This window comes from Burkholderia sp. AU18528 (genome assembly GCF_002223215.2).
In the GTDB taxonomy this organism is placed as follows: Bacteria; Pseudomonadota; Gammaproteobacteria; order Burkholderiales; family Burkholderiaceae; genus Burkholderia; species Burkholderia semiarida.
On sequence record NZ_NKFC02000006.1, the window covers coordinates 1,598,802 to 1,654,336 of the forward strand.

The 55,535-nt window shown below is 68.3% G+C and carries 55 protein-coding genes and 1 pseudogene (1 of these 56 only partly in view); 26 read left to right on the top strand and 30 right to left on the bottom strand.

Annotation, left to right across the window (positions count from 1 at the left end; all coding sequences use genetic code 11):
* Window positions 1-444, bottom strand: the 5' portion of a protein-coding gene (locus CFB52_RS24155) for a LuxR C-terminal-related transcriptional regulator (protein WP_099317642.1). Its footprint begins 297 nt before the window's first position; 444 of the gene's 741 nt are visible here — the first part of the coding sequence; the start codon lies at window positions 442-444; the stop codon falls past the left edge of the window.
* A gap of 177 nt (window positions 445-621) precedes the next feature.
* Complete coding sequence (locus tag CFB52_RS24160) at window positions 622-1,503, bottom strand: neutral zinc metallopeptidase (RefSeq protein ID WP_059639988.1); 882 nt, start codon at window positions 1,501-1,503, stop codon at window positions 622-624.
* A 443-nt stretch (window positions 1,504-1,946) separates the two neighbouring features.
* Here CFB52_RS24160 and CFB52_RS24165 point away from each other — a divergent pair, with 443 nt between their 5' ends.
* The 5 genes from CFB52_RS24165 to CFB52_RS24185 all read left to right on the top strand — a co-directional run bounded on the left by CFB52_RS24165 (window position 1,947) and on the right by CFB52_RS24185 (window position 6,783).
* Window positions 1,947-2,738 carry an SDR family NAD(P)-dependent oxidoreductase gene (locus CFB52_RS24165; RefSeq protein ID WP_059584804.1) on the top strand — a complete coding sequence of 264 codons (792 nt, stop codon included), beginning with the start codon at window positions 1,947-1,949 and terminating at the stop codon, window positions 2,736-2,738.
* A gap of 101 nt (window positions 2,739-2,839) precedes the next feature.
* Window positions 2,840-3,865, top strand: coding sequence for a LysR family transcriptional regulator (locus CFB52_RS24170; protein ID WP_060310686.1), 1,026 nt, complete (start codon window positions 2,840-2,842; stop codon window positions 3,863-3,865).
* A gap of 99 nt (window positions 3,866-3,964) precedes the next feature.
* A complete protein-coding gene (locus CFB52_RS24175; protein ID WP_099317643.1) occupies window positions 3,965-4,654 on the top strand; it encodes a DUF4286 family protein in 690 nt (229 codons plus the stop codon).
* Window positions 4,655-4,712: 58 nt separating this feature from the next.
* Entirely contained in the window at window positions 4,713-6,032 is a 1,320-nt protein-coding gene (locus CFB52_RS24180) for an MFS transporter (protein ID WP_089465653.1), read from the top strand.
* Between the two features lie 49 nt (window positions 6,033-6,081).
* On the top strand, window positions 6,082-6,783 hold the full coding sequence (locus tag CFB52_RS24185) for a DUF2848 domain-containing protein (protein ID WP_099317644.1): 702 nt from the start codon (window positions 6,082-6,084) through the stop codon (window positions 6,781-6,783).
* A 365-nt stretch (window positions 6,784-7,148) separates the two neighbouring features.
* On the opposite strand, the gene CFB52_RS24190 is transcribed toward CFB52_RS24185, so the two are convergent.
* Window positions 7,149-8,126 carry an NAD-dependent epimerase/dehydratase family protein gene (locus CFB52_RS24190; RefSeq protein ID WP_099317645.1) on the bottom strand — a complete coding sequence of 326 codons (978 nt, stop codon included), beginning with the start codon at window positions 8,124-8,126 and terminating at the stop codon, window positions 7,149-7,151.
* 99 nt (window positions 8,127-8,225) lie between these two features.
* Here CFB52_RS24190 and CFB52_RS24195 point away from each other — a divergent pair, with 99 nt between their 5' ends.
* On the top strand, window positions 8,226-9,128 hold the full coding sequence (locus tag CFB52_RS24195; protein WP_059584793.1) for a LysR family transcriptional regulator: 903 nt from the start codon (window positions 8,226-8,228) through the stop codon (window positions 9,126-9,128).
* An 86-nt stretch (window positions 9,129-9,214) separates the two neighbouring features.
* Here CFB52_RS24195 and CFB52_RS24200 read toward each other — a convergent pair whose 3' ends face one another.
* Window positions 9,215-10,087 (bottom strand): LysR family transcriptional regulator, encoded by an 873-nt coding sequence (locus CFB52_RS24200; RefSeq protein WP_059584791.1) that lies wholly within the window; start codon window positions 10,085-10,087, stop codon window positions 9,215-9,217.
* Window positions 10,088-10,231: 144 nt separating this feature from the next.
* On the opposite strand from CFB52_RS24200, the gene CFB52_RS24205 reads away from it, so the two are divergent.
* A complete protein-coding gene (locus CFB52_RS24205) occupies window positions 10,232-11,692 on the top strand; it encodes an MFS transporter (RefSeq protein WP_099317646.1) in 1,461 nt (486 codons plus the stop codon).
* Between the two features lie 90 nt (window positions 11,693-11,782).
* Here the strand turns inward: CFB52_RS24205 and CFB52_RS24210 are convergent, their stop codons facing one another.
* Window positions 11,783-11,980: an oxidoreductase-like domain-containing protein gene (locus CFB52_RS24210; protein WP_060310679.1), complete on the bottom strand. Its 198-nt coding sequence runs from the start codon at window positions 11,978-11,980 to the stop codon at window positions 11,783-11,785.
* 167 nt (window positions 11,981-12,147) lie between these two features.
* Here CFB52_RS24210 and CFB52_RS24215 point away from each other — a divergent pair, with 167 nt between their 5' ends.
* The gene (locus CFB52_RS24215; protein ID WP_059639731.1) at window positions 12,148-12,570 is read left to right on the top strand and encodes a RidA family protein; all 423 of its coding nucleotides are present in this window, start codon (window positions 12,148-12,150) and stop codon (window positions 12,568-12,570) included.
* Between the two features lie 79 nt (window positions 12,571-12,649).
* Here the strand turns inward: CFB52_RS24215 and creD are convergent, their stop codons facing one another.
* From creD to CFB52_RS24235, 4 genes are all read right to left on the bottom strand, one after another.
* Window positions 12,650-14,044 carry a cell envelope integrity protein CreD gene (gene creD, locus CFB52_RS24220; protein WP_099317647.1) on the bottom strand — a complete coding sequence of 465 codons (1,395 nt, stop codon included), beginning with the start codon at window positions 14,042-14,044 and terminating at the stop codon, window positions 12,650-12,652.
* Between the two features lie 105 nt (window positions 14,045-14,149).
* The gene (creC, locus tag CFB52_RS24225; RefSeq protein ID WP_099317648.1) at window positions 14,150-15,619 is read right to left on the bottom strand and encodes a two-component system sensor histidine kinase CreC; all 1,470 of its coding nucleotides are present in this window, start codon (window positions 15,617-15,619) and stop codon (window positions 14,150-14,152) included.
* Window positions 15,620-15,634: 15 nt separating this feature from the next.
* Window positions 15,635-16,348: a two-component system response regulator CreB gene (creB, locus tag CFB52_RS24230; RefSeq protein ID WP_099317649.1), complete on the bottom strand. Its 714-nt coding sequence runs from the start codon at window positions 16,346-16,348 to the stop codon at window positions 15,635-15,637.
* 163 nt (window positions 16,349-16,511) lie between these two features.
* Window positions 16,512-17,225: an SDR family NAD(P)-dependent oxidoreductase gene (locus CFB52_RS24235; RefSeq protein ID WP_099317650.1), complete on the bottom strand. Its 714-nt coding sequence runs from the start codon at window positions 17,223-17,225 to the stop codon at window positions 16,512-16,514.
* A gap of 405 nt (window positions 17,226-17,630) precedes the next feature.
* Here CFB52_RS24235 and CFB52_RS24240 point away from each other — a divergent pair, with 405 nt between their 5' ends.
* A complete protein-coding gene (locus tag CFB52_RS24240; RefSeq protein ID WP_099317651.1) occupies window positions 17,631-18,338 on the top strand; it encodes a dihydrodipicolinate reductase in 708 nt (235 codons plus the stop codon).
* 95 nt (window positions 18,339-18,433) lie between these two features.
* Here the strand turns inward: CFB52_RS24240 and CFB52_RS24245 are convergent, their stop codons facing one another.
* Together CFB52_RS24245 and CFB52_RS24250 are read right to left on the bottom strand one after the other, a co-directional pair.
* Entirely contained in the window at window positions 18,434-19,243 is an 810-nt protein-coding gene (locus CFB52_RS24245) for an SDR family oxidoreductase (protein WP_099317652.1), read from the bottom strand.
* Window positions 19,240-20,073: a molybdenum cofactor biosynthesis F family protein gene (locus CFB52_RS24250; RefSeq protein WP_060310671.1), complete on the bottom strand. Its 834-nt coding sequence runs from the start codon at window positions 20,071-20,073 to the stop codon at window positions 19,240-19,242. The genes CFB52_RS24245 and CFB52_RS24250 overlap by 4 nt, the downstream gene beginning before the upstream one ends.
* Window positions 20,074-20,243: 170 nt before the next feature.
* Here CFB52_RS24250 and CFB52_RS24255 point away from each other — a divergent pair, with 170 nt between their 5' ends.
* From CFB52_RS24255 to CFB52_RS24265, 3 genes are all read left to right on the top strand, one after another.
* The gene (locus tag CFB52_RS24255; RefSeq protein ID WP_099317653.1) at window positions 20,244-21,038 is read left to right on the top strand and encodes an AraC family transcriptional regulator; all 795 of its coding nucleotides are present in this window, start codon (window positions 20,244-20,246) and stop codon (window positions 21,036-21,038) included.
* 185 nt (window positions 21,039-21,223) lie between these two features.
* On the top strand, window positions 21,224-22,156 hold the full coding sequence (locus tag CFB52_RS24260) for a DMT family transporter (protein ID WP_099317925.1): 933 nt from the start codon (window positions 21,224-21,226) through the stop codon (window positions 22,154-22,156).
* Window positions 22,157-22,357: 201 nt separating this feature from the next.
* Window positions 22,358-22,906 (top strand): hypothetical protein, encoded by a 549-nt coding sequence (locus CFB52_RS24265; protein WP_059584770.1) that lies wholly within the window; start codon window positions 22,358-22,360, stop codon window positions 22,904-22,906.
* A gap of 93 nt (window positions 22,907-22,999) precedes the next feature.
* Here CFB52_RS24265 and CFB52_RS24270 read toward each other — a convergent pair whose 3' ends face one another.
* Window positions 23,000-23,134 carry an entericidin A/B family lipoprotein gene (locus CFB52_RS24270; protein ID WP_006485835.1) on the bottom strand — a complete coding sequence of 45 codons (135 nt, stop codon included), beginning with the start codon at window positions 23,132-23,134 and terminating at the stop codon, window positions 23,000-23,002.
* A gap of 230 nt (window positions 23,135-23,364) precedes the next feature.
* On the opposite strand from CFB52_RS24270, the gene CFB52_RS24275 reads away from it, so the two are divergent.
* Window positions 23,365-24,660 (top strand): aspartate carbamoyltransferase, encoded by a 1,296-nt coding sequence (locus tag CFB52_RS24275; RefSeq protein WP_059584768.1) that lies wholly within the window; start codon window positions 23,365-23,367, stop codon window positions 24,658-24,660.
* Window positions 24,661-24,731: 71 nt separating this feature from the next.
* On the opposite strand, the pseudogene CFB52_RS35190 reads toward CFB52_RS24275, so the two are convergent.
* Window positions 24,732-24,956: pseudogene (locus CFB52_RS35190) on the bottom strand (hypothetical protein); the annotation flags it as partial.
* Between the two features lie 176 nt (window positions 24,957-25,132).
* On the opposite strand from CFB52_RS35190, the gene CFB52_RS24285 reads away from it, so the two are divergent.
* The 8 genes from CFB52_RS24285 (at window position 25,133) to CFB52_RS34755 (ending at window position 30,899) form a co-directional block, all read left to right on the top strand.
* Complete coding sequence (locus CFB52_RS24285; protein WP_099317654.1) at window positions 25,133-27,376, top strand: TonB-dependent siderophore receptor; 2,244 nt, start codon at window positions 25,133-25,135, stop codon at window positions 27,374-27,376.
* A gap of 3 nt (window positions 27,377-27,379) precedes the next feature.
* Window positions 27,380-28,135 carry a tetratricopeptide repeat protein gene (locus CFB52_RS24290; RefSeq protein ID WP_099317655.1) on the top strand — a complete coding sequence of 252 codons (756 nt, stop codon included), beginning with the start codon at window positions 27,380-27,382 and terminating at the stop codon, window positions 28,133-28,135.
* On the top strand, window positions 28,132-28,815 hold the full coding sequence (locus tag CFB52_RS24295; RefSeq protein WP_099317656.1) for a Fe2+-dependent dioxygenase: 684 nt from the start codon (window positions 28,132-28,134) through the stop codon (window positions 28,813-28,815). Before CFB52_RS24290 ends, CFB52_RS24295 begins: the two co-directional genes overlap by 4 nt.
* Before the next feature lie 85 nt (window positions 28,816-28,900).
* Window positions 28,901-29,140 (top strand): type II toxin-antitoxin system Phd/YefM family antitoxin, encoded by a 240-nt coding sequence (locus CFB52_RS24300; protein ID WP_021158157.1) that lies wholly within the window; start codon window positions 28,901-28,903, stop codon window positions 29,138-29,140.
* The gene (locus CFB52_RS24305) at window positions 29,137-29,532 is read left to right on the top strand and encodes a type II toxin-antitoxin system VapC family toxin (RefSeq protein ID WP_059585115.1); all 396 of its coding nucleotides are present in this window, start codon (window positions 29,137-29,139) and stop codon (window positions 29,530-29,532) included. Before CFB52_RS24300 ends, CFB52_RS24305 begins: the two co-directional genes overlap by 4 nt.
* A 224-nt stretch (window positions 29,533-29,756) precedes the next feature.
* Window positions 29,757-29,900, top strand: a complete 144-nt coding sequence (locus CFB52_RS35195; RefSeq protein WP_257220653.1) for a M15 family metallopeptidase — start codon at window positions 29,757-29,759, stop codon at window positions 29,898-29,900.
* Window positions 29,901-30,002: 102 nt separating this feature from the next.
* Window positions 30,003-30,587, top strand: a complete 585-nt coding sequence (locus CFB52_RS24315) for an NTP transferase domain-containing protein (protein WP_059584758.1) — start codon at window positions 30,003-30,005, stop codon at window positions 30,585-30,587.
* 171 nt (window positions 30,588-30,758) lie between these two features.
* Window positions 30,759-30,899, top strand: a complete 141-nt coding sequence (locus CFB52_RS34755) for a hypothetical protein (protein ID WP_012339712.1) — start codon at window positions 30,759-30,761, stop codon at window positions 30,897-30,899.
* A gap of 49 nt (window positions 30,900-30,948) precedes the next feature.
* On the opposite strand, the gene CFB52_RS24320 is transcribed toward CFB52_RS34755, so the two are convergent.
* The 8 genes from CFB52_RS24320 to panE form a co-directional block, all read right to left on the bottom strand.
* Complete coding sequence (locus tag CFB52_RS24320; RefSeq protein WP_099317657.1) at window positions 30,949-31,707, bottom strand: SDR family oxidoreductase; 759 nt, start codon at window positions 31,705-31,707, stop codon at window positions 30,949-30,951.
* Window positions 31,704-33,251: an FGGY-family carbohydrate kinase gene (locus tag CFB52_RS24325; protein WP_099317926.1), complete on the bottom strand. Its 1,548-nt coding sequence runs from the start codon at window positions 33,249-33,251 to the stop codon at window positions 31,704-31,706. The genes CFB52_RS24320 and CFB52_RS24325 overlap by 4 nt, the downstream gene beginning before the upstream one ends.
* Before the next feature lie 29 nt (window positions 33,252-33,280).
* Entirely contained in the window at window positions 33,281-34,369 is a 1,089-nt protein-coding gene (locus CFB52_RS24330; protein ID WP_059639746.1) for an alcohol dehydrogenase catalytic domain-containing protein, read from the bottom strand.
* A 46-nt stretch (window positions 34,370-34,415) separates the two neighbouring features.
* Entirely contained in the window at window positions 34,416-35,429 is a 1,014-nt protein-coding gene (locus tag CFB52_RS24335) for an ABC transporter permease (protein WP_059584751.1), read from the bottom strand.
* A complete protein-coding gene (locus CFB52_RS24340) occupies window positions 35,416-36,993 on the bottom strand; it encodes a sugar ABC transporter ATP-binding protein (protein WP_373680977.1) in 1,578 nt (525 codons plus the stop codon). Before CFB52_RS24340 ends, CFB52_RS24335 begins: the two co-directional genes overlap by 14 nt.
* Before the next feature lie 5 nt (window positions 36,994-36,998).
* Window positions 36,999-37,943, bottom strand: coding sequence for a substrate-binding domain-containing protein (locus CFB52_RS24345; protein ID WP_059584750.1), 945 nt, complete (start codon window positions 37,941-37,943; stop codon window positions 36,999-37,001).
* Between the two features lie 120 nt (window positions 37,944-38,063).
* Complete coding sequence (locus CFB52_RS24350) at window positions 38,064-39,023, bottom strand: AraC family transcriptional regulator (protein ID WP_099317658.1); 960 nt, start codon at window positions 39,021-39,023, stop codon at window positions 38,064-38,066.
* 251 nt (window positions 39,024-39,274) lie between these two features.
* Window positions 39,275-40,222: a 2-dehydropantoate 2-reductase gene (gene panE, locus CFB52_RS24355; RefSeq protein WP_099317659.1), complete on the bottom strand. Its 948-nt coding sequence runs from the start codon at window positions 40,220-40,222 to the stop codon at window positions 39,275-39,277.
* Window positions 40,223-40,468: 246 nt separating this feature from the next.
* Between panE and CFB52_RS24360 the strand changes: the two genes are divergently transcribed.
* Window positions 40,469-42,022 carry a methyl-accepting chemotaxis protein gene (locus tag CFB52_RS24360; RefSeq protein WP_099317660.1) on the top strand — a complete coding sequence of 518 codons (1,554 nt, stop codon included), beginning with the start codon at window positions 40,469-40,471 and terminating at the stop codon, window positions 42,020-42,022.
* A gap of 18 nt (window positions 42,023-42,040) precedes the next feature.
* Here CFB52_RS24360 and CFB52_RS24365 read toward each other — a convergent pair whose 3' ends face one another.
* The gene (locus tag CFB52_RS24365; protein ID WP_099317927.1) at window positions 42,041-42,718 is read right to left on the bottom strand and encodes a LuxR C-terminal-related transcriptional regulator; all 678 of its coding nucleotides are present in this window, start codon (window positions 42,716-42,718) and stop codon (window positions 42,041-42,043) included.
* 375 nt (window positions 42,719-43,093) lie between these two features.
* Here CFB52_RS24365 and CFB52_RS24375 point away from each other — a divergent pair, with 375 nt between their 5' ends.
* Entirely contained in the window at window positions 43,094-43,585 is a 492-nt protein-coding gene (locus tag CFB52_RS24375) for a hypothetical protein (protein WP_059584743.1), read from the top strand.
* Between the two features lie 27 nt (window positions 43,586-43,612).
* On the opposite strand, the gene CFB52_RS24380 is transcribed toward CFB52_RS24375, so the two are convergent.
* The 4 genes from CFB52_RS24380 to CFB52_RS24395 form a co-directional block, all read right to left on the bottom strand.
* Window positions 43,613-44,119 carry a hypothetical protein gene (locus tag CFB52_RS24380; RefSeq protein ID WP_099317661.1) on the bottom strand — a complete coding sequence of 169 codons (507 nt, stop codon included), beginning with the start codon at window positions 44,117-44,119 and terminating at the stop codon, window positions 43,613-43,615.
* Between the two features lie 126 nt (window positions 44,120-44,245).
* Entirely contained in the window at window positions 44,246-45,613 is a 1,368-nt protein-coding gene (locus tag CFB52_RS24385; RefSeq protein WP_373453017.1) for a sigma 54-interacting transcriptional regulator, read from the bottom strand.
* Between the two features lie 164 nt (window positions 45,614-45,777).
* A complete protein-coding gene (locus CFB52_RS24390) occupies window positions 45,778-46,362 on the bottom strand; it encodes a hypothetical protein (protein ID WP_059584737.1) in 585 nt (194 codons plus the stop codon).
* Window positions 46,363-46,517: 155 nt separating this feature from the next.
* Window positions 46,518-47,915 (bottom strand): chemotaxis protein CheA, encoded by a 1,398-nt coding sequence (locus CFB52_RS24395; protein WP_257220627.1) that lies wholly within the window; start codon window positions 47,913-47,915, stop codon window positions 46,518-46,520.
* Between CFB52_RS24395 and CFB52_RS35200 the strand changes: the two genes are divergently transcribed.
* Window positions 47,905-48,216: a hypothetical protein gene (locus tag CFB52_RS35200; protein ID WP_226093905.1), complete on the top strand. Its 312-nt coding sequence runs from the start codon at window positions 47,905-47,907 to the stop codon at window positions 48,214-48,216. The genes CFB52_RS24395 and CFB52_RS35200 overlap by 11 nt on opposite strands.
* Here the strand turns inward: CFB52_RS35200 and CFB52_RS24400 are convergent.
* From CFB52_RS24400 to CFB52_RS24420, 4 genes are all read right to left on the bottom strand, one after another.
* Entirely contained in the window at window positions 48,200-48,481 is a 282-nt protein-coding gene (locus tag CFB52_RS24400; RefSeq protein WP_059584734.1) for a hypothetical protein, read from the bottom strand. The genes CFB52_RS35200 and CFB52_RS24400 overlap by 17 nt on opposite strands.
* A 72-nt stretch (window positions 48,482-48,553) precedes the next feature.
* A complete protein-coding gene (locus CFB52_RS24405) occupies window positions 48,554-49,144 on the bottom strand; it encodes a hypothetical protein (protein ID WP_089465676.1) in 591 nt (196 codons plus the stop codon).
* Window positions 49,145-49,255: 111 nt separating this feature from the next.
* A complete protein-coding gene (locus CFB52_RS24410; RefSeq protein WP_059585110.1) occupies window positions 49,256-49,579 on the bottom strand; it encodes a hypothetical protein in 324 nt (107 codons plus the stop codon).
* 1,879 nt (window positions 49,580-51,458) lie between these two features.
* Window positions 51,459-52,382: an AraC family transcriptional regulator gene (locus CFB52_RS24420; protein ID WP_059584731.1), complete on the bottom strand. Its 924-nt coding sequence runs from the start codon at window positions 52,380-52,382 to the stop codon at window positions 51,459-51,461.
* A gap of 180 nt (window positions 52,383-52,562) precedes the next feature.
* Between CFB52_RS24420 and CFB52_RS24425 the strand changes: the two genes are divergently transcribed.
* Window positions 52,563-53,024, top strand: a complete 462-nt coding sequence (locus tag CFB52_RS24425) for a (2Fe-2S)-binding protein (RefSeq protein WP_006480868.1) — start codon at window positions 52,563-52,565, stop codon at window positions 53,022-53,024.
* Window positions 53,025-53,026: 2 nt separating this feature from the next.
* Window positions 53,027-55,237: a xanthine dehydrogenase family protein molybdopterin-binding subunit gene (locus CFB52_RS24430; protein WP_099317663.1), complete on the top strand. Its 2,211-nt coding sequence runs from the start codon at window positions 53,027-53,029 to the stop codon at window positions 55,235-55,237.
* Window positions 55,238-55,535 lie beyond the last annotated feature (298 nt).

The window sequence follows — 55,535 nt, forward strand, 5'->3', positions numbered from 1 at the left end:
CGTGCCGTTGCCGTTGCCGTTGCCGTTCGCTTCGCCCATGCCGAAGCGCAGCAGCGAGAACGCGCCGACCGTGCGGCCCGCGTCGCGCAGCCAGATCTCGACGACGTCGGCCACGTCGTGCCGCCGCAGAAACCGGGTCCAGTACGCGGACGCGGCGCGTCTTTCGTCAGGCAGTTGGGATGCGAGCGTGACGACCGCGCATTCGCCCGACGCGCAGCGCGACGGATGCAGTGGATCGAGCATCCGGTAGCGGGCGACATAGGTGCGATGCATCGATTCCGGCATCCCGAACAGCTCGAAATCGGCCGGCTCGCCGCTGTGGTCGAGCCGATAGAACACGATCGCCGACGGGCTCGCGAATGCGTCGAACGCGTCCACGCACGCGCGCAGCGTGCGTCGCCAGTCGGCGGCGGCGTGGTCGGCGGAAACGAATGAGGTCGGCATCGGAAATCGGCTGGCGGATGGACGACAACGAATGTCGACGTCCGGGCCAGCCTACCGGCGCCGAAAAAGCGCCGGTGAGCACAAATCGGCAAATCGTCCCGGGCCGGCCAGCGGCCAGCGGCCAGTGGCCGGTTCAGCCGAGACGATATCGGCGCGCGACGGTGCGCGCGCCTCGTTTCAGCGGGCGTTCGCGGCGAACGTGTCGCAGGCGCTCACCTCGCCCGACTCCATCCCCCGCCGCAGCCAGTACACGCGCTGTTCGCTGGTGCCGTGCGTGAAGCTTTCGGGTACGACGTAGCCCTGCCCTTGCTGCTGCAGACGGTCGTCGCCGATCGCGGCAGCGGCCTTCAGCCCCTGCTCGAAATCGCCGGGCTCCATCAGCCGCTGGTTCGCGCGCTGCGCGTTGTTCGCCCACACGCCGGCGAAGCAGTCGGCCTGCAGCTCCATCCGCACCGACAGCGCATTCGCGCGCGTCTGGCTCGATCGCCGGCGCGCGGCATCGACCTTGTCGGCGATGCCGAGCAGGTTCTGCACGTGATGGCCGACTTCGTGCGCGATCACGTAGGCCTGCGCGAAATCGCCGCCCGCGCCGAAGCGCTTGCGCAGCTCGTCGTAGAAGCCGAGATCGATGTACACGTTGCGGTCGCCCGGGCAGTAGAACGGCCCCATCGCGGTCTGGCCGGTGCCGCACGCGGTCGGCGTCGAGTTCGTGAACATCACGAGCTTCGGCGGTTCGTATTGCGCGTGCAATTGCGTGTTGAACACGCCCGTCCACGTGCGTTCGATATTGCCGAGCACCTTGCGCGTGAACACCGCGCCCGGATCGTTCGCCGGCGCGCCCTGGCGCTGGGTCGGCGCGGGCTGCGCCTGCTGCTGGCGGCCCTGCAGCGCCGACGCGCCTTCGAGCACGACGCGCGGGTCGATGCCGAAGAAATACGATGCGGCCAGCGCGACCACGATCGTGCCGATGCCGATCGTCGCGCCGCGCCCGCCGCCGAAACCGCCGGCGCCACGGCGATCCTCGACGTTCATGCTTTCTCTTTCGTCGTCCAGCCTCATTGCCGGCCCCTCCCTGTTCTTGTCGATGGTCCGCCCGCGCCAACGCGCGACCGGGCGATACGCCGTGGCGACACGATCCGTCGGCGGACGCGATGCTTGCGCATCGGATGTCCGCTCGCGCCGATCCCGCCTGCCGCGCATTTGCCGGCCGCGCCTTCGCCGGCCGCGCCCTTGCGGGTCGCACCATTCGTACGACGGAATCGGACGGCCGACGCGCCGCGCGCCGCTGCGCGCCCGCCCACGCTATTTTGCCGGGCTTTCGTGGCTTATCGCAAAAATGTGGAGGATAGAGCGATTCGGCGCCGGACATCGTCAGCCTTTGCAAAATGGGCCCCGGCCGCCGCGCTTGGCCATCCGGACGGCCCGCGTTCATCCTTTCGGCGGATACCGGCGCGCGCCGGCGCCGCCTAAAGTGGCCGGAACACCCCTTTCCGAAGAACGACATGACGCACCCGCCACCCCGCACGATCGCGATCACCGGCGCAGGCACGGGCATCGGCGCTGCGTGCGCGCGCCGCTTCGCCCGTCGCGGCGACCGCGTCGTGCTGATCGGGCGCCGCCCGGCGCCGCTCGCTGCACTCGCGGCCGAAACGGGCGGCCTCGCGCTTGCCGGCGACGCCGCCAGCGCAGCCGACTGGGCCGCTTTCCTGCCGCGCATCGCCGAACGCTTCGGCCGCGTCGACGCACTCGTCGCGTGCGCGGGCGGCCACGGCGTCGGCCGCGCGGACGAAACCGGCGACGCGCAATGGCGCGACGCGATGCACGCGAACCTCGATACCGCGTTCGTCAGTGCGCGCGCATGCCTGCCCGACCTGATCGCGCAGCGCGGCAATATCGTGCTGGTCGCGTCGATCGCGGCGCTCGCGGCGGGGCCCGGCGTATGCGGCTACACGGTCGGCAAGCACGCGCTGCTCGGGCTGGCGCGATCGCTCGCACGCGACTACGGCCCACACGGCGTGCGGGCAAACGCCGTCTGCCCGGGCTGGGTCCGCACGCCGATGGCCGATGCGGAAATGGCACCGCTGATGGCCGCGCACGGCGATTCGCTCGACGCCGCGTACACCCGCGTGAGCGCCGACGTGCCGCTGCGGCGCGCGGCCGATCCGGACGAGATCGCGGCCGTCTGCGCGTTCCTGGCGTCGCCGGACGCCTCGTTCGTGACCGGCGCGACGCTCGTCGCGGACGGCGGCGCCATGGTCGTCGACGTGCCGACGCTCGCGTTCGACCGGCTTTGACGCCACCGGAAGGCGTCGCGCGTGCCGGCGCGCTTCCGAATCCGTTAACATCGTCCCGATCCGCCGCCCGGGCGCGGCACCGCCTCACCGTTCGGAACGCGATGAACATCCGGTTTCTTGAAACCTTCGTCTGGCTCGCGAAGCTGGAAAACTTCCGGCTCACGGCCGAGAAACTGCACACCACGCAGGCCGCCGTGTCGAGCCGCATCGCATCGCTCGAGGAAGCGTTCGACGTGCGCCTGTTCGACCGCAACACGCGCTCGGCCACGCTCACGCCCGCGGGCCGGCGCATGCTGGCCTACGCGGAGCGGATCGTGCGGCTCGACGGAGAAATGCGGCGCGACATCGACGCGGCGAGCGATGCGGGCCTGATCCGGATCGGCGTGATCGAATCGATCGTGCACAGCTGGTTTCCCGCGCTGATGGCGCAACTGCGCGAACGCTACCCGCGCCTCGACGTCGAGATCACCAGCGACACGACGCTGCATCTGACGCGCCTGCTCAGCACCGACGGCGTCGACCTGATCCTGCAGACCGATCCGGTGCCGGGCCCGGACTTCACGAACCTGCCGCTGTGCGAGTTCCCGGTGCGCTGGGCCGCGAGCCCGCGCCTCGGGCTCGGCGGCCAGCCGCTGGACGTCGCGCGCCTGGCCGGGTTTCCGATCATCAGCTTCTCGCGCCATTCGGGGCCGCACGCGACGATCGAGCGGCTGTTCGCGGCCGTCGAACGGCCGGCCAGCATCAACTGCATCACGTCGGTCGCCGCGATGATCCGCCTCGTCGCCGACGGCTTCGGCGTGGCCGCGCTGCCGCCTGCGATCATCGGGCGCGAGCTGCACGAAGGCACGCTCGAACTGCTCGACGTCGAGCCCGAATTCCCGGCGCTGCCGCTCGTCGCGACGTACCGCAGCCAGGGGCTGCCGGTGGCCGCGCGCATCGCGGAACTCGCGAGCGAAGTGGCGCGTGCGACGGGGGCCGCCGATCGCGTCGACGCAACGGCCGCCGACTCAATGCCCACCCGCAACGCGACCGCGACAACGACGCGCCCCCCGGCGAAAGCGAAGCGCACGACGAAAGCCGCGTCGCCTGCCGCGCCCACCGCCAAACGCCGCCCGCGCCGCTCATAAGAAAACCTGTTCACCGCGAATTTGTTTTCTTGTTGGACTGGCGCGGCTGGTCTTCGGGACACTGAGGTTCCTGACATCCCCGTCACGAGGAACCCCGCGATGACCCGCTTTTCCCTTCCGCACGGCCAGCTTTGCGTCTGGACGGATATCGACCCCGCGCACGAGGCCGATTTCAACGCGTGGTACGACCGCGAGCACATGCAGGAGCGTGTCGCGATTCCCGGCTTCACGCATGCGCGGCGGTTTCGCGCGACCGACGGCGGCCCGCGCCGATACCTCGCGCTGTACGTGACGGATTCGCTCGACGTGTTCCGCGGCGACGCGTACCGGCGGGCGTTCACGCAGCAGACCGCATGGTCGCTCGCGAACTTCGCGCGCATGACGGGTACGCAGCGGCGTGTCGGCGAGCTGACGATCGAGGCCGGCGACGGCGAAGGCGCGCATCTCGCGCTGTTCGTGCTGCCGCCCGACCGCATCGATGTGCCCCGCCTGCGCGAGCGCTTCGACACGGCCCTGCAAGAACCGGGCATCCACGCCGCGCGACTCTTCCGCACGTCGCCGGACCTGTCCGCGCCGATCGGCGCCGCCGCGGCCGCCTGCCCGGCCGCCGATGCACTGGTGCTGATCGAAGGCAGCGACGCAGCGGCCACGCGCCGCGTGGCCGCCTCGCTCGCCGGACACGACGACGTGCGCACCTTCGGCCTGCTGTGGCGCGCCGCTTCGCCGCTGCCTGCCCGGCGACGCGACGCCGAAACCGAACCGGCCGCCGCTGCCGCCCTGTCTGCCTGAAACGCCCGACGCCAACGCCAACACCGGCCCCACGCGTCACCCCGTCACCCGTCACGATCTGCCCGACACCATGAACACGCTCGCCCAGCCCGCCGCCCACGCGCCCCGCCATGTCCGCAACAGCCGACTCGCGACCGCGAGCATGATCGGCACGTCGCTCGAGTGGTACGACTTCACGATCTACAACACGCTCGCCGCGCTCGTTTTCAACCATCTGTTCTTCCCGTCGGTCGATCCGCTGGCCGGCACGATCCTCGCGTTCTCGACCTATGCGGTCGGCTATGTGTCACGCCCGCTCGGCGGCTTCGTGTTCGGCAACCTCGGCGACCGCATCGGCCGCCGCGCGGTGCTGATGCTTACGCTCGTGCTGATGGGCGTGACGACCGCGTTGATGGGCGCGCTGCCGACCTATGCGCAGGCCGGCATCCTGAGCCCGATCCTGCTCGTCGCGCTGCGTTTCGTGCAAGGCGTCGCGCTCGGCGGCGAATGGGCCGGCGCGGTACTGCTGTCGGTCGAGCATGGCGACCAGAAGCGGCGCGGGCTGTCCGCGTCGTGGACGCAGATCGGCCCGTCGTTCGGCACGCTGCTCGGCACCGGCTGCATCGCGCTCGTCACGCTGTCGACCACCTCGGACAACTTCCTGTCGTGGGGCTGGCGCGTGCCGTTCGCGGCCAGCGCGCTGCTCGTCGCGTTCGGCTTCTGGGTACGGCGCGGCGTCGACGAAACGCCGCAGTTCGAGCAACTCGCCGAATCGCACGCGACCGCCGAAGTGCCGGTCGCCGACGTGCTGAAGTACCACTGGAAGCGCCTGCTGATCGCGGGCGGCTCGCGAATCGGCTCGGACGTGCTGTACGCGCTGATCGTCGTATTCACGCTGACCTACGTGACGACCGTGCTGCACCTGTCGCGCCCCGTCGCGCTGACGGCCGTGATGATCGGCACGGCCTGCAACGCGCTCGCGGTGCCGTTCTTCGGCGCGCTGTCGGACCGTTTCGGCCGTCGGCCCGTGTATCTCGCCGGCGCAATGGCCGGCATCGTATGGGCGTTCGTGTTCTTCGCGCTGCTCGATTCGGCGCGCCCCGCGGCGATCGTCGCGGCCGTCGCGATCGGCCTTGTGATCCATGCGGTGATGTATGGCCCGCAGGGCGCGTTCGTGACCGAGCAATTCCCGACGCGCGTGCGCTATGCGGGCTCGTCGCTTGCGTACACGCTCGCCGGCATCGTCGGCGGCGGCTTCGCGCCGCTCGTGATCGCCGCGTTGTTCCGGCAGACGGGCACGACGACGGCCGTGTCGCTGTACGTCACCGCCGCGCTCGTCGTCACGTCGATCGCGCTCGTCGCCGCGCGCGAGACCGCGCACCGGCCGCTCGAGGGCTAAGCATCGCCGCCGGCCGAATCATTCCTTCGCACTTCAAACGGATAGCCGCATGCCAACCCTGTCGTTCAACGTGATTTCCCTGCAACACGCGCCGGCCGCCGTCGGCGTCGACATCGAGCGCGTCGTGATCGCCGGCTGGGCCGGCCGCGACCCGGACGCGATCCGCGTGCACATCGACGAACTCGCGGCGCTCGGCGTCGCGCCGCCGTCGACCACGCCGTGCTTCTATCGCGTGTCGGCCGCGCTGCTTACGCAGGCACCGTCGATCGGCGTGCTCGGCGCGCGCTCAGGCGGCGAGATCGAATGTGTGCTGGTCGACAGTCCGGCCGGCACGCTTGTCACGGTCGGCTCCGATCACACGGATCGCGAAGTGGAGGCGTACGGCGTGGCCGTGTCGAAGCAGGTGTGCGCGAAGCCGCTCGGCCGCGACGCGTGGCGTCATGCGGATGTCGCCGATCACTGGGATGCGCTCGAGATGCGTTCGTGGCTGATCGCGCGCGACGGCGAGCGGACGGCGTACCAGCACGGCGCGGTCAGCGGCCTGCTCGCGCCCGACGTGCTGTGGCAGCGGTTCGACGGTTGCCGCACGATGCCCGCGCGCTGCGCGATGTATGGCGGGACGGTCGCCGTACATGGCGCGATCGCGGCAATGGGCGACGGCGATGCGTTCGAAATGGAACTGCACGATCCGGTGCTCGGGCGCAGTCTCACGCATCGCTATGCAGTCGAGGTGTTGCCGGTCGTCGCGTAACGGCAAGCCGTGACGGCAAGCGGAAAACCGCACGGGGCACGGGCACGACGGCATTCAGGCGTCGCGCCTGTTCCTACCTGTACGACTCAAAGCAGTGGTAGTCCGGAAAGTTGAACTGCGAGTTGCCGCAATACAGCACGCCGGCCAGGTTCGTACATCCACTCAATGTGAACATGATTGCTCCCGCAACCGACATTTTCCACCCGAAGTACCCCATCGCGCCCCCGTTTTCGCGTTATCGGCATTGCCCGACATGATGCGCATCGGACGCACGCGGGTATGTGGAGAATTGTGGTCCCGCTGCTTCTTCGGTTCGGCACGACGCGTTTCCGTGCGGGGGCGCAGCCTGTACTGCCTGCCGTTGCTCACCCGAGACAACCGAGCCCCGCCAGCGTCGCCTCCACCGCCGTATCGAGCGGCGTCACCGGCTCGCGGCCGAGCACCGCGGTCACGCGCGCGTTGTCCATCCTGATCGGTTCGCGCCACAGGTAGCGCATCTCGAGCAATTCGCGCAGCGTCGTCACGAACGGCGCGGCAACCCACACGAGCCACCACGGAAAATCGCGCAGCGCCGGCCGCATGCCGTGCCGCTGCGCGACGCGTTGCACGGCCCGCGCCATCTGCATGCCGTCCTCATCCCAATGCCCGTCCAGATGGAAACGCGCGAACGGCTCCAGCGTCTCGCGCCGCTCGATCAGCTCGACCATCGTGCGGGCCACGTCCGGCACATACGCCCATTGATGGCCAACGCCGCGGCTCGGCACGCTGATGGCCGCGACGGGCCGCCCCGGCTTGACCAGCCCCTGCGAGAACCAGCTGTTGCCGAGTTGCGGCCCGAAGAAATCGCCGGCGCGCACGACGATCGTCCGCACGCCGTGCGCGCTGGCGTCCTGCAGCCGCCGCTCTAGTTCGACGCGGATCGCGCCCTTGCGGGTCGCCGGATGCTGCGGCGCATCTTCCCGCAGCACCGGAAATGCATCGGCGCCGAAGTTGTAGACCGTGCCCGGCAGCACGACGGTCGCCTGCGCGGCCCGCGCCGCCGCGATCGTGTTGTCGATCATCGGCAGCACCTGCGTGGCCCAGTTCCGGTATCCGGGCGGGTTCACCGCATGCACGATCACGCCGCAGCCGCGGGCGGCGCGCACCACCGCATCGCGATCCAGCGCGTCTCCGCGCACCCAGGCGATGCCGTCGCGCTCCACGCCCTCGGCATCGAGCCCGCGCTTGAGCGCACGCACCTGCCAGCCCGCATCGCGCAACTGCCGCGCGACTTCCCCGCCGATCCCGCCGCTCGCGCCGAGCACGAGCGCCTGCCGTTGCATCCCGCCTGCGTTTGCCGTCATTGCCGCTCTCCTTGAATGAAACCATCACGACACGCATTCTGAGGCGCCGCCTGCTATCAAGGAATTGCCGAACCCAGTCGATCAGCTATACATTTATGCATGACCACCGATCTGAACTGGGAACGCTACCGCACCTTCCTCGCGGTGCTGACGGAAGGCTCGCTGTCCGGCGCGGCCCGCGCGCTCGGCATCACGCAGCCGACGGCCGGCCGCCATGTCGCGGCGCTCGAAGCCGCGTTCGGCCAGACGCTGTTCACGCGGTCACCGTCGGGCCTGCTGCCGACCGAGGCGGCGCTCGCGCTGCGCGGCCATGCGGAGGCGCTGCGCAGCGCGGCGGCCGCGTTCGAGCGCGCGGCGGCCAGCCACGGCGCCGGCGTGCGCGGCATCGTGCGGATCTCGGCCAGCGACGTGATCGCCGTCGAGGTGCTGCCGCCAATGCTCGCGCAGTTGCGGCGCGACCATCCGGGGCTCGTGATCGAACTGGTGCCGACCGACCGCATCCAGGACGTGCTCAAGCGCGAGGCCGACATCGCGGTCCGGATGGCGCGGCCCGCGCAGGACGCGCTCGTCGCGCGGCGTGTCGGCGAAATCGAGGTCGGACTGTATGCGCGCGACGATTACCTGGCGCACCATGGCGCGCCCGCGACGATCGACGCGCTCGCCCATCACGCGCTGATCGGCTTCGATACGGTCACGCCGTTCATCCGCTCGGCGGGGCGAGGCATGCCGCAGTGGCAGCGCGACGCGTTCGCGCTGCGCACCGACAGCAACCTCGCGCAGCTTGCGCTGATCCGCGCCGGCTACGGGATCGGCTTCTGCCAGACGGCGCTCGCGAAACGCGACGCGCGGCTCGTGCGCGTGCTGCCCGACGGGCCCGCGATGCGGCTGGAAACCTGGGTCGTGATGCACGAGGATCTGCGGACGAGCCCGCGCTGCCGGGCCGTGTTCGATGCACTGGCCAACGGGCTGCGTACGTATGCGGACGGTGAACTCGCCGAGTAGAAAGCGGCGTGCGTGAATCGCGGGGGCCGCGCCATTCGTGGATTTTTCCCGGCGAACAGGATGTCCGCGATGCACGCGGCACGGTTTTACATCAGCAATTGACGCGACAGCACCTCGCGCGCCTGGGTGACGGTCTCGCGCTCGCCCGGCAGCGGCGGTGTCAGCGAAAACACCGCGTCGGGCAGCGGCGGCAGCCGGTATTTCGTGCCGAGCCGCATCAGGCCGTCGCCGATCGCCGACGCGCACAGGCAGCCGACCCCGAGCCCCGCCGCGAGCATCGACTGCAACCCCGCGACGCCCGACGCGCTGTGCACGAGCACGTACGGCGTGTGCCGCTCGTCGAGCGAGCGCACCGCGACCTGATGCATCATGCAGTCGTCCGGCAGCAACACGAGCGGCAGCGGTTCGGGCAACTGCTCGGCGAGCGCGGGCGACGCGACCCACGACAGCGGTTCGCGCCGCAGCACCCAGCGCGTATCGGCCGACACCGGCCGGAACGGCCCGCTCGACATGTTCATCACGACGCCCAGATCGATCTGCCCGCGCGCATGCGCCGCTTCGATATCCGCGCTCTTCATCGCGCTCACGTGCAGGCTCAGCTGCGGATAGCACTCGCGCAGCCGCGCCAGCATGCCCGCCACTTCGTTCGTGCGGTAGTAGTCGGTGATCGCGACGCGCAACTCGCCCTTGATCGCCTGCCCGCGCAACTCGTCGAACGCGGCCTCGTTCAGCGCGACGATGCGCCGCGCGTGCTGCAACAGCCGCGAGCCGGCCGGCGTCGGCTCGACACCGCGCTTGCTGCGCACAAACAACGGCACGCCGGCGCGCGATTCGAGCTTGCGCACCTGCTCGCTGACCGTCGATTGCGACAGGTGCAGCAGCGGCGCGGCGGCCGTCAGGCTGCCGGCGTCCGCGACCGCCGCGAACGTGCGCAACTGGTCCAGATCGAAACCGCGCATCGCCTTCCTCCATCCATCGAATAACCCGATGGATGCTACCACTCTTTCCCGCTTTTCCGAACCATGAGCGATGACCAGAATATGGGGTCAACGGCCTGCTCGCGTCCATCGCTTATCGGGCCCTCTTTTTTCGGATCTGCTTTCATGACGAACAACACCCTTGCCCCCTGCGCGTCGGCCGGCGCGGCTGCCGCGGCGACGCCCCGCAGCCATCACGGCTGGGCGCTCGTGGTCCTGCTGGTCGGCGCCATTCTGCCGCCGCTCGACTACTTCATCGTGAATCTCGCGCTGCCGGCCATTCGCGACGGCATCGGCGCGCGCCAGGCCGAGTTGCAGCTCGTCGTGTCGGCCTATGCATGCGCGAACGCGGTCGCCCAGATCACCGGCGGGCGGCTCGGCGACCTGTACGGACGCAAACGCATGTTCATGGTCGGCATGGCCGGCTTCGTGCTCGCGTCGACGCTGTGCGGGCTCGCCGACAACGGCACCGTGCTCGTCGGCGGGCGCGTGCTGCAAGGCCTGTTCGCCGCGATCCTCGCGCCGCAGGTGCTCGCGACGATCCGCAGCGTGTTCAGCCCGCACGAACAGGTGCGCGTGATGGGCTTCTACGGGTTCGCGTTCGGCCTGGCGGCCGTGATCGGCCAGCTCGGCGGCGGCGCGCTGATCAGCCTGCATCCGTTCGGGCTCGGCTGGCGCGCGATCTTCCTCGTCAATCTGCCGATCGGCATCCTGGCGCTGATCGGCAGCTGGCGCTTCATCCCGGAAAACCGCCCGCCGCGCGGCCAGCGCATCGACGTGTCGGGCACGGTGCTGCTGTCGCTGTTCCTGCTGATGCTCGTGTATCCGCTCACGCACGGCCGCGAAGCCGGCTGGCCGCTATGGATGATCGCGTGCGGCGTCGGCGCGCTGCCGATGCTCGGCGCGCTGCTGACGGTCGAATCGCGCCGGCTCGCGCGCGGCCGCGATCCGCTGCTCGACGTGCGCCTGTTCCGCAACCCGGTCGTCGCGCTCGGGCTCCTGCTCGCGTTCCTGTTCTACATGCTGAGCGCGTTCTTCCTGAGCTACGGGATTTATCTGCAGGGCTGCCTGAACTGGTCGCCGCTCGCGTCCGGGTTCGCGATCCTGCCGCTCGGGCTCGGTTTTCTCGCGAGCCCGCTGCTGATGCCGCGCCTCGTCGCCCGGTTCGGCGCGTATCGCGTGCTCACGCTCGGCTTCGCGATGCTCGCGGCCGGCGTCGCGACCGCCGCCACGCTCGCCCGCGACGGCGCGCCCGGGCCCGGCTTCTATGCGGGCATCGCGGCGATCGGCATCGGGCAAGGGCTCGTGCTGCCGTCGGTCGTGCGGATCGTGCTGGCGGAAGTCGACGCGGCCCGCGCGGGCGTGGCGTCGGGAATGGTCAGCGCGATGCTGCAGATCGGCGCGGCGGTCGGCGCCGCGACGATCGGCGGCGTGTTCTTCGCGCGGCTCGGCGTGCATCCGGCCACGCTCGATTACGTGCAGGGGTTCAGGGTGTCGATGTTCACGCTGACGGCCGTGTTGCTCGGCTGTATCGCGCTGTCGATGGCGCTCGGGCCGCTGCATCGGCGGCTGCATGCGGATGCGTGACGCCTGATGCGCGACGGAAATGGCCTCGTCAGTCCAACGCCGGCAACCGATGCGGTGCATGCAATGCATGGCCGCTCGCAGGCATCCGGCTTATTTGCGATGCTCGCGCTGCGCTTGCCGCGCCTCCCATTCGGCCAGTTCGACGCGATAGCGCGCGAGCGCTTCGTCGTACAGGTCGAAGACGCACGGCGAGCAGCCGCTGTTGCAGCAGTCTTCCAGTTCGGGTTGGATAGGCGGGATCGGACGGGGATCGTCGATGGACGGATCTCCGGAAGCTTGGTTAGGCACGGCGTGGTCCGGTAATGTGGAGAGGCGAGTATAGGGCGATCCGGGCCGCCGCCGCTTTCGGCAGGGCTGGCCGTCGACGATGAACGCGTCCACGTTCATCATGGCGCGATCGCCGAACGCGGCACGCCGCTGCGTTACCCCATTTCCGCCCCCACAGGAGCTGCGCGATGGCCGAAGCCGTGAATCCGCCGGAAGTCTGGGCGCCGTTCGGCGCATTCTCGATGGCCGTGATCCAGGGCGACGGCCGGATCGTGCATCTGAAGGGTCAGGTCGCGCTCGACCGCGCCGGGCAGGTCGTCGGCGCCGGCGACATGCGCGCCCAGGTCCGGCAAACGCTCGACAACATCCGTGACGTGCTGGCCGCACTGGGCGGGCAAATGCGCGACGTGATCTCGCTCGTCCATTACGCCATCGACATCGACGCATTCATGCACGCCGGCGACATCCGCAACGCTTATTTCGCCGAACCCTACCCGGTGACGACGACCGTCCAGGTCGGGCGTCTCTACCGTCCCGACCTGCTGATCGAGATCGCGGCCATCGCCGAGATTCCACTGGCACGGTTTCGTCGTCCCGGGACGGCCGCATGAAGGGTATCCTGCCCGCCTGAAACCGCGCGCCGGTCGCGGCATTCCCGACCGGCGCGCGCTTGCTCGCCTCCCCGCTCACCTACTTCGCGGGCGGGCCCGCCTTCACCGCGTCCGGTTTGTCGGCCAGCGGCTGCCACGCGGCGCCGAGCGAATACCAGTCGACGCGGCGCGTGAGCGTCATGATGCCGGCGAGGATCGCGAACAGCAGCAGCGAGCCGAGCATCAGCGCATTGTCTTCCGACAGCAGCAGCCCGTAGAGCGCCGCGTACAGCATCGCGAGCAGCGCCGTAAACGTCGCGCCGCGCTTCACGCTGTGCAGCACGAACGACAGGTAGAAGCCGAGCAGCCCGATGCATGCGCCGCTCGCCACGAGATACGCATAGCCGAACGCAATGTGTTCGGACAGGCTCAGCAGCAGCAGGAAGAACAGCGCGAGCGACAGGCCGACCAGCGTGTACTGGATCGGGTGAATGCGCAACCGCTTCACGAGTTCGTACATGAAGAAGCTCGCGAACGTGAGCATCACGAACAGCGCACCGTATTTCGTCGCGCGTTCGGCCTGCAGATAGACGTTCACGGGTTCGATCACCGACACCGATGCCCTCTCGATCCCACCGTCGCCGTTGCCGTTTCCGGACGCCACTTGCTCGCGCGCCTTCGTGTTGAACGACGTCACGCGCCAGTTGCTGACGAAGCCGCGCGCATCGACCGTGCGCTCGGCCGGCAGGAATTCGCCGCCGAAGCTCGGGTGCGGCCACGTCGATTTCAGCGAGAAGTCGTTCTGGTCGCCCACCGGCGCGAACGCGACCGACTCCGCACCGGCCAGCGGCAGCGCGATGCTGAACGGCACGACCGCCGCCCCCGCGTTTGCGTCCGCCAGCGCCGCGAGATCGACGTTCGCATGCACGCCCTGGCGCAGGCTGTCGAGTCGCGTGCCCTGCTCCACGTCGATCCGCTTGCCGCCGATGCGCAGGTCGGGCTGCGCCTTCAGCCCGCGAAGATCGCCGATGCCGAGCACGACGTACGCGCCGTCGACCTTGAAGCTCACGTGGCCGTCGGCCTGCGGCAGCTTCTTCAGGTCCGGCAGCGGCAGCGTGCCGGTCATCCGGCTGTCGAGCGCGTACACGAGCGCCTTGTGAATGCCGCGATAGCGCGTGCTGACCGACAGCGTGCCGTCGACGTTCAACGTCTTCGGGAATACGAGCAGCCGTTTCGCCTCGCTTTTCAGGCTGGTTTTCGCCTTGCCGCCGGCCCGCACGTCGTCGCTCACACGCGTGACTTCCGTGTAACGGACGACGAGCACCGGCCCCGTCACCGTCTGCGGCCCCGCGTAGCTCGCCCAGATGCTTTCCAGCGCACTTTGCCGATAGTCGGCGCGTTCCCGCACGATGCTCTGGACCATCTGCAGCGGGATGAGGATCGCCAGCGCGAGAAACGCGGTAATCATGGACTTGAACAACAGGACTCGATTCATTGCTGGCAGGTACCGGAGTGGAAGGTACGGTCAGCATGAGCGGCCCCGGTGAAGGGCGATTGAAGCCGATGTGAAGCGAATGTGTGGTGGGTGTGAAGCGCGCGATCAGCCGGCCGACGGCAGCGTGAGCGTCGCGCATGCGCCGCCTTCCGCGCGGTTCGCGAGCGCGACCTGGCCGCGGTGCAGCATCGCGACCTCGCGGACGAAACACAGCCCGAGGCCCGTGCTGCGATCCTGCCCGTCGGGCCTCGGCAGCGAATAGAAGCGTTCGAACACGCGCGACAATGCGTAGTCGGGCACGCCGGGGCCGTCGTCCGCGACGCGCACGACCGCGACGTGCGCCCTGCCCGCCGGCTGCCGCTCGAGCGCGATCCGGATGGTGCTGCCCGACGGCGCGAAATCCAGCGCGTTGTCGAGCAGGTTGCCGAGCGCCTGCCGCAGCAGGAACGGATCGCCGTCGACGACCACCGCATCGGCTCCATCGGCCGCATCCGCCGCACCATTCGCATCGATCCGCAAGCTCACGCCGCGCTGCCGCGCGCGCGGCTCGATATCGTCGACGAGCTGTTCGAGCACCGGCCGCAGCGCGACCGGTTCGTGCACCGACAGGCGCTGCTTCTGCTCGACCTCGGCCAGCGCGAGCAGCTTGCGGATCATCTGTTCGAGGCGGCCGGCCTGGCGGCGGATGTTCTCGGTGAAGCGCCGGCGGTTCGCGACCGGCATGTCCTCCTGCAACAGCTCGGCCGCGCCGCTGATCGCGGCCAGCGGGCTCTTCATCTCGTGCGTGAGCGTGTGGATATAGGTTTCGACGTATTGCCGGTCTTCCAGCCGCCGATGCATGCTTTCCACCGCGCGCCCGAGCTCGGCCAGCTCGTTCGCGCCCTGCAGCGGCATCGACGCGCGCTCGCCGGCCGCGATCGCGCGCGCATAGCGCTGCAGGCGCCGCAGCCCGAGCACCAGCCACCCCGTGCACGCGACGCCGATCAGCATCGCGCCGCCCATCAGCAACGCACCGTACAGCATGATCTTGCGCTGGCTGCGCGCGATGAACGGCGCGACCGTCTGGTTCGGTTTCGCGATCGTCAGCACGCCGATGATCTCGTCGCCGCGCCGGATCGGCGCCGCCACGTGCATCACGGTGCTGCCGTCGTCGTTCGGATCGCTGCGCGTGCTGCGCGCGCCGTATTCGCCGCGCAGCGTCCGGTACACGTCGTTCCAGCGCGAATAGTCCTGCCCGACCGCGCTGCCGGACGAGTCGTAGCGCACGATGCCGTGTGCGTCGGTGATGTAGAGGCGGTAGCCGATCGCGTTCTTCTGGATGCCCCACACGTTCGCGCTGACCGGGCGCTCGTGCAGTTTCCCGAGCTGCCGCGCGAACGCGCCGTCGGCGATATGCCCGTTCGCCATGTCGTCGGCGGCCAGCGTCGCCAGCACCTGCGCGGTGTCGACGAGCGTGTCCTCCATCGCTTCGCGCACGCCGGGCTTCACCTCCTGCACGAACACGCGCAGCGTGATCAGCGCGGCCAGGCCGACGATCAGGAAAAAGCCGAAGAAGATGCGCAGGCCGATATGCATGGGCGGAGCCGGTCGTTACGGTTGCAGCGAATAACCCATCCCGCGATGCGTGCGGATCGGGTCGCGCTCGGGATCGATCGCGCGCAGCTTGGCGCGCAGCGTCTTGATGTGCGTGTCGACCGTGCGGTCGGCCGAATCGAGCGCTTCGTGCCACACGAGATCCATCAGTTGCTCGCGCGAGTAGATGCGCCCCGGATGCCGGACCAGCAGCGCGAGCAGCCCGAATTCGTAGCGCGTGAGGTCCAGCGCGTGGCCGAGCCACGACACGCGCGCGCCGTCGATGTCGAGCGTGAAGCCGGAGGCAACCGGTGCGCACGCATCGGCCGGCACGGGCGCGGGCACCGGTTCCGGCGTGGCCGCCCGGCGGAAGCGGCGCAGGATCACGCGCACCCGCGCCGCCAGCTCGCGCGGCGAAAACGGCTTGACGACGTAATCGTCGGCGCCGATCTCGAGCCCGACGATCCGGTCGATCTCGTCGTGCCGCGCGGTCAGGAAAATCACCGGAATATCGGTGAACGTGCGCAGCCGCCGGCATACCTCGAAGCCGCTGAGGTCCGGCAGGCCGACGTCGAGCACCACGAGATCGACACGCGTAGCGCGCAGCTGATCGAGCGCCGCCTGTCCGAGCGTGCAGTGCATGGTCTGCATGCCGTCGGTGCCGAGGGCATAGACGATCGTGTCCGCGATCGCCTGTTCGTCTTCGACGATCAGGATGGTGGGCTGGGTCATGGCCTCGGATTCGGGTCTCGTATTCGGTCTCGTATTCGGTCTCGTATTCGGTCTCGTATTCGGGTCTCGGGTTCGGGTCTCGGGTTCGGGTCTCGGGTTCGGGTCGCGCGATCCGGTGCGACATTGTACGCACGGCCGGACCCGGCGAGCCCTCCCCGGTGCACTACGCGACGCGCCCGCTCACCGGAATCGACGCACCGGTGATCGCCTGCGCGTCGGGCGACAGCAGGAATCCGATCGTCGCCGCGAGCTGTTCCGGGCGGACCCAGCGCGAGAAGTCGGCGTCGGGCATGTCCTTGCGGTTCGGCGGCGTGTCGATGATGCTCGGCAACAGCGCGTTCACGGTCACGCCGCGATCGAGCAGCTCCGCCGCGAGCGCCTCGGTGAGCCGCGCGACACCCGCCTTCGCGGCCGCATACGCGCCCATCCCCGCGCCGGCCTTGAACGCCGCGCCCGCGCCGATGTTGACGATGCGGCCGGCCTGGCTCGCCACCAGGTATGGCAGCGCGGCCTTCGACGCATTCAGCGCCGTCTTCACGTTCAGTTCGTACATGCGGTCCCACGTGGCGGCATCGCCGTCGGCGATCGTCTGCCACACGAATGCGCCGGCGATGTTCAGCAGCGCGTCGACCCGGCCGAATTCGCGATTGACCGTTTCGAGCGCCTGCACGGCGGCCCGCGGATCGACTAGATCGATGCCGCCGATGCGTAGCGCATCGGCCGGCACGCCGGGCAGCGCCTGCGCCGCCGGAGCCGCGCCGCGGCCGATCAGCGCGACGCGGGCGCCGCGCTCGCCGAGCCACGCGGCCGTCGCGACGCCCAGATGACCGAAGCCGCCGGTGATCGCGACTGCCTTGCCTTTCAGGTGGTGTTCCATCGATGTGTTCTCCTGGATCGAGGGTGATGGGTTGAAATGCCGACAGCGTAGCGCCGTTCACGCGTTCGTGCGCACGGCGATGAGGGTGCCGTAATGCGGTTTCGGCCGTTTCGCTTTGGTTGCGCGGGAGCCCGCCCGGCGGCGTCAGGAAGCGGATCGCGGCCCACACGCCGCGGGGCATCGCAACATCGCGGGAGAGATCGGTTGCCGAGGATTGCCGAGGGTTGGACGTCGGCGAGCCTATGCGCCGCGGCACCCCATGCCCGGCCCGACAAGCGCGCCAACGGACGGCCGGGCATAATGCGCGATGCCCGCCAGGTGCGGCGCACGGCACGACAACCAAGCCCGCCTGGCCGACGGCACGTACCACCGCCGACTCGCCTCCCAATCTCAACCGTCAATCCCATGCAAGTACTCGTCATCGGAACCGGCAAGCTCGCCAACGAGTTGCTCGGCTCGCACACGCTCGACCCGGCCGCCTGCCGCGTGATGCCGTGGCCGGACAGCGCGCGAACCGACGCCCGACGTAGCGACGCCCGACGTAGCGACGCACGAACGATCGTCGTCCATGCCGGCTCGGGCCGCGAACTCCCCGACGCGATCGCATTCTGCCAGGCCACCGCGTCGCCGCTCGTCGAGTTGTCGACCGGCTCCGACCTCGAAACGGGGACGTACGGCTTTCCGGTCGTGCTGTGCCCGAACACGAACATCCTGATGCTGAAGTTCATGTGCATGCTGGAAGCCAGCGGCCACCTGTTTCGCGACTGCGAGATCGGCGTGACGGAGTCGCATCAGGCCGGCAAGACGTCCGTCCCCGGCACGGCCGTCGGTATCGCCCAATCGCTCGGCGTACGGCCGGAAGACATCCGCTCCGTGCGCGACCCGGCCGTGCAGCGCACCGAATTCGGCATCCCCGACGATCAGCTCGGCCGCCATGCGGTTCACCGGATACGCATCGACGACGGCGCATGCAGCCTGCAGTTCGAATCGCGCGTATCCGGCGCGACACCCTATGCGGATGGCGTATCGCGCATCGTCGAAGCCGTCCGGCAGCACGATCTGGAGCATCGCCGCTATTCGATCGTCGAGTTCATCCGCAACGGCTGGCTGTAGTCACGGCACGGCGTGCGGCACGTGCCCTCATGATGCGGGCCGTCCGCGGATGCCCGCACGGCCTCGCCGAAACCGATGCCCTCGCTAGCTCACCGCTACCCGTTGCCCAGCACCGCCCCGCTCTCCGGCAAGGTCGCGCCGCCGTCGACGACGATCGTCTGCCCGGTGATGTACGCCGCGTCGGCCGATGCGAGAAACAGCATCGCGTTCGCGATGTCCTCGGGCTCGCCCATCCGCGCGAGCGGAATGTCGCGCGCGATCTGCGCGGCGACGGACGCGTCGCCGAGATTGCCGGCCGCCGGCGTGCGGATCATCCCCGGTTCGACGCCGTTGACCGTCACGTCGCGGCGCGCCAACTCCAGCGCCGCCGCCCGAATGAAGCCGTTCACGCCGGCCTTCGACGCCGCGTAATGCGCGAGCCCCGGATAGACGACGCGCGGCCCCGTCACCGACGACGTGACGAGCAGCCGCCCGGCCCCCGCGCGCTCGAAGGCCGGCAACGCGGCCTGCGCAAGCCAGAACAGCGCCGACAGGTTGACCGACAGCGTGCGCTCGAGCGTCGGCTCGTCGATCCGCGCGAACGGCGTCAATGGAAAATACGCGGCATTGTGAACGACGACATCGAGCCGGCCGCCGTCGCGCTCGACCGCCGCGACGAGCGCATCTAGCTCGTCCCGGCTCGCGGCATCGACCCGATACGCGCGCGCTTCGCCGCCCGCGCTCGCCAGCGCGCCGGCCTGCACGGCCGCCGCGTCGCCGTTCAGGTCGGCCACGGCGACGAATGCGCCGGATTCCGCGAAACGGCGCGCGATCGCCGCGCCGATTCCTTGCGCGGCGCCCGTGACGAGCACGACGCGCCCGCTGAAATCCGCATGCAGGCGGCCGCTGCCCCGCACGGCAGTCATCGCTGCGCCTCGTCGCCGAGCGGATGCACGGTTTCGTTCAGTACCTGCGCGTAAGCGCCGACCGGGAAATTCGACAGCGTGCCGAAATCGCCGCCCTGATAGCCGAAGATCTTGCCGTCGGTCTTGCGTTGCGCGAGGTCGATCAGCACGACGCCGAGCGTCGGCACCACCTTTTCGCGCCACACGAACAGATACAGCGCGTCCGCAATCTTGAAGTAATGACAGCGGTCGACATCGGCCAGCCCGCCTTCGACGCCCTGCAGGCACTGCCATGCGTAGAAATTCTCGTTCAGGTAGATGTGCTCGTAGCATTCGGTCGGGCTGTAGCGGTACATCGTCCGTTTGCCGATCAGTTCGCGCGTGGGCGCGTGAAGCGGGCCCGGCTCGGCGTGGCCGCCGAGCGTGCCGTGCCGGAATTGCGCGTCGACGGCCGTCAGCGGCAGCCCGCGCGCGACGCGCGTGAACGCATCGATGCGCGTGTCGGCTTCCGTCGGCAACGTACCGACGACCGACGTCCACACGCCGTTGTCGAGATCGATCACGAGGCTGACCGATGTCGCCCGAGCGGTGGCATCGATGTAGTCGACGAAGTACAGCCCGTCGCGCAGCCGCGTCACGCGGCATGGCGCGCGGCCGCCCGTATCGGCCACCGCGTCGCGCCACTGCAGCGCGCCCGGCTCGAACGTATGGACGCGCCACGCGCCCGATGCGTCGACGAGCGTCAGCGTCCGCCCGACGAGCGCGTCGACGGATGCGAGGATGTTCGCCTCGGGCGCGAAGCCGTCCGCGAGCGCACCCACCTGAATGAATACCGGATCCTGTCGTTCCACCTGCCGCCTCCCGCGCAGCCTCAGGCCCGGCGGGCCGTGTACGCTGCTCATGCGCACATGGTGCGGGCTGCGCGCGCCGCGCGGTATCGGCCAAAAGGATGAAGGGCGCGCGGCGCCGGAACACGCTAAAGTGCACGTGATCCGCGCCGCCCCCGGCGCGAGGAGCGCACATGCATCGTGTCACCCATTACCGACGCACCGGCGAAGGCATCGAGGCAATCAGCCTCGAGTCCGACCGCGCGTTTCCGCGCCACGCGCACGACGAATTCGGGGTCGGCGTGATCGTCAGCGGTGCGCACCGGTCGTGGAGCGGCCGCGGTCAGGTCGACGCGCTCGCAGGCGACGCGATCATGGTCAACCCGGGCGAGGTGCACGACGGCTCGCCGCTCGAAGCCGGCACCGGGCGGCGCTGGCGGATGCTCTATCTCGCCCCCGCGCTGGTCGCGAGCGTCGCGGCGGAAGAAGGCATCGGCGGCGTCGAGCTTGCGCATCCGGCCGTGCGCGACACGCGGCTTGCGGCCGCCGTCGGCCGGCTGCATGCGCGCATCGTCGCAGGCGAAACCCAGCCGCTGGCCCGCGACGAAGCGCTCGTCATGCTCGTCGCCGGGTTGCTCGCCCGGCACGCAAGCCGCACGCTGCCGGCGGCCGGCGTCGCGCCGGCGGTCCACGTCGCGCGGGAGCGGCTCGACGCGGCGCCGGCCGCACCCGTGTCGCTCGCCGAGCTGGCCGACCTGAGCGGCGTCAGCCGCTTCCAGTTGCTGCGCGGCTTTGCGCGCGAGCTCGGCATCACGCCGCATGCATACCTGGTTCAGTCGCGCACGCGGCTGGCGCGCGCGCTGCTGGCCAGCGGCCTGCCGATCGCCGATGCCGCGGCCGAAGCCGGCTTCGCCGATCAGAGCCACCTGACCCGCGCATTCGCGCGCCAGTTCGGCATCACGCCGGGGCGGTTCACGCACGCGGGTTGAGTAACGCCGTCGGCCGCGCAACGCCGGGGCGCGCCGGACGCACTGCGTTCGAAGACGATTGCCCCCTCCACGGCCACCGCGACCTGTTGCGTCAGCGCAAGCCGACGGTTCACCACCTTCAGTCCCGTCCCTGGCTGCAATTTCGTTCAAGACGCACGCTGCCGCCATACACGACGATGCGGCGCATGAAGACACGACTGATCGGCTATCTCTATCTCGCCGCCGCGATGGCGGGCGTCGGCAGCACCGTCATCGCGAGCCGTCTCGCGGCCGGCGGCCTGCCGCCGTTCGCGGCCACCGCGCTGCGCTTCCTGATCGCGACCCCGTTGCTGTTCGCGATGATGCGCGCGCAGCGCATGCGCTGGCCACGCATTTGCGCACGCGATGCCGTGCTGCTCGTCATTCAGGCGGCGGCGGGCGGCGTCGGCTATACGGTGCTGCTGATCAGCGGCACGAAACTGTCGTCGCCGCTCGATGCCGGCGTGATGCTCGGCACGTTGCCGGCCATGTCGACGCTGATCGCGGCCGTCGTGCTGCGCGAGCGGCAGACGCCGCGCGACTGGCTGGCCGCCGCGCTCGCCACGGCCGGCGTGCTGTTCGTCACGTTCGCGCCGGGCCATGCGATGCCGTCGCTGCAAACGCTCGTTGGCGATGCGCTGGTGCTGGCGGCCGTCGCATGCGAAGCGGTCTTCATCCTGCTCAACCGTCGGCTTGCCGCGCCGTTGCCGCCGCTTGCGCTATCCACCGCGATGTCGGGCCTCGGCTTCGTGCTCGCACTCGTGCCGGCCGCGTTCGAATGGCATGCGGTGGCGAGCAGCTGGACCGTCGGCGCCGTGTCGGCGATCGTCTACTACGCATTGATTCCGACCGTGCTGGGTTACCTGTGCTGGTATGCGGGCTCGGCACGCACGAGCGGCACCGAGGCGGCCCTGTTCACCGCGGTCGCGCCGGTTTCGGCCGTGCTGTTCGCGGTCGCGCTGTTCGGCGAAACGCTGACCGGCACACGTGTCGCCGGCATCGCGCTCGTCGTCGCCGGCATGCTCGTCGGCGCGACGCGACGGCGCGAGCCGCCCGTCGAACCGCGCGCCGCGCTCGCCGCGCAGGCCGCCGCCGACTGACTCGCGTTCGTCGCGTCCCCGCGGAGACGGCGGCGCCTCCGCCGACGTCGCAGCGCTCGTCGATCCAGCCTTTCCGTCACACGGTCGACCGACTGTAGGAATGTGTCCGCGCACCGCAAAACCGTTGCGCACGACTGCGCAAGATGCAATATTCGCGTGGCCGGCCCCTTTGACCACCATCGAACAACACTCCGCCACGCAATGAACAGGAAGGAAGCCAAAACAAGAATCGCGGTGCTGCTGTCCGCGGGAACGAGGAAGGCCGACGCGCTGGCCGAGCTATCCGGGCAAGGGCTCAAGGATCGCGTGCTCGCGCACCTGATCGCGTCGCGCCCCGACCCTGAACGCTGCCGCAAGAACAAGATACACATCCGGATCCTGATCGCGCTCGGCATCGCGCAGTTGGTCATCAGCCTGATGCTTGCGTACTACTTCCTCGCGTCCGGCGCCGGCGGCGTCCTGGTCACCGCCTTCCTGGCGTTGACCGTGCCGCTGTCGCTGCTGTTCATCTGGGGCTTCGCGACCCATCGTGTCGGCGCATATCACGCGTTCATCCTGCTGTCGCTGCTGCAGATGCCGAAGACCGTCGCCGATCTCGGGCGGGATCCGTCCGCCGCGCTGCCGAGCCTCGCGATCACGGTCGCGCTGGTCGGTTATGTCTGGTTCGTCCGCAACCGGTTGTTCCCCGACTACGGCTGGTTCACGCCGCGCAAGGTCGAGGGCCGCTACGCGTTCGTGGAACGCGCCTGACGCCGCGGCATCGATTCGTACGCAAAAAAGGCGCCGGGCCGCCCCGCCATCGCGGGAAGGCCCGGCGCCTTCTGCATGCCGGAACCGGTCGGCTTACTTGGCCTTTTCAGCCGAATCGCTGATCGCCTGGCCGCCCTTCGAAATGTCCTGGCCCACGCCGGCGACGGTATTGCAACCGGCGAGCGCGGCGGTCACCACCAGCAGCATTGCAGCAATCGTACGCGTCATTCTCATTCTCCTTCGAATCAACAAGCCCGACCGGGCGAATCGTATGCGGCGCGGCGCCCGGCACGCTGCCGGACACGGGGCCTGACCTGATTATACGGAGACGCGCGCCGCGCGCCAGTACGGCCCCGCGAGTGTCATACGCGCCCCCCTGCGCGCGCAGATTTTTCTTGACTTCATCGCGGCAGAAACTAATATACGCACCGCGTATATTTTCCGTCCAGGAGCCGCCGATGACCGTTCCCCAGCAAGCCTTCCTCCGCGACGCGATGCGCCGCCTCAACATGACCCGCGAGGCATTCGCGAATCGCATCGGCGTCAGCCGCCGCGCGCTGGATACGTGGCTGCTTCCGGACGATTCGCAGGAATCGCGCGGGATGCCCGAGATCGTCGAGCGCTTCGTGTCGGAAATCGTCGAGCGTTCGGCGCCGGATGGCGAGAACTATACGCAAAGCGTAGACAAACAAGGGCTCGCGAAGCAATTCCTGTTCGAAGGCAAGCCGCAATTGATCTCGGTCGACCAGTTTTCGCGGGATTCGGTCGAGGCGCTGTTCCGCGTGGCCGACGTCATGCAGCCGATCGCGCGGCGTCACAAGATTTCACGCGTGCTCGAAGGCGCCGTGCTCGGCAACCTGTTCTTCGAGGCCAGCACGCGCACGCGCGTGTCGTTCGGCGCGGCCTTCTGCCGGCTTGGCGGCTCGGTGTGCGACACGACGGGCTTCACGTTCTCGTCGATGGCGAAGGGCGAATCGATCTACGACACGAGCCGCGTGATGGCCGGCTACGTCGACGCGCTCGTGATCCGCCATCCGGAAAAAGGCTCGGTGGCCGAATTCGCACGGGCGACCAACCTGCCGGTGATCAACGGCGGCGACGGCCCCGGCGAGCACCCGAGCCAGGCGCTGCTCGACCTCTACACGATCCAGCGCGAGTTTTCGCGGCTCGGCAAGATCGTCGACGGCGCGCACATCGCGCTGGTCGGCGACCTGAAGTACGGCCGCACCGTGCACTCGCTCGTCAAGCTGCTCGCGCTGTACCGCGGGCTGAAGTTCACGCTCGTGTCGCCGCCGACGCTCGAGATGCCGGCGTACATCGTCGACCAGATCTCGACGAACGGCCACGCGGTCGAGCAGACGAACGATCTCGCGGCGGGCTTGCGCGGCGCGGACGTGGTCTACGCGACGCGGATCCAGAAGGAGCGCTTCACCGACGAGTCGTTCGAAGGCTATACGCCGGATTTCCAGATCAACCAGGCGCTCGTCGACTCGGTGTGCAAGCCCGACACGCTGATCATGCACCCGCTGCCGCGCGACAGCCGGCCTGGCGCGAACGACCTGTCGGTCGACCTGAACCGCGACCCGCGTCTCGCGATCTTCCGGCAGACCGACAACGGCATTCCGGTGCGGATGGCGATCTTCGCGGTGCTGCTGGGCGTCGAGAATCTCGTCCAGCATTCGATGCGCGACGCGACGTGGCGCCCGCCGGCATACCTGGGGCCGGAGGATGCGGTGTTTCACGGAATCGACTGATCTGCGGCCGGTGGCGCGCGCCCGAACGGGAATTTGCTGCAGTTCAAGGGCCGCGCGCAGACGTAACGCATTCAACGCGCCGACTTGCACGGCGCGTTGTCATTTTCGGCGCCGGTGACGTGACGGCCGCCGACCCGGCGCCGGCGGAACCAAGAGTCGATCACACGCAGGCCTGCTGCTTCGAACGGCGCGACGTCGCGCGTGGCCACGATCGAACCGTTCGAGGCGGCGATTGCAGCGACGAAGCCATCGGCAGACGCCATTGCGTTGCCTGTCGCTCCCCGGCCACGAGCCTTCGACCCCTCCGCAACATTCGTCAACAATTCCCCGACAAATGAGAACAAGAACGCTTCTCATTCATAAAGAAATTACATAGAATGCCGCCTGAAAACAAATCGTAATAATCCCCGCCGGCATGCACATTTCCGTAGCGCACTGCCCCGGGAGCCACACCGCGAGGTCGAAGCGCACCATGAAGTCCCGTCCCGACGAGCTGAAGCTCGGCAAGTTCACCACCCTCTGCGGCGTGCTGGCCGCGAGCCCCGCGTTCGCCGACGGCACGCCGCCCGCGGCGACCGCCGGCACCGAAGGCCATCTCGCGCCGATCGAGATCCAGGGCAAGACCGAGCACAGCTACAAGGCCGACTTTTCCGCTTCCGCGAAATTCACCGCGCCGCTCGTCGACACGCCGAAATCCGTCACCGTGATCCCGCAGGAACTGATCCAGAACAGCGGCGCGACCACGCTGACCGAAGCGCTGCGTACCGTGCCCGGCATCACGTTCGGCGCCGGCGAGGGCGGCAACCCGCTCGGCGACCGTCCGTTCATCCGCGGCTACGACACGCAGGGCAGCATGTTCGTCGACGGCATGCGCGACACGGGCGCCACCACGCGCGAGATCTTCAACACCGAGCGCGTCGAGATCACCAAGGGTTCCGACGGCGCGTACGGCGGCCGCGGCGGCGCGGGCGGCAGCATCAACCTGATCACGAAGGCCCCGCACCTCGGCACGACGGCCGCCGCGAGCGCGGGCCTCGGCACCGACCGCTATCGCCGCTTCACCGCCGACGGCAACTGGCAGTTCGCCGATCACGCCGCGTTCCGCCTGAACCTGATGAGCCACAACAACGACGTGGCCGGCCGCGACGCCGTCAACAACGAGCGCTGGGGCGTCGCGCCGTCGATCGCGTTCGGTCTCGGCACGCCGACGCGCGTGACCGCGAGCTACTACCACCTGCAGACGGACGACATGCCCGACGGCGGCATCCCGTACTTCTATACGACGTCGAACAAGCCCGCGAACGTCGGCACGATCTATCCGGCGCCCGTCGATCGCCACAACTTCTACGGCCTGATCGACCGCGACTTCCGCAAGACCACGTCGGACATCAGCACGATCAGGATCGAGCACGACATCACGCCGAACCTCACGGTGCGCAACACCGCGCGCTACACGGAATCGACGCAGGACTACATCTGGACGCAGCCGGACGACAGCCAGGGCAACGTGGTGAACGGCAAGGTCTGGCGCCGCAACAACAACCGCAACAGCGCGATCAACAGCCTCGCAAACCTGACCGAGCTGTTCGGCGAATTCCGCACGGGCCCGTTCAAGCACAGCTTCAACACCGGCATCGAGCTGTCGCGCGAATGGGGCAAGCGCGACTCGTACACGGTCGCGACCGACACCGGCAAGATCTGCCAGCAAGGCATCGGCGCCGCGTCCGGCTACAACTGCACGAGCCTGTGGTCGCCGAACCCGAGCGATCCGTGGGCCGGCTCGATCTCGCGCAACAACGACTACGCGCATGCGCGCACCACCACGAAATCGATCTACGGCTTCGACACGATCGAGATCACGCCGCGCTGGCAGGTCAACGCCGGCGTGCGCGTCGACGACTACTCGACCCGCTTCACCGATACCAAGGCGAATGGCGGCAAGACCTACACGCGCGACGACACGCTGTTCAACTGGCAGGCCGGCCTCGTGTTCAAGCCCGCGCGAAACGGCAGCATCTATGCGTCGTATGCGACGTCGTCGACGCCCGCCGGCATGCTGCTCGGCGAAGGCAGCGAAACGCAGTCGCTCACGCCGGGCCGCGGCGGCGTCGGCCCGAATGCCGATCAGCTTTCTCCGGAAAAGAACCGCAGCATCGAACTCGGCACGAAATGGAACGTGCTGAACGACAAGCTGTCGCTGACGGCCGCGCTGTTCCAGATCGACACGACGAACGCGCGCGTGACGCTGCCGAACAACCAGTACGCGATGGTCGGCAACAAGCGCGTGCAAGGCCTCGAGCTCGGCGTCGCAGGCCAGATCACGAAGCAGTGGCAGGTGTTCGGCGGCTACACGTACATGAAGAGCGAACTGCGCGACAACGGCAAGGACACCGCGAACAACGGCAACCGCTTCCCGAACACGCCGAAGCACAGCCTCACGATGTGGTCGAACTACGACATCACGCCGAAGTTCACGGTCGGCGGCGGTGCGTTCTACATGTCGGAAGTGTTCGGCGATCCCGCGAACCTGCGTGCCGTGCCGTCGTACTGGCGCTTCGACGCGATGGCGCAGTACCGGATCAACAAGAAGCTCGATCTGCAACTGAACGTGAACAACCTGTTCAACCGCACCTACTTCGATCAGGCGTATCCGGCGCACTATGCGTCGATCGCGCCGGGCCGCTCGGCGTTCGTCACGCTGAACGCGCGCTACTGATCGATGGAGGCCGTGTCGCTGAAGGCGCTCGCGTCGGTCTCGCCGCGCGAGTTCGCCGACATCCTGGCCGGGCCGCCCGAGCGCGCCGCCGCGTGGGTCGCGGCGGCGGCCGAGCACGGCATCGTCGATGCGCAGGCCGTGTACGGGCAATACCTGCTCGACGGCCACGGCGTGCGGCGCGATCCCGCGGCCGCGCTCACGTGGTTCCGGCATGCCGCGCACGCGAATCATCCGATGGCGATGAACATGCTCGGACGCTGCTACGAGTTCGGCTGGGGCACGGCCGCGTGCGCGCCGGTCGCCGTGTATTGGTACCGGCTCGCCGCGCAGGCGGGCCTCGACTGGGGCATGTACAACTACGCGACCGCACTCGCCCTCGGCAACGGCGTCGACGAGAACCGCGCCGACGCGCTCGAGTGGTTTCGTCGCGCGGCCGCGCTCGGCCATGCAAAATCGATCAACCTGATCGGCGGCTTCTACGAGGACGGCTGGGTCGTACCGGTCGATATCGATGCCGCGTTCGACCACTATCGCCGTGCCGCCGTTGCCGGCGATTTTCGCGGCCAGTTCAACTACGCGCGGCTGCTCGCCGAGCGCGGGCGCGTCGACGAAGCGCTCGTGTGGCTCGCGCGGGTGCCGGCCACCGCGACACCCGCGTTCATCGCGAAGATGCGCGCGTATCTCGTGTCGTCGCCGCTCGACGCGTTTCGGTCGGCGGCGATGCAACTGGCGCCGCACGCAATGGAATCCGTATCATGATGCTTCACATCCCCGGCGTACTGACGAAAGCGCAGGTCGCGCAATGCCGCGAACTTCTCGATCGCGCCGAATGGATCGACGGCAACGCGACGTCTGGCGCGCAGTCGGCGCTCGCGAAACGCAACCGGCAATTACCGGAAGGCTCGCAGGCCGCACGCGCGGTGGGCGACGCGATCCAGGATGCGCTCGCGCGCCATCCGCTGTTCTTTTCCGCGGCGCTGCCGCTCAAGGTGTTTCCGCCGCTGTTCAATCGCTATGCAGGCGGCGAGACGTTCGGCACGCACGTCGACAACGCGATCCGGCTGCTGCGCGGCACGGATTTCCGCGTGCGCAGCGACCTGTCGGCCACGCTGTTCCTCGAAGAACCCGATGCGTACGACGGTGGCGAGCTGTGCGTCGAAGATACGTACGGCGTGCATCGCGCGAAGCTGCCGGCGGGCGACCTCGTGCTGTATCCGGCATCGAGCCTGCATCACGTCACACCGGTGACGCGCGGCGAGCGCGTGGCGTCGTTCTTCTGGATCCAGAGCATGGTGCGCGACGACGGCGACCGCACGCTGCTGTTCCAGCTCGATACGCAGATTCAGGCGCTTTCCGCGGAAAAAGGCGCGAAGGATCCGATGGTCATTTCGCTGACCGGGATTTATCACAATCTTTTGAGGAAGTGGGCGGATGCGTAGCGCGAGCCGGTCACGGCCCACGGCGCTTGCGCCGCATCGAAATGCGAGGCTAAAATGACCATAGTCTGATGACCATGACCATATCATGATGCCGCACGCTCCCGTATCGAAATCCGAATTCAAGGCTCGCGCGCTCGAATACTTCCGGCTCGTCGAGGCGTCGGGCGAAAGCCTGATCGTCACCGACCACGGCAAACCGACGCTCGAGATCCGCCCGTATCGCTCGCGCGAAGCTCAGCCGTTGGACATATTGCGCGGGTCGGTCATGCGCTACGACAATCCTCTCGATCCGATTGCGGAAGATGATTGGGAGGCGTCGCGGTGATCGTGCTGGATACGCATGCATTGGTGTGGTGGGTAGCGGGCGACCCCGCGCTCAGCAAGAAGGCGCGGAGCGCGATCGATCGCGCGCGGAGCGAAGGTGCGCTCGCCGCATCCGCGATCTCCGCGTGGGAAATCGCGATGCTGGTGCGCAACGATCGCCTCGCATTGACGATGGATGTCGACGCGTGGCTCGCCACCGTCGCGCAGATCGACGGCATGCGTTTCGTGCCGGTCGATGCCGACATCGCCGCCAAATCCACCGACCTGCCCGGCACGTTCCACAAGGATCCGGCCGATCGCATGATCGTCGCGACCGCGCGGCGTCTCGGCGCGCCGCTCGTCACGCGCGACGAAAAAATCCGCGCGTACGCGCACGTCAAGACGCTCTGGTAAGCGTCGCCCGCGCTCGCATCAAATCGCGGCGCATTCTCCACGAGACTCTGGCATATCGGCGATTCGTCTGACCAAAACGACCGCGGCCACCCTGCTCGACATCGGCCGGCGGCCTGCAACCGGCCTCGCCATCATGAACGCCATCGACCAGGAATCGTCCGGCGCGTGCTATACGCACAACCCGTTCATCAGCCGCGCGAAACCGCCAGATCCTGATCGACGCGCTGACGGACACCGGCTTCACGAATTACCCGTCCGAATGGTGGCACTGGTCGTTCGGCGATCGCTATTGGGCCGTGATCCAGAACGAATCGCACGCAATTTACGGTCCTGTCGACGAAAGCATGCTGGACGAAGCGGCGCGATGACAGTTTTCCCGATCCGGCAGGCGTGATTCGGTAACATCTTCACTTGCCGATCCCCGTGTGCTCCCGCACAATCGCAGCACCTGCCTCACTCCCCTCGCGCCGATGTCCTATGCGTCACTCGCCACCGGCGTCCTGCTCGCCGGCGGCCTTGGTCAACGCTTCGACCCGAGCGGCCTGCACAGCAAGCTGCTCGCCCGGCTCCCCGACGGCACGCCGGTTGCGGTGGCCGCCGCCCGCCGTCTCGCGGCAGCCACCGCCGACGTGATCGCCGTCGTGCGTCCCGGCGCCGAAACGCTTGCGATTCTGCTGAACGAAGCCGGCTGCCAGGTCGTCTATGCACCCGACGCGTTGCGGGGCATGGGCGCGAGCCTCGCGGCCGGCGTCCGGACGACGCCCGACGCGAGCGGCTGGCTCGTCGCGCTCGGCGACATGCCGTGGATCGCCGCTTCCACCTACGAAACGGTCGCACGCGCGCTCGAAGCCGACAACGCATCGATCGTCGCGCCCGCGCATCGCGGCGTGCGCGGGCATCCAGTCGGTTTCGCCGCGCACCACTTCGAAGCACTGGCCGCCCTCGACGGCGACACGGGCGCCCGCGCGCTGTTCGCCAGCGCGCCGGTGCAACTGCTCGACATCGACGATCCCGGCATCCTGCGCGACGTCGATACACCGGCGGACTTGCGCTGACTTCGATTGCGCGACCTCGCGAGATCCCGCACGAACACCGTCAATAGGCGGATTTCGCCGACGATCGGCAGCCTGCCGCAAGAACCCGCTGCAAACGCGCGCCCGATTGGCTATAACCAAGACGAGGCGCGTCCACCGCGCCACCGCCGTCACGCACCGCACGAGTTCTCCATGAGCGACCACACGACCCCGACGCCCGAGCCACCGGCCGACCCGAACCGCGACCCGGAAGACGACCCGTTCTCGTCGCCGCCCGGCCATCACGACAACCCGCAGCAGCCGGACGGACCGCCGAGCAAGGACCCGGTCTAGCCGCGCGCCGGCCGCGCCGCGAACTCGACCGCGACTTACGTGACGGGCTCTAGCGCGCGGTATATCCCCCGTCGATCGGCAACGACACACCGCTGATCATCGACGCCGCATCGCTCAGCAAAAACAGGATCGGCTCGACGACTTCGTCCGGCTGCGCGAACCGGCCGAGCGGAATCGCGGCGAGCATCGGTTCGCGCTTGTCCGGTTCGCTCCACGCGAACTGCGCCATCGGCGTGAGCGTGACGGTGGGATTCACGCTGTTCACACGAATGCCGTGCGGGCCGAGCTCAATGCACAGCACGCGCGTGATCGCGTCCATCGCCGCCTTCGACGCGCAATAGCTCAGATGCGCGGGCAGCCCGACGAGCGACGCCTGGCTCGACACGTTGACGATGCTGCCCCGCGCGTGCGCGTCACCGCGTCCGTCGCGCTCGATCATCCTTCGCGCCACGGCCCGCGCGACGAGCGCCGCACCGCGCGCATTGACGGCCATCACGCGATCGAAATGCGCGGCTTCGACGTCGAGCGCAGGCTCGAGCGACGCGATCCCCGCGCAATTGACGAGGCCGTCGAACGCATCGTACGCGGCGAGTGCGGCATCGATCGCGTGTTCGTCGCCGCCGACATCCATGCGCAACGTCTCGCACGCAATCTCCGCGGCGAGCGTGTCGAGCGCGGCCATGTCGCGCGCCGCCGCGACGACGCGCGCGCCTGCATGCGCCAGCGCGACCGCGCACGCACGGCCGATTCCGCTCGAGGCGCCCGTGACGAGCACCGTCGACCCACTGAAATCGAATCGTGTGTTCATGATGATGTCCCGAGCCTGTGCATGATCGGCTTGAGTGCCGGATACAGCGCCGTATAGAGCGAAAAACGCGCGTCGTACGTTTTCGCGCGGTCGGCGTCGGGCCGTGCGCGCTCGACGAGCGTGACCCAGCCGCCCTGCGCGTCGTCGCGCGACACGAGCCCTGCGCCGACGCCCGCGAGCAGCGCGGCGCCCATTGCGGCTTCGACGTCCTGCTCGATCGTCCACACCGGAAAACCCGTCACGTCGGCGATGATCTGCATCCACAGCGCCGAATGCGCGGCGCCGCCGACGACGATCAATCGATCGTCCAGCGCCGCCGCGCCACGGCGGCCGGCCTCGATGTTGTGGCGCAACGCGAACGCGACGCCTTCGAGTACCGCACGATAAAGATGCGCACGCGTATGCGCGAGACTCAGCCCGACGAACGCGCCGCTCGCCTTCGCATCCCACACCGGGCTGCGCTCGCCCATCAGGTACGGCAGAAACAGCACGCCGTCGGCGCCGGCCGGCACGCGCTCGGCCGCCTCCTCGAGCAACATGTGCGGATCGCCGTGCGGCAGCAGGCGCGCCGCGTCGATTTCCGCGTGACAGAACTGGTCGCGAAACCATGCGACCGATGCGCCGGCCGTGATCGCTCCGCCGAACACGTAGAGGTCGCGCTGCCCGTCGAACACGTGCGGCATGCTGACGAGACCGTGGCGCGCATCGACGTGCCGGTTCACGTAGCCCCAGCACATGCTCGTGCCGATCATCGCGACGTGCTGCCCGGTGCGCGTGGCACCGGCCGCGAAGGTCGCCACCGACGCATCGACGCCGCCTGCCACGACGGGCGTGCCGGCCGGCAGGCCGAGTTGGGCGGTCCATTGCGACAGCAGGCCGCCGACGACGTCCGTCGAGTCGACCAGCCGCTCGGGCATCATCGTCGCCGGAATGCCGAGCATGTCGAGCGCGTCGTCCGACCACTCGCGGCGCGCGACGTCGTACACGCCGCCGATATTGCCGGCCGAACTGTGGTCGACCGCGACTTCGCCGGTCAGCAGATAGATCACGTACGCGTTCGGCGGCAGGAAATAGCGCACGTTCGCCCACACGTCCGGCCGCTGGTCGCGCAGCCACAGCATCTTGGTGAACCCGTAGTAGCTGTCGACGCCGTTGCCGGTGATCACGCGCAGCCGCTCGACGTTCACGTGCTCGTTGACCCAGTCGACTTGCGCGGTCGCACGCCGATCCATCCAGATCAGGCACGGATGCAGCGGCCGCATGTCGATGTCGACCGGGATGCCCGAGCCGCCGTACAGGCTGCTCACGCATACCGCGCGAATCGCATCGGCCGGCACCCCCTGCGCGCGCGCGTCGCTCACGCAGCCCGCGATGCAGTCGAGCACCGCGTCGAACCACACCTTCGGCCACTGCTCGGCCCACAGCGGGCGCGGCGTATCGGGCTGGTAGCCGGCCGAGCGCCGCGCGACGATCGTGCCGTGCCGGTCGACGAGCAGCGCCTTGGTGCTCTGCGTGCCGATGTCGACGCCTATGACGTATTCCATGATGTCTCCGGTGAGGCGCGCGCCGGCCGTCAGCGGGCCGGCTTCAGCAGCACCTTGATCGATTCGGGCGATTTCGCGACGCGGATCGCGTCGTCCCATTCCTCGAGCGCGAAACCGTGCGTGACGATGCCCTTCGACGTGACGAGCCCGCGCGCGAGCAGGTCGATCGCGACCGGATAGCAGTATGGCCCGAGGTGCGCGCCGCGTACGTCGAGCTCCTTGCGGTCGCCGATGATCGACCAGTCGACGGTCGCATCCTCGCCGAACACGCTGAATTCGACGAAGCGGCCGAGCTTGCGGATCAGGTCGAGCCCCTGGTTCACGCCGACCGGCGCACCGGTCGTCTCGATGTACACGTCACAGCCATAGCCGTCGGTGAGCGCACGGACGATCTCGCGCGCGTCGTCGCGCTTCGGGTTGATCGTCACGTCGGCGCCGTACTGCCGCGCGAGTTCGAGCCGTTCGTCGATCAAGTCGATCACGACGAGTTTCTTCGGCGTCTTCAGGTGCGCGACCTGCGTCATCATCAGCCCGAGCGGGCCCGCGCCCGCGATCACGACGACGTCGTCGAGCTGGACGTCGCCGCGGTTCACCGTGTGGATCGCGCACGACAGCGGCTCGATGATCGCGGCATCCTCGAGCGATATGCCGAGCGGGATCTTGTGGACGATCGCGGTCGGCGGAATGCGCATGTATTCGGCCATCCCGCCGTCGGCGACCTCGCGCTGGAAGCCGAAAATGTTGTGCACCTCGCACATCCAGTACTGGCCCGACCTGCAATAGCGGCACTTCCCGCACGGCACGATCTGCTCGGCGATCACGCGCTCGCCCAGCGCGACGCCGAAATGCTCGGCCGCGCCGTCGCCGAGCGCTTCGACATAGCCGAAGAATTCGTGGCCGGGAATCACCGGCGCCTTCACCCATGGGCTCGGGCCGCCCCAGAACATCTTGGCGCCGGTATAGCATTTGCAGTCGCTCGCGCAGATGCCGCACGCGGCGATGCGGATCACGAGCTCGTTCGTACCGGGGCGCGGCATCGCGACCTGTTCGACGCGATAGTCCTCGGGGCCGTGGCAGACGACCGCGGTCATGCGCGGTTGGGCTTCGGGTGTCGTCATGAGTTGTCTCTTTTCTGAATGATTCGGATAACCGATATTTCCGTCGTTACCGCGATCGCTCGCGGCTGATGTAGATCGCGAGCAGGATGATTCCGCCCTTGATCACGTTCTGCACATACGGGTTCACGCCGATCATGTTGAGCCCGTTGTTGAGCACGCCGAGCAACAGTGCGCCCACCAGCGTGCCGAGAATCGCGCCGCGCCCGCCGGAGATCGACGTGCCGCCCATCACGACGGCCGCGATCGCGTCGAGCTCGAAGCCCACGCCCGCGTTCGGCTGCCCGCTCATCAGGCGCCCGGTCAGCACGATCGCGGCAAGCGCGGACGTGAGCCCGGCCAGCGTGTAGACGATCAGCTTCACGCGCGCGACGCGCACGCCGGTGAGCCGCGTCGCCTGCTCGTTGCCGCCGATCGCATACACGTAGCGGCCGAATGGCATCCGGTCGAGCAGCAGCCACGCGATCGCATAGACCACCAGCATGATCAGCACCGGCGCCTGGATGCCGAGCACCTTGCCGCTGCCGAAGAACGCGACCCAGTCGGGCAGCCCGTCGATCGGATAGCCGCCCGTGTAGATCAGCGCGAGACCGCGCGCGATGCCCATCGTCGCGAGCGTGACGATGATCGGCGGCATTCCCGCGAACGCGACGAACACCCCGTTCAGGACACCGAAGCCGAGGCCGACCGCGATGCCGATCGCCAGCGCGGCGACCGCGTTGACGCCCGCGACCATCAGCCCGGCCGCGAGCGTGCCCGACAGCGCCATCACCGAGCCGACCGACAGGTCGATCCCGCCCGTCAGGATCACGCAGGTCATGCCGACCGCGATGATCGCGTTGATCGACACCTGGCGCAGCACGTTCTCGAGGTTCGCGGCGGACAGGAAGCTCGGGCTCGCGATCATCATCGCGATGCAGACCACGACGAGGCCGACGAGCGGATAGAACAGCGTCGAGCGGCGCAGTTGCGCCCACATCGCGCGGGGCGGCGGTGCGTCGCCGTTTCCGGCCGTGGCCGCGAGCGTCGTCGAACGCGTGGAAGAAGAATCAGGCAGGTTCATGGGTCGCTCCTCGCGTGCCGGCCGTGGCATAGGTCATGACCGTGTCGGGATCGATCTCGTCGCCGGAGAGCGTCGCCTCGATGCGGCCTTGCCGGAACACGGCGACGCGATCGCACATGCCGACGATTTCCGGCAATTCGGACGAGATCATGATGATGGCGTAGCCGCGCGCGGTAAGTTCGCGCATCAGCCCGTAGATTTCGGCTTTCGCGCCGACGTCGATGCCGCGCGTCGGCTCGTCGAAGATCAGCACCGACGTGTGATGGTTCAGCCAGCGCGCGATCACGACCTTTTGCTGGTTGCCGCCGGACAGCGTCGCGACCTCGGTGTGGATCGACGGCGCCTTTACACCGACGCGCCGCATCACGTCATGCGTGGTGCGCGCCTCGCTTCGCCGGTCGATCAGCCAGCGCATCGACCGGTACTTGCCGAGGTTGTTCAGCGAGATGTTGTCGCGAATCGAGAACGACGTGACGAGCCCTTCCGTCTTGCGGCTTTCCGGCAGGATGCCGATGCCCGCGCGCAGCGCGTCGGCTGGATCAGCGAGCTTCGCCGCCGCGCCCCGCACGCGCAGCGCCTTGCGATGCGCGCGCGTCGCGCCGATCACCGCGAGCGCGGTCTCGGTACGCCCCGAGCCGACCAGCCCCGCGAAACCGAGGATCTCGCCTTCATGCAGCGCAAAGCGGTTCACCGGGCCGTCGCGCTCGATCTGCAGCGCATCGACCTCGAGCACGGCCGGCGCGTCGGCCGGCCGCGCCGGCTTCGGCGGAAAGCTGCTTTCGATCCGGCGGCCGACCATCATGCGCACCAGTTGCTCGACGTCGGTGCGCGCGACCTCGGTCGTCGCGACGTACTGGCCGTCGCGCAGCACCGTGATGCGGTCGCACACCGCGAAGATCTCGTCGAGGTGATGCGAGATGAAGATCATCGCGACGCCCTGCCGCTTCAGCTCGCGCATGATCGCGAACAGGTGCTCGGCCTCGGCCGGCGTGAGCGTGGCGGTCGGCTCGTCCAGGATCAGGATGCGCGCGTCGAGCGACAGCGCCTTGCCGATCTCGACGAACTGCTGTTGCGCGACCGACAGCGCGCGGATCGGCGCATCGAGATCGATCGCCACGCCCAGGCGAGCGAAGATGGCGGCCGCCGCGGCGCGCATCCGCTTGCGGTCGCGCGCGCCCCAGCGGTTGCGCAGCTCGCGGCCGAGGAACAGGTTGTCGACGGCATCGAGGTGCGGAATCAGGCTGAATTCCTGGAACACGATGCCGACGCCGGCCGCGACCGCGTCGTGATAGTCGGCGAAATGGCGTGCGCTGCCGTCGATCTCGATCGTGCCGGCATCCGGCTGGTGGATGCCGCACAGGATCTTCATCAGCGTCGACTTGCCCGCGCCGTTCTCGCCGAGCAGCGCATGAATCTCGCCGCGCGCGATCTCCAGATGAATGTCGGACAGCGCCTTCACGCCGGGAAAGCTTTTCGTGATGTGGCTGAGCCTGAGTATCGTGTCCATCGGCTTCTCCGTGCGAAGGGCGTCGGCCGCGCCGCCGCCCTTCGCGTCGCGTCGCACGTCGTTCACCAGCTGAAACCCTTCGCGTTGCCGCGATCGACGACCTTCACGTCGACGGGAATCGCCTTGGGCACCGTCGCGCCCCACTTGCGCGCGATCGCGATGCCGAGCGCGATGCGCACCTGGTCGGCCGGGAACTGCGCGGTCGTCTCGATGAACTTCGAGTTCGGCTTCTGGATCGCGGCGATCGCCTCGGGCGCGCCGTCGACGCTCGTCAGCTTGATGTCCTTGCCGGAACCCTCGATCGCGGCGAGCGCGCCCATCGAGCCGCCGTCGTTCACGCTGAAGATGCCCTTCAGGTTCGGATGCGCGGAGATCATGTTCTCGGTGACCGACAGCGCGGCGGCGCGCTCCTGCTTGCCGTTCTGCGTATCGACGAGCTTCACGTTCGGGAATTTTGCGAGCCCGGCCTTGCAGCCGCGCACGCGTTCGAGAATCGGTACGACCGGAATGCCGTCGAGGATCGCGACCTCGCCGCTGCCGCCGATCGCCTTCGCGAGGTATTCGCACGACATCACGCCCGCGTCGTAATTCTTCGAGCCGACGAACGAATCGACCGGCCCGTTCGCGTTCGCATCGACGGCCACGACCACCGCGCCGGCCTTCTTCGCCTGCGTGATCGCCGACTGGATGCCGGTCGAATCGGTCGGGTTCACGAGCAGGATGTCGATCTTCTTCTGCAGCATGTCCTCGACGTCGCTCACCTGCTTGCTGACGTCGTGATGCGCGTCGGTGACGACGACCTGCGCGCCGATCGACGCGGCCGCTTCGTTCAGCGCCTTCTGCATCGTCACGAAGTACGGGTTGTTCAGTTCCTGGAACGTCATGCCGATCCGCAGCGGCGCGGCGTGCGCGGCGGCGGCGGGCAACAGGGCCGCGGCGGCGAGCGCGGCAACGGCCGCCAGGCGGGCGGCGCGACGGGAAGAAGAAGCGGGCGATGCGTGCGTCATGACGGTGTCTCCAGATTGTGTGCGGCTTTTTCGTGGGTGAATGCGCCCCTCGCGGCGCAAGCGACGCGATTCGGCTGGGTAAAACGGTTGGGAAAACTCGGGCGGGCAACGGCCCGGCGATCATCCGGGCTGCGGCATGAGTTCGGGCGCACCGGGCGTCAGCACGCGCGGCGGCAGCGGATTGCCGGTCGGCGCCGCATGCAGCGCCAGCTCGCGGCTGCGTGCGTTCAGGCGCTGCAGCGCGCGGAATTCGGACGGCGCCATCCCCTTCACCGCGCGGAACTGGCGGTTGAAGTTCGACACGTTGTTGAAGCCGGCCTGAAAGCAGATGTCGGTGATGCTCGCGTCGTCGGCGAGCAGCATCTGGCACGCGGATTCGATCCGCAGACGATTTACGTACTGGACGAACGGCATGCCCGTATGGCGATGGAACGCGCGCGAGAACGCGCTGACGCTCTGCCCGGTCAGTTGCGCGAGATCGGATTCGCGCAGCTCGGACGCGAGGTTCTTGCCGATATACGACAGCGCGTGGCTGAGCCGCGTCGGCGTGACGTCGGCCTGGTCGTAGGCGGGGCTCGCGAGCAGCGTGCGTTCGGCCGCGCCGCACAGCCGTTCGAGAATCGTCATGAACAGCGCGATGCGGCGCATCCCGCGCGCGGTCAGCAGCTCGTCGAACAACGGCGCGATCGCGGCGCTCGTCGCGGCGTCGAAGCCGACCCCGCGCCGCGCATCGTCGAGCAGCGCCTGCGCGTCGCGGCATTCGGGGAATGCGTCCATGCAGCGCCGCACGAACGACGGATCGAACTGGATCACGAGATTGCGGCGCTCGACGGTTTCGCCTGCGGCCATGTCGCTGACCCAGTTGTGCGGCAGGTTCGGCCCGAGCAGCACGAGATGGCCGGGGCCGAACGAGCCGATGTGATCGCCGACGAAATACTTGCCGTGCGTCGCGACGATCAGGTGCAGCTCGAATTCGGGATGGAAATGCCAGCGGATCGTGCGATACGGATAGCCGTGCGACCAGACCTTGAACGACTCGTCGCGTCGCACGTCGACCACTTCGAGATCGGGGTGCATCATGTTGGCGTCTCCATTCCCTTGGTTCGCTGGCCGGCCTGTTCGGCTGTGCGCGCGTGCGCCGCGTGTCTCGCGCGGCGCCGCGACCGGTCGCATGGGAAGCAATGTAGGTCGATCGCGCGCGCGGCTCCACCAACTTTACGCCTGATTTTCGATACTTTTTTGCCGCCTGCGGGCGGAAATGGCGCCAGAAGGCAAATTTGTTGCAGCGCGGAATGGTGCGGCGGCCGTCCGCGCCGATCGCCCGCGCCGGCTTACGCCGCCGCGTGCTCGCGCGCCGTGCGCGCCTCGTACGCCTTCAGGTGGTTGTACGCGATCCGCAGCAGCGACAGCGTATCGGCCGCCTGCGGGTCGCGCCGCGCGAGCAGGTCGCCGATCACGTGATCGGCCTCGACGCGCGCATGGTTCTCGACGTCGCGCAGCATCGACGCGGTCAGCGGCGACGGCGTCAGCACCATCCGCTGCATCCGCTCGCCGGCCGCCGGGTCGGGCCGATGGCCGTTGTATTCGGCGATCGCGCTGCATTCGGCGAGCATCGTCTCGAGCAGGCGGCGGCCGTCCGGCGCGGCGAGAATGTCGCCGATCGACCCGCGAAACAGCGACGTGCTCGCGGCGAGCGTTGCCAGAAACACCCACTTGTCCCACATCCGCGCGGCGATATCGTCGCTGAGCGTCGCGTCGAAGCCCGCGCCGCCGAGCACGTCGGCCACCGCGCGCACGCGCGGCGATTCGCCGCCGGCCAGTTCGCCGAACGACACGCCGTGCGTGTCGTTCAGATGCACGATGCGCTGCTCGCGATCGAGCGTCGCCGCGATCACGCACAGGCCGCCGAGCACCTGCGCGGCGCCGAAGCGCTCGCGCAGCACGTCGAGGTGGCGCATCCCGTTGAGCATCGGCAGGATCAGCGTCCGCGGCCCGACGAACGGTGCGAACGACGCAATCGCGTCGTCGAGGCTGTACGCCTTGCAGCTCAGCAGCACGAGATCGAACGGCGCGACGCCGGCGCCCGCGTCGCCCGCGCGCACAGTCTGCACGTTCGCGAGCGTCAGGTCGCCGCGCGGGCTGCGGATCAGCAGCCCGTCGCGCGCGAGCGCGGCGGCGCGGCCCTCGCGCACCAGGAACGTCACGTCGCGCCCCGCCGCGGCCAGCCGGCCGCCGAAGTATCCGCCGACCGCGCCGGCCCCTACCACCAGAATCCGCATCGTTGCCTCCTTTCGTTTCGTTCGGTGTCCGCGCGCTGCCCGTGCGTGGGCAACGCAGACCGTCGCCCGACAGTATAGCGGCCGCTGTTATGCATATGCATAGATGCCCGCGCCCGCGTCGCGGACATCGGGAAATGACCGCTTCTAAGGGATTTCCCGTCTACGGCGACACGCATGGCGCGCCGTCAAGAGACTTATCCCGTCACGCCGTTCCGGCAAGCGTTCTCGACTGACCAACCTCACACCATGCGCAATCTTTCCCTGAATCAAAAACTCGCGTCGATGATCGTCATCCTGTGGCTCGGCCTGCTCGTGATCGCCGGGCTCGGCGCATGGCAGACCCGCGCGTCGATGATCGCGGACCGCCGCGACCAGCTTGCATCGCTGGTCGCGCAGGCCGCGAGCGTGACCGATCACTACTACAAGCTGTCGCAGCAGAACGCGCTGCCGGAAGCCGATGCGAAGCAGAAGGCGCTCGAGGCGATCGCCGCGATGCGCCATGGCGTCGACGGCTATATCTCGGTCAACGATTCGAAGCCGGTGATCGTGATGCATCCGATCAAGGCCGAGCTCAACGGCAAGGACGTGTCGAATTTCACCGATCCGAACGGCCAGCACCTGTTCGTCGAGATCGTGAAGGCCGGCAACGCGGAAGGCGGCAAGGGCTTCGTCGAATATCTGTGGCCGAAGCCGGGCGCGGACAAGCCGCAGGAGAAGACCAGCGCCGTGCAGCGTTTCGCGCCGTGGGACTGGTATCTGGTGACCGGCATGTACATGGACGACGTGCGCACGGCGGTGCTCGCAAGCGTCGGCCGCTGGTTCGCGATGACGGCCGTGCTCGGCGCGATCGCGACCGCCGTGATGGTGATGGTGCTGAAAAGCGTGCGCGCGAACCTGGGCGGCGAGCTCGAAGTGGCGCTCGACGCCGCGCAACGCATCGCGCAGGGCGACCTGACCGCGCGCGTGGCCGTGAAGCAGGACGATCGCGGCAGCCTGCTGCATGCGCTGCACACGATGCAGGGCGGGCTGATCGACATGGTGTCGCGCGTCCGCACCGGCACCGAGAACATCAACGTCGGCGCGAGCGAGATCGCCTCCGGCAACACGGACCTGTCGCAGCGCACCGAGGAACAGGCGGCCGCGCTCGTGCAGACCGCGTCGAGCATGGACCAGATGACCGCGAACGTGAAGCAGAACGCGGACAGCGCCGCGCAGGCCGCGTCGCTTGCCGGCCAGGCCGCGCAGGTCGCGACGCGCGGCAGCGCGGTGGTCGACGACGTCGTGCGCACGATGAACGAGATCACCGACCGTTCGCACAAGATCGGCGACATCATCGGCGTGATCGACGGGATCGCGTTCCAGACCAACATCCTCGCGCTGAACGCGGCCGTCGAAGCGGCGCGGGCGGGCGAACAGGGCCGCGGCTTCGCGGTGGTCGCGGCCGAAGTGCGCTCGCTCGCGCAACGCTCGGCGACGGCGGCCAAGGAGATCAAGTCGCTGATCGTGTCGTCGAACGAGACGGTGCAGCACGGCGCGACGCTCGTCACGCACGCGGGCGAGACGATGGCCGAGATCGTGCAATCGGTGCGGCGCGTGAACGAGATCCTCGACGAAATCAGCCACGCATCGCGCGAGCAGAGCGCCGGGATCGAGCAGGTCAACCGCGCGGTGGGCGAGATGGATCAGGTCACGCAGCAGAACGCGGCGCTCGTCGAGCAGGCCGCGGCGGCCGCGCATTCGCTGCGCGATCAGGCGGAGGCGCTGCGCGACGCGGTGACGCGGTTCGCGTTGCCAGCCTGACGGCGCCCCGCCCTGCGCTCACGCCGCGCTGCCCGCCCGCCGCGCGGCCTCGGCGCTGCCGAGCCCCAGCCCCGCCGCCCGCTGGATCAGCTCGACGTCGTTGTTCGCGCCGAGCTTCTTCATCGCGCTGATCTTCTGCGCACTGACCGTCTGCTTGCCCTTGCTCAGGCGCTGCGCGATCGTCTTGATCGGTACGCCCGCCAGATACAGGCGAATCACCTCGATCTCGCGCGCCGACAGCTTCACGGGCGCGTCGCCGCGCGTGCCGAGCGCATCGACCGCGCGCCGCACGGACGGCGACAGGTAGGCCCCGCCGCTGTAGCTCGAATGGATCGCCGTGACGATGTGGCCGACCTCGTCGAGCTTGCTGACGATGCTCACGCCGCCGTTCGCGAGGATCGACCGGAAGATCAGCGGGTTCTCGTTCGCGACCAGCGCGACGATGCCGACGTTCGGCCGCGTGCGGCGCAGCCAGTCGAACAGCGCGAGGCCGTCCATCTGCTCGTCGCCGCGAATCGCATAGTCGACCAGCACGATGTCGCAATCGACGCCGCCGAGCGACGCGACCAGTTCGGCCGCGCTCCGGTAGACCGCGACGAGCGCGATCGCGCAGCTGCTGTCTGCGATCTGCTCGATACCGGCCAGCGTCAGCGGCCAGTCGTATGCGACGACGATGCGAACGTTGAATTTCCTCATGCGCAGTTCCTGGTGGTTCACCGGCCCCGCCACGCGAAGCGCACGCGACCGGTTGGGCGTTGAAATGACGTTCAGGCTATTTTTAGCCCGAATGCCGATTCTATGAATGTCCGCCCGGGCGCGATATCGGACGGCGTACGAATTGGCCGCCGAAAACGTAATACAGGTTTGATATTTGCGGCGTTCGACGCGCGACGACCGGCAGATGGGCCCCCGCGGCATCGGCCGGATGGCCGGCCGCACGCACCGCGCGGCCGGCCAGCGGGTAAAATTGCGCGTTTGCATGCCACCCCGGCCCGCCGGCGGCGAGCGACGCGCCGTCACCGGCCGCGCGCCCGCGCCTTCGCCGGCTTGCCCGTACTGCCCGCTTTCCTCATGACCGATTCCGACCTGCAATCCGACGACACCTCCATCCACGAAGACGGCCTCTGGCGCGACAACGGCTGGACGGCCCGCATCATCAAGAACGAAGACGACGACGGCTGGGCCGTCGAAATGGTCAAGGACGGCGAGTCCGAGCCCGCGCTCGTCGGGCCGTGGACCATGGGCCGCGACAAGAAGAACCCGAAACCGATGGACGCGAACGCGTTCCGCACGCTCGTGAAGACCGCGACCGAAGTGCTGATGCGCCACGAACAGCAGCGGCGCGCGATGCTGCACAAGGAAGTGACGGTGCAGGACGAAGCCGGGCAGGATGTGTCGGTGACGCTCGACATCGTGCCGGACGAGTTCGAACCGTATGCGCAGCTCAAGGCATGCGATCCGTATGGCGAACTGCTGGCCGAAGCGAAGGTGTCGGCCGGGTTCAAGCTCAACAAGGCCAGCGCCGAACGCTGGGTCGCATCGGGTTTCGACCGGCCGGCCTGAGCGCGCACGGCGCGCCGAAACGCGCGGTCAGGCGCCGGCGCCCCGCTGCGCGCGCGCGAGCCGGCGGGCGGCCAGCTTGCGCCGCACGAGTTCCTCGAATTGCGGCGTCGCGGCCTCCGGGTCGCGCGCGGCCAGGCCGAGCACGTTGCGTGCGAGCTGGATCGGCGTCAGCACGATGCCCCACGGCAGCCCCCACCAGCCGAGCGCGGCCGACGCGAGTAGCGCGAGCGCCTGCTTCCTGCGGCCGCAGCGGCGGCAGCACACGTGGCGCCGCGTCGCCCAGCGCGTCACGAACACGAGCGACACAACGCGATGCGACGCGTGGATATCGACCGGCTGCCCTTCGCGCAGGCAGATCGGGCATGGCCCGTAGCGCCAGTCGTCCACATACTGCCGCACCCTCTCGTCGGGCACCCGTTCGGCCTCGACGACGACCGGATGCGCCTGCGCGCATGCCGGGCCGCAATAGCGGCGGCCGTCGATCGACTGCCCGCCGACCAGGAACGTCCTGCCGCACTGACTGCACTCTGCCACGATGACCTCGGATAAGCGTGATGCGCCGCGTGCCGGTTGCGCGCCCATCGATGCGCGTTCCGGACGGGCCGTTTCATGTTTTAACGGCTGCCGCCGCGCGGTCTTGAGCGCCGCCGCCGCGGCGCGTCAGCCATGCAACCCGTGCGCGGTCATCAGACGGTACAGCGTCGCCCGCGAGATCCCCAGCTCCGACGCGGCGTTCGCATGCTGCTGGCGGTGACGCAGCAGCGTTTCCTCGATCGCGTGCCGCTCGGCCTGCCGGCGCGCCTGCGCGAGCGTCGGCGGGCGCAGCGACGTGTACGCGTGCAGTTCGAGATCGGCGGCGGAGATCAGCGGGCCGTTCGTCATCACGACCGCGAAGCGGATCCGGTTGATCAGCTCGCGCACGTTGCCGGGCCACGGATAGTTGTGGATCGCCTCGATCGCGCACGGCGTGAAGCCGCGAATCCGGTACGAGCCGTCGCCGCGATAGCGCCGCAGCACGTCGTCGGCCAGCAGCATGATGTCGCGGCCGCGCATGCGTAGCGGCGGCTCGTCGATCCGCAGCACGCACAGGCGGTAGTACAGGTCGGCGCGGAACCGCCCGGCCCGCATCGCGGCTTCGAGATCGACGTGGGTCGCCGACACGATCCGCACGTCGACCGGAATCGACGCATGCCCGCCGAGCCGCTCGATCTTCCCTTCCTGCAGGAACCGCAGCAGGCTCGCCTGGCTCTCGAACGGCATGTCGCCGATTTCGTCGAGAAACAGCGTGCCGCCGTGCGCGGCCTCGATGCGGCCGATCTTGCGCTGGTGCGCGCCCGTGAACGCGCCGCGCTCGTGCCCGAACAGTTCGGCCTGCAGCAGCGACGTCGGGATGGCCGCGCAGTTCACGGCGACGAACGGTGCGTCGGCGCGCGACGACTGCCGGTGGATCGCCGCGGCCGTCAGCTCCTTGCCGGTGCCGGATTCGCCGGCGATGAACACGGTCGCGTCGGTGTTCGCGACCTTGCGGATCGTCGCGAACAGCCGGCGCATCGCGCCGCACGCGCCGATCATCTCGCCGCCGGGCGGCGGCGCCTCCGCGGCCGGGTCGCCGTCCGCGAGCTTCAGCATCCCGTATGCATGGCCGACGAGATAGCCGATCGTCGTGTACGCCGCCGGGTTGCGCACGTAGTCGAAGCAGCAGCGGCGGATCAGGCGCGCGATCGCGAGGTTGCGCAACCGCTCGCCGCCGGCGAACGCGAGCCAGCCGACACGCGGGTCGCGCAGCAGCGCCTCGAACGACGCGACGTCCGGCGACGCGAAACTGTCGAAATCGACGATGCCCGCATGCGGACGGTTCGCCCTGACGAGATTCAGCGCATCGGCCACGGTTTTGGCGCGCCGCACGTCCCAGCCGCGCGACGCGAGCATATCGACGAGCGCGGCATCGTGTCGCTGCGACAGGTAAACGAGCGGGCGCGACGGCGCGACGGGGTCGTGCCGGACCGCGATGAACGGCAGCGCGCTCATCTGCCGTTCGACCTCTCGCGGGCCTGACATGCTCGGTTGACAACAATGGTTCACGATCGCCTCGCCGCATAAGGGTGGGTATCGGAGCGGCCGTTGCCCGATCGCGCCGGCGGGGCCCGCGGCCCTGCGGCGCGGCGCCGCTCCGTCCTCGAATCGATGCCGTGTCATCGGCAGAACACGACGCGCTGCGTGTAGACCTGCGGCTCGACGACGGGCTTCGCCGATCCGTTGAGATCGTCGCGATAGGCGCGGTAGGTCTTGCCGTTTACCGTCACGTCCGACGCGCGGGCCGTTTCGATCCGGTCGAGCCCGGTGTGCCGCCATGCGTTCACCCGGTCCGCCGCCGTGACGGCCGGCTCGCCCGCGATCTTCTGCGTGAGCGCGCTGCCGTCGCTCCACGGTTGCGTCCGCATGTCCTCGGCGTGCTGCATCGCGCCGACCGTCTTGCCGGTCGGCCTCGGCCCGCTCTGTGCGTCGAACGGCGCGCCTCGGCCGTACACCGGCGATTGCCACGATGGCGCGTGGCCCGCTTCCGGCATCATGTAGATCATCTGCGGATCGCCGATCATCATCATCGGCGCGCATGCCGCGTTGTCGGGACGGCCGAGGGTCGACAGCGCCTGCTGCACGCTCGCGGCGTTCGCAAGCGTCTGCTCGCTCAGGATGACGAAGACCGCGGGATTCTGGAAAACCGACTGCGCAGCGGCTTGCACGCTGGCCAGCAGCAAAGCGACCAAAAAGATCCTCATGATTGAGGCCTCCTTGCATCCTCGTCACGCAAAAAGAGGTGTTGACCTCGGGGATCGGAACAACACCCGTCAAACAGGAAACGACCATCGGGCATCGGGTCGAACGCCTGCCGTGCGGCCGGCGCGCCGGCCGCACGGCAAACCGGTCCGCATGCTTACGACGAGGTACTCGTCGAGATGACGGTCGGCGCCGGCGCGACCGGCGCAGCAGGTGCGGCCTGCTGGTCGACCGTGGCCGGCGACAACGCTTGCGCCGGATCGGTCAACGCCGATGCGGCGGCGGGCGGCGCGGCGGCGGCTACTGCGGGTTCGACCGCGTCCGGCACTTTCGCGACGGGGGCCGGCATGTCGGCCGGTGCCGCGACGACGGCCGGCGGCGCGGCCTCCGGGGCAGGCGGTTCGGCCGATGCCTGCGGCGCCGGTTCGACAGCCTTCGCATCGGCCGCCTTCGCATCGGCTGCCGGCGCCGCGACGACGGCCGCCGCCGGCATCGGTTCGGCCACCATCTCGCCCGCAGCCCGCGCCGTGTCGGTCGCGGCCGGCATCGGCTCCGGTACGTTGTCGGCGACGGGCTGTGCTGGCTCGGGAGCCGTGTCGGCGACGGCCGGAGCAGGCCCGGGCGTCTTGTCGGCAATCGCCGGCGCGGGTTCGGAGGCTTTGTCGGCGACCGGCTGCGCGGGCTCCGGCGCCTTCGTATCGGCCACCGGTGCGGCAGGCACTGGCGTGGCCTTGTCGGCCGCGACCGGTGCGGCAATGACCGCTGCAGCCGGCACGGCGGCCATTGCGGCGGCCGGTACGACCGACGCAGCGGGCGCGGCGACGGCCGCAGGCGCGGCTGTCGCCACGGGCGCCGCGGCCGAGGGGACTGCCGCTGCAACGGCCGGCGCGGCAACGGCCGGCGCGGCTGCGGCAACGGCCGGCGTCGCGACGGCAGGCGCGGCGGCGACGGGCGCCATCGTCGGGACAGGAACCGGCACCGAAACAGGCGCGGCGCGCATCGACGCCGTCTCGATCGGGCGCGTCGCCGCGGGCGCCGGCACGGTCGAGCCGAGCGGCGGCAGGCCCATCCGGTCGCGCACGATCGGATCGCGATACTTGATGTCGTCCGCGACGGTCGCTTCGACGCTGGGCGCCACGTTCGAACGCGCGAGCGGCGCGGTCGTGCCCGGACACAGGTGCCCGGTCGCCTCCACCGCGCGCCGGTTCGCATCGCTCTGGCACAGCAACGCGAGCGCCACGTCGGTCAACCCCATCGCACGGAATTCGCGCGCATCGAGACGCCGCACGCAGGCCTGGTCGACCAGCGTCGTGCCGCCCGTCGCGCCGAACCCCGGGAACGACACGCCGACGCTCACCGAGCCCATGCAGGTATCGGACAGCGTGGTCGTGAGGCCGGGCGCCTGGATCGACGGATTCGTCTTGATCGTCTGCGTGCCCGAGTAATTGACGTTTTCCGTCGCCTGCGTGTTGTACGGGCTGGAGCCCGGCGCGCCGGTCGCGAGTGCGTTCGTGCTCTGCGGCGCCACGTTGCCGCCGGCCGTAGTGGACGGCATCGTCACGTTCACATTCACGCTCGAATTGCCGCTGCCGCGTACCCCGCTGCTGCTCGTGGCATTGCCGCCGCGCGAACTCGTGGTGTTCGTGTTCATGCTCGAACCACCGCCCTGGCTGATCGCGGTCGACGACGTCGTCGACTGCGCGCTCGACGTCGAATCGGCGGTTTGCGCCTGGGCGCCGATCGTGGTCATCGCGAACATCGCCGCGCATGCCACCTTGATCCTGTTGCTGTTCATTTCACTCTCCGGACGAGGTTGGACCTCCGACCCAGGCAACCGTACTAATTCCCCTGAATGACTTCAGATTTCGCTGCTTCCCCGAACTGCTTCCAGCCGCTGCCCAGCTGGGACCACGAGCCGGCCGACATGCCCTGCCATTGCCGGGTGTCAGGTCCGCCGATCGCGCTGCCCGACGAAAGCGTTTGTTGTTCTGACGGTTTGGTTGTCTGGTCACGGTTGTTTGACGTCTGCATAGTCGATTGCCCGCCATCGGCGGCACGGTCGGCGCCATACGCCGTCAGCGACGCGAGCATCAGCGCGGCGGCAATCAGGTTCTGCTTCATGCCAACTCCTTACGTGACAACAAGGTGGAAAAGAGACCAGCGTCGCTGGGAAACTGGCCCCCCCACACCTGACTAATGACTGCTCCCGGTCGCGCTCGAGTCGGCCTGGCTTCCGCCCGATGCGGACGGCGAACCGGCCGGACCGGTACTCCACGCGGTCGACGCGTTGGTGTGATTCGAGCCCGCGATCGCGCCCGACCCGCCCATGCCCGTCCAACCCGCGGCGCCGGCGTTGGCCATGCCGTGGTCGTTCGCGCCCGTGGCCGTGTAGCGGTTCGCGCCGAGTACGATCGTGGCGGTCACCCCTCCCGAAAGCGCATTCGCGTTCTCGTTCGTGCTGCCGTTTCCGGCGAACGAGCCTGCGGCACCGATACCGCCGCCTGCCGCGAACGCGCCCCCGTTCGTGCCCCAACCGCTGGCCGTCGAAGTCGAGTTGTGATACGCGGACGCCGTGCCGGCGGAGCCAGCGGGCGTCACGGTACTGCCTGCATTCGCGCCGGCCGTCGAAGTCGAATTGCTGGTATAGCTGCCGGAGCCGACCAGCACCGAACCGGAAACACCCGCCGCAACGGATTGCGTCTGGTTGGTCGTGGACGATCCGGCCGCCAATGCAGCGGACGAAATGACGGTGAGCGCGGTCGCTAAAATGACTTTGGCTTTCATAGCAATCCCTTGCCGTGAGGAAGTTCGACGGTGGCGGAGCCGAGCCTGCCCGCACGCGGCAAGGCCCGGCCTCCGCACCGCCAGCCAATGACGAACGCTACGCGTCGCGGCTTAGTGGTGATACGTCCAGCCGGTCGAGCCCGCGTTCGCGCCGCTGCTGCCGCCTGCTTGTGCGCCGCCGAAGCCGAAGCCGCCGACCGTCGACGTTTGCGTGTGGTTCGTGTACGAGATCGAGCCGCTGCCGCCGTAGCCCGCCGTTGCACCGGCTGCACCGAGTGCGGAGCCGGAATCGGTCGCGGTGAAGTGGCCGAACCCGGTGACCCCTGCCATCGTCTGGCCACCGCTCGTCGAAGTGGTGCTCGACACCGTGCCGCTGCCAGCAAACGCTGCACCCGAAACCACCAGAACTGCTGCTGCAATCAGAAGCTTCTTCATGGTCGACTCCATAACGGCGTGGAGAGAATGAGCATGGAAGATCGCACGCCATCGATCCTCCTGCCTCGAGCAATCCTCGAAAAATAAGGATTGCTATCAAATCGGGAAATCTTTATCGAATTGCAAACTTTCGCATTTATTTTCGGCCAGCCGAAGTCTAGTTTTATGTTTTCAATTTTTCCAAAATTTATGCGTAGGTGTTTTCTATTATTTTTATGAGCATTGATACGCGCTTGAAACACCCACGATTACATCAACCGGAACGACGCGCACATCCTTCCGGCTCGCGATTTTCAATACCCCATCCAAAAGCGACGCCCAAACCGGCACCCGCTTTCCGAATTGAAAATTCGAGAATGTATTTAATACTGCAAAATGCAGCACCCGTTCCGCATATGCCCTTTAGCCGGGCGATAACGGGCCTGCATTGCAGCCAGACGACATGTCTGCTCCCTGAGCTTACGAAGAAAGACCTTCCGGATAATCCGGCCGACGCGCGTTCGATCTAGTCCGGCCGGCGCCGGCACTGGCCCGGCGCGATCGAAACGGCTCTGCACGGTTGAAGAGGAATCGGCGCGCTGTCCGGCACGAGCAGCCTGGCCCATCCGGGAACGCTCGATGAAGTCGAGCATCGCTGTCGCCGGGTTGCGGCGCGCAACGGCAACCGCTCCAGCACGCGGCGCGCGCGGAGGGCGCGAAATCGGCAAGGCGCGACCGACGACGCTGGCACTGCGTCGCAAGCGCTACCCCGATCAATCGGACTACCCCTATGGTGCGCAAGAAACGCGCGGATCAAGCCACTGCTTATAGTGTTCATCGCCGCTTCCCCGACTGGCTTATGACGAACTGGCCGCCCCCACATCGTTGTTGCATCGTGTCGACCGCTCGCCGGTGCGTCCTGTGTCGCAAACCGCATGCCATGCGATATTCCACCGAGCATTGCGCGCCGAAAACAGCCGCCAGGCCTGATCATTTCGCCGGGAATGGCATTTTTTGTTTCACGAATGTATCGCGATAACGGGACGTTCGCGGCAGTGATCCTCGAACAATGCGACGCAATGCGCTGATTTGACGGACGAATTCGGCGCGACAAGGCACGCCGGACACCCCTGCGAACGGTTGTTTCATAGTTGAGAAGCGTTTCGCGACAGGGCCGCTGGTTCACGCGCTTGCGCCGGCAAACCGCGTGTTGCAGCATGCCGGCAAACCTTCCATGACGCCGGACAACGCGGATTCAGTCGCTCGATGCCCGACGCCGAATGGCCGCCGATACGGCCGGAACGCCGATTCACTCCGAAATGGGAAACGGATTTGATTCATCCGTGAGAATAGCCACACGATCATGCAGCGAAAATACTGCCGTCCGGTGCGTTGCGGCCGTAAAAATTTAAAAGGGAAAACATGCGATCCTGGCAAAAACGGGCGCATCATTTTTTCATTTCCATTCGATTCGCCTTTCATCCATGGCGCACCGACGAGTCATTCATTGAAGCGACATACTCGACCCACCATCCGCTTGATTCTCATCACTGAAACGTGCCGATTCAAAACGGCGCTCACGTCGCCAATCTCGCGACAGCCTGGTTTATCGCGCACCTCGTCGTTCGTATCGGACCGCATCGATCCTGCGACCGACACGGACGCGTCACTGCCCCACCATGCACGCGCGAAACGCGAACGTACATACCGAACGGTCAATGCGCGGTAGCGGCCGCACGCCAATCGGCGTGTCGGTGAAAAGGCGATGAAGATCACCACCGATCGATGCTTGCGTCGTTCAGGCATCGACGGGGTCGTCAGTGAAACCGGAGCGCCGCGCCGGCATTCCGCCAGGCAACGGTCGTCGCGAATCGACAAGCGGCAACGGGCCGGCCGCCCGTCAGCCGAGCAGCTCCTTCTTCCGCAGATGCACGACGTCGCGCATCGGCGGCGCGCCGAACAGCCGGCTATATTCGCGGCTGAACTGCGACGCGCTTTCGTAGCCGACGACGGCCGCCACCGACCCGACGTCGCCGCCCTGCCGCAGCAGCAGCCGCCGCGCCTCGTGCAGCCGCAGCTGCTTCTGGTACTGCAGCGGGCTCAGCGTCGTCACGTGCTTGAAATGATGGTGCAGCGACGACACGCTCATGTTGACCGCCTGCGCGAGCGACTCGACGCGCATCGGCTCCGCGAAGTGATCGCGGATCCATTCGATCGCACGCGCGATCCGGTGCGTCTGGCTGCCGGCGATCGCCATGTGCCGCAGCCGCGTGCCCTGCCCGCTCGTCATCAGCCGGTACAGCACTTCCTTCTCGATCAGCGGCGCGACGACCGCGATGTCGGCCGGCGTATCGAGCAGCCGCAGCAGTCTCAACGCCGCGTCGAGGAGCGGCGGCGTCAGCTCGGCGAGCGCGATCCCCTCGCCTTCCGGGCCGGCTTCGGGCTCGGGCAGCCGCATCTCGGCCGCGAGCTCGACGATGCGCTGCGGATCGAGCGTCAGCGACAGGCACAGGTACGGCGCCTCCGGCGTTGCACGCGTCACGCGCGACAGGATCGGCAAGTCGATCGACGTAATCAGGCAATTCTGGGTGTCGTATTCGTATGCCTGGCCGGCCACGATCACGCGCTTCGCGCCCTGCGCGGCGATCACCAGCGCGGCGCGCGACACGCCGCAGCCGAGGTCGACCGGCCGCGTGTGCCGATGCAGCATCAGGCCCGGCACGGCCGTCGAATGCGAGCCGTCGGCCGGCGCGAAGCGGCCGATCAGCGACGCCAGTTCGCGCCGGCCGGATTCGCGCGACGCGACGATATCGGTCATGTCCATGACGCATCCTCGAATGATTTCCCGTGTCGCGCGAGCATAGCGAAACGGCTCGCGGCGTGGCGGGGATTTGCAGGATTGTTCAATAAATTTGCAGGATTGGGTAGACGCAAAAAGCGGCTGCTCGCGCACACTCCCGGCTAACCTGCCCGTAAGGCGGGTTTTCCCCATGGAGACATAAAAATGCCTACCTCGTTTGTCCTGAACGGCAAGAACGTCACGCTCGACGCCGATCCGTCGATGCCCGTCCTCTGGGCGATTCGCGAACACGCGGGACTGACCGGCACGAAATTCGGCTGCGGCATGGCGCAGTGCGGCGCATGCACGGTGCATCTCGAAGGCCAGGCCGTCCGCTCGTGCGTGCTGCCGCTCGCCGGCATCGCGGGCAAGCACGTCACGACGATCGAAGGCCTGCAAAGCAAGCCCGCGCAGGCCGTGCAGGCCGCGTGGGTCAAGCTCCAGGTGCCGCAGTGCGGCTATTGCCAGTCCGGCCAGATCATGTCGGCCACCGCCTTGCTCGAACAGAACCCGAAGCCGACCGACGCGGACATCGACGCCGCGATGAACGGCAACCTCTGCCGCTGTGCGACCTACGCCCGCATCCGGGCCGCAATCCACGACGCGGCCGCGACGCTGGGAGCCTGACCATGACGATCGAACTCGACAATACCGGTTCGGTGCGCCCGTCGCGCCGCACGTTCCTGAAAGCCGCCGGGGCAACCGCCGCCGTCAGCCTGACGATCGGCTTCGACTGGGCCGGCGTCGGCCGCCGCGCGCTCGCCGCCACCGCCCCGGCCGGCGAATTCGCGCCGAATGCGTTCCTGCGCATCACGCCCGACGGCGCCGTCACGGTCATCGCGAAGCACGTCGAAATGGGCCAGGGCGCATATACGGGCATCGCGACGATCGTCGCCGAGGAGCTCGACGCCGACTGGTCGAGCGTGCGCGTCGAAAGCGCGCCGGCCGATGCGAAGCGCTATGCGAACCTCGCGTTCGGCACGATGCAGGGCACGGGCGGCAGCTCGGCCATGGCGAACTCGTGGCAGCAACTGCGCGAAGCGGGCGGCAAGGCGCGCGCGATGCTCGTGTCGGCCGCGGCGGCCCGCTGGAAGGTGCCGGCCGGCGAGCTGACCACCGCCAACGGCGTCGTCACGCACGCGAAGAGCGGCAAGACGGCCACGTACGGCGCGCTCGTCGCCGATGCGTCGAAGCTGCCCGTGCCGGACAAGGTCACGCTGAAGCAGCCGGCCGATTTCAAGCTGATCGGCCATCGCATTCCGCGCGTCGACGGGTCGGCCAAATCGAACGGCACCGCGCAATTCACGCTCGACACGACGTTCCCCGGCATGCGCGTCGCGCTGCTGCAGCGGCCGCCGCGCTTCGGCGCGACGGTGAAATCGTTCGACGCGACAGCCGCGAAGGCCGTGCCGGGCGTCGTCTCGGTCGTGCAGGTGCCGGGCGGCGTCGCGGTCGTCGCGACGGGCTTCTGGGCCGCGAAACAAGGCCGCGACGCGCTGAAGGTCGAATGGGACGAAACGAAGGCGGAAAAGCGCGGCTCGGACGAGATCATGCGCGAATACCGGCAACTCGCGGAGAAGCCGGGCGCGTCCGCGCGCAAGGACGGCGATGCCGATGCGGCGATCGCCGGCGCGGCGCGCAAGATCAGCGCCACGTACGAATTCCCGTATCTCGCGCACGCGCCGATGGAGCCGCTCGATGCGGTCGTCAAGCTGACGGCGAACAGTTGCGAAATCTGGGCCGGCGACCAGTTCCAGACGGTCGACCAGGGCAACGCAGCCAAGGTCGCCGGACTGAAGCCCGAGCAGGTGAAGATCCACACGCTGTATGCGGGCGGCAGCTTCGGCCGGCGCGCGAACGCGTGGTCGGATTACGTGGTCGAGGCCGTGTCGATCGCGAAGGCGCTCGGCGCGGACGGCAAGCCCGTCAAGCTGCAATGGACGCGCGAGGACGACATCCAGGGCGGCTTCTACCGGCCGATGTACTTCCACAAGCTCGATGCGGGCCTGACCGCGGACGGCCGGCTGGTGGGCTGGCGTCACCGGATCGTCGGCCAGTCGATCCTCGCCGGCACGCCGTTCGAGGCGTTCATGGTCAAGAACGGGATCGATGCGACGTCGGTCGAGGGCGCGGCGAACCTGCCGTACGCGGTGCCGAACGTGTCGGTCGAACTCACCACCGCGAAGACGGGCGTGCCCGTACTGTGGTGGCGCGTGGTCGGCAGCTCGCACACGGCCTACGCGGTCGAGGCGTTCATCGACGAAGCCGCGCACGCGGCCGGCAAGGACCCGTACGCGTTCCGCCGCGACCTGCTCGCGAAGGAGCCGCGCATGCGCGCGGTGCTGGAGCTGGCCGCGCAGAAGGCCGGCTGGGATCCGGCCAAGCCGCTGCCGAAGGGGCGCGGGCGCGGGATCGCGGTGGCCGAGGCGTTCAAGAGCTATGTCGCGCAGGTGGCCGAGGTGTCGGTCGACGCGGACGGCAAGGTGAAGGTCGAGCGCGTGGTGTGCGCGGTCGACTGCGGAATCGCGATCAATCCCGACATCGTCGCCGCGCAGATGGAGGGCGGCATCGGGTTCGGGCTCGGCGCGGCGATGCACAGCGCGATCACGCTGAAGGACGGGCAGGTCGAGCAGCGCAACTTCGACGGCTACCACGTGCTGCGGATGGCCGAGATGCCGAAGGTCGAGGTGCATATCGTGCCGTCGGCGGAGGCGCCGACCGGGGTCGGCGAGCCGGGCGTCGCGCCGGTCGGGCCGGCCGTCGCGAACGCGATCTTCGCGGCGACGGGCAAGCGGCATTACGTGCTGCCGTTCGATTCGGCGGATGGCGCGAAGGCTTGATCCCGATGCGATAGCGCGCCGGCCGCGGGCGGGGCATGCCCCGTGGCCGGCGCCGCTGTCGATGCAGGGTTCGATGTCGGCGGGAAGTTCATACAACCCATTGATTTAAAAATAAAATAAGGCAAACCCGGTAGAGTTCGATGTAGGGTTCGTTATCTGGCTGAACCATCATCCAGCCCGCCCCGTAAACCATCCCCTCTCCCACGTTACGTCAGACGTAACGCCCGTAACGTCGGCGCGCCGATGCTACGTAACAATCCTTCACCGTCGATCCAGCCCTATCATCGTCTGCCCGACG

What these genes read in the sequence shown, in the direction of transcription:
- creC (WP_099317648.1), bottom strand. Translation starts at nt 15,619, where the DNA reads ATGCATATCGGCCTGCGCATCTTCTTCGGCTTTTTCCTGATCGTCGGC.
- creD (WP_099317647.1), bottom strand. Translation starts at nt 14,044, where the DNA reads ATGAATCGAGTCCTGTTGTTCAAGTCCATGATTACCGCGTTTCTCGCG.
- CFB52_RS24390 (WP_059584737.1), bottom strand. Translation starts at nt 46,362, where the DNA reads ATGAGGATCTTTTTGGTCGCTTTGCTGCTGGCCAGCGTGCAAGCCGCT.
- CFB52_RS24245 (WP_099317652.1), bottom strand. Translation starts at nt 19,243, where the DNA reads ATGACTGCCGTGCGGGGCAGCGGCCGCCTGCATGCGGATTTCAGCGGG.
- CFB52_RS24300 (WP_021158157.1), top strand. Translation starts at nt 28,901, where the DNA reads ATGATGCCGCACGCTCCCGTATCGAAATCCGAATTCAAGGCTCGCGCG.
- CFB52_RS34755 (WP_012339712.1), top strand. Translation starts at nt 30,759, where the DNA reads ATGAGCGACCACACGACCCCGACGCCCGAGCCACCGGCCGACCCGAAC.
- CFB52_RS24410 (WP_059585110.1), bottom strand. Translation starts at nt 49,579, where the DNA reads ATGAAGAAGCTTCTGATTGCAGCAGCAGTTCTGGTGGTTTCGGGTGCA.
- creB (WP_099317649.1), bottom strand. Translation starts at nt 16,348, where the DNA reads ATGACCCAGCCCACCATCCTGATCGTCGAAGACGAACAGGCGATCGCG.
- CFB52_RS24405 (WP_089465676.1), bottom strand. Translation starts at nt 49,144, where the DNA reads ATGAAAGCCAAAGTCATTTTAGCGACCGCGCTCACCGTCATTTCGTCC.
- CFB52_RS24395 (WP_257220627.1), bottom strand. Translation starts at nt 47,915, where the DNA reads ATGCCGTCCACTACGGCCGGCGGCAACGTGGCGCCGCAGAGCACGAAC.
- CFB52_RS24330 (WP_059639746.1), bottom strand. Translation starts at nt 34,369, where the DNA reads ATGACGACACCCGAAGCCCAACCGCGCATGACCGCGGTCGTCTGCCAC.
- CFB52_RS24260 (WP_099317925.1), top strand. Translation starts at nt 21,224, where the DNA reads ATGAAGACACGACTGATCGGCTATCTCTATCTCGCCGCCGCGATGGCG.
- CFB52_RS24270 (WP_006485835.1), bottom strand. Translation starts at nt 23,134, where the DNA reads ATGACGCGTACGATTGCTGCAATGCTGCTGGTGGTGACCGCCGCGCTC.
- CFB52_RS24400 (WP_059584734.1), bottom strand. Translation starts at nt 48,481, where the DNA reads ATGAAGCAGAACCTGATTGCCGCCGCGCTGATGCTCGCGTCGCTGACG.
- CFB52_RS24160 (WP_059639988.1), bottom strand. Translation starts at nt 1,503, where the DNA reads ATGAGGCTGGACGACGAAAGAGAAAGCATGAACGTCGAGGATCGCCGT.
- CFB52_RS24360 (WP_099317660.1), top strand. Translation starts at nt 40,469, where the DNA reads ATGCGCAATCTTTCCCTGAATCAAAAACTCGCGTCGATGATCGTCATC.
- CFB52_RS24295 (WP_099317656.1), top strand. Translation starts at nt 28,132, where the DNA reads ATGATGCTTCACATCCCCGGCGTACTGACGAAAGCGCAGGTCGCGCAA.
- CFB52_RS24190 (WP_099317645.1), bottom strand. Translation starts at nt 8,126, where the DNA reads ATGACGGCAAACGCAGGCGGGATGCAACGGCAGGCGCTCGTGCTCGGC.
- CFB52_RS24275 (WP_059584768.1), top strand. Translation starts at nt 23,365, where the DNA reads ATGACCGTTCCCCAGCAAGCCTTCCTCCGCGACGCGATGCGCCGCCTC.
- CFB52_RS24375 (WP_059584743.1), top strand. Translation starts at nt 43,094, where the DNA reads ATGACCGATTCCGACCTGCAATCCGACGACACCTCCATCCACGAAGAC.
- CFB52_RS24265 (WP_059584770.1), top strand. Translation starts at nt 22,358, where the DNA reads ATGAACAGGAAGGAAGCCAAAACAAGAATCGCGGTGCTGCTGTCCGCG.
- CFB52_RS24420 (WP_059584731.1), bottom strand. Translation starts at nt 52,382, where the DNA reads ATGGACATGACCGATATCGTCGCGTCGCGCGAATCCGGCCGGCGCGAA.
- CFB52_RS24235 (WP_099317650.1), bottom strand. Translation starts at nt 17,225, where the DNA reads ATGGAACACCACCTGAAAGGCAAGGCAGTCGCGATCACCGGCGGCTTC.
- CFB52_RS24325 (WP_099317926.1), bottom strand. Translation starts at nt 33,251, where the DNA reads ATGGAATACGTCATAGGCGTCGACATCGGCACGCAGAGCACCAAGGCG.
- CFB52_RS24170 (WP_060310686.1), top strand. Translation starts at nt 2,840, where the DNA reads ATGAACATCCGGTTTCTTGAAACCTTCGTCTGGCTCGCGAAGCTGGAA.
- CFB52_RS24255 (WP_099317653.1), top strand. Translation starts at nt 20,244, where the DNA reads ATGCATCGTGTCACCCATTACCGACGCACCGGCGAAGGCATCGAGGCA.
- CFB52_RS24350 (WP_099317658.1), bottom strand. Translation starts at nt 39,023, where the DNA reads ATGATGCACCCCGATCTCGAAGTGGTCGACGTGCGACGCGACGAGTCG.
- CFB52_RS24430 (WP_099317663.1), top strand. Translation starts at nt 53,027, where the DNA reads ATGACGATCGAACTCGACAATACCGGTTCGGTGCGCCCGTCGCGCCGC.
- CFB52_RS24335 (WP_059584751.1), bottom strand. Translation starts at nt 35,429, where the DNA reads ATGAACCTGCCTGATTCTTCTTCCACGCGTTCGACGACGCTCGCGGCC.
- CFB52_RS24290 (WP_099317655.1), top strand. Translation starts at nt 27,380, where the DNA reads ATGGAGGCCGTGTCGCTGAAGGCGCTCGCGTCGGTCTCGCCGCGCGAG.
- CFB52_RS24315 (WP_059584758.1), top strand. Translation starts at nt 30,003, where the DNA reads ATGTCCTATGCGTCACTCGCCACCGGCGTCCTGCTCGCCGGCGGCCTT.
- CFB52_RS24215 (WP_059639731.1), top strand. Translation starts at nt 12,148, where the DNA reads ATGGCCGAAGCCGTGAATCCGCCGGAAGTCTGGGCGCCGTTCGGCGCA.
- CFB52_RS24165 (WP_059584804.1), top strand. Translation starts at nt 1,947, where the DNA reads ATGACGCACCCGCCACCCCGCACGATCGCGATCACCGGCGCAGGCACG.
- panE (WP_099317659.1), bottom strand. Translation starts at nt 40,222, where the DNA reads ATGCGGATTCTGGTGGTAGGGGCCGGCGCGGTCGGCGGATACTTCGGC.
- CFB52_RS24185 (WP_099317644.1), top strand. Translation starts at nt 6,082, where the DNA reads ATGCCAACCCTGTCGTTCAACGTGATTTCCCTGCAACACGCGCCGGCC.
- CFB52_RS24385 (WP_373453017.1), bottom strand. Translation starts at nt 45,613, where the DNA reads ATGAGCGCGCTGCCGTTCATCGCGGTCCGGCACGACCCCGTCGCGCCG.
- CFB52_RS24205 (WP_099317646.1), top strand. Translation starts at nt 10,232, where the DNA reads ATGACGAACAACACCCTTGCCCCCTGCGCGTCGGCCGGCGCGGCTGCC.
- CFB52_RS24320 (WP_099317657.1), bottom strand. Translation starts at nt 31,707, where the DNA reads ATGAACACACGATTCGATTTCAGTGGGTCGACGGTGCTCGTCACGGGC.
- CFB52_RS24240 (WP_099317651.1), top strand. Translation starts at nt 17,631, where the DNA reads ATGCAAGTACTCGTCATCGGAACCGGCAAGCTCGCCAACGAGTTGCTC.
- CFB52_RS24425 (WP_006480868.1), top strand. Translation starts at nt 52,563, where the DNA reads ATGCCTACCTCGTTTGTCCTGAACGGCAAGAACGTCACGCTCGACGCC.
- CFB52_RS24175 (WP_099317643.1), top strand. Translation starts at nt 3,965, where the DNA reads ATGACCCGCTTTTCCCTTCCGCACGGCCAGCTTTGCGTCTGGACGGAT.
- CFB52_RS24365 (WP_099317927.1), bottom strand. Translation starts at nt 42,718, where the DNA reads ATGAGGAAATTCAACGTTCGCATCGTCGTCGCATACGACTGGCCGCTG.
- CFB52_RS24345 (WP_059584750.1), bottom strand. Translation starts at nt 37,943, where the DNA reads ATGACGCACGCATCGCCCGCTTCTTCTTCCCGTCGCGCCGCCCGCCTG.
- CFB52_RS24195 (WP_059584793.1), top strand. Translation starts at nt 8,226, where the DNA reads ATGACCACCGATCTGAACTGGGAACGCTACCGCACCTTCCTCGCGGTG.
- CFB52_RS24200 (WP_059584791.1), bottom strand. Translation starts at nt 10,087, where the DNA reads ATGCGCGGTTTCGATCTGGACCAGTTGCGCACGTTCGCGGCGGTCGCG.
- CFB52_RS24285 (WP_099317654.1), top strand. Translation starts at nt 25,133, where the DNA reads ATGAAGTCCCGTCCCGACGAGCTGAAGCTCGGCAAGTTCACCACCCTC.